The sequence below is a fragment of the Candidatus Neomarinimicrobiota bacterium genome, assembly GCA_012964825.1.
Taxonomy (GTDB): Bacteria; Fidelibacterota; Marinisomatia; order Marinisomatales; family S15-B10; genus UBA2125.
Genome location: DTTI01000058.1, coordinates 1 through 57,671, shown reverse-complemented (window position 1 = coordinate 57,671; position 57,671 = coordinate 1). Strand labels below are relative to the sequence as shown.

Genomic DNA, 57,671 nt, shown 5'->3' with positions numbered 1-57,671 from the left:
GCATAAATCTTTATCGAATACTCCGCTGCAAAACCCGCAGCGGTTATGGGGTCCAGTTCACCTGCATTATTACTCCCGTCGGAAAGAAGTACCATGATCCTGCTCTTTGCGTCGCTACTGCGAAGGCGGTTAATGCCGTGGGCCAGGGCCATCCCGATGGCAGTTCCATCGTGTGCTTCATCCACAATTGCCACCTGGTCGAGAAGATCGAGTAATACATCGTAATCAATAGTAAGAGGACACTGGATATAACTCTCTCCGGCAAATACGAGCAGCCCGATTCTGTCACCTTCCCGGTCTTCAATGAACTTTCGTGCTGTCGCTTTCGCCGCCTCCAAGCGATTGGGTTTGAAATCTTCCGCCCGCATACTGCTGCTGATGTCCAGAACCAAATTGATGTCCACCACATTGACGGATATCTCCGTGGAATCAAGGACAGTCCGAGGGCGTGCCATGGCCATAATCAGAAATGAAAGAATAATCATTTGAATTATTCTGACGAGTTTCAATTTCCATTCCCCTGAAAGCCCGGCCACATTTTTTATGGAGTGAACAGAGGAAAGCTGAATGGTCCCTTCCCGCCTGTTACCCCACCGCTTTTGCCACCAGACAGCCAGTGGGATCAGTACGACAAGAACAAGAACCCAAGGATTGGCAAATTCAAACATTTAACCTTTTGAAAAGTTGTTTTCTATGAAATGACTGAGCCGGAGAATTGTTTCCTCCTGAAAGAAGTTCGCCACCAGCTGAAGGCCGATTGGAAGGTCGGCTGATGTTTGTCCAACAGGGATACTCATGGCAGGCACGCCGGCGAGACTGATGGGTGTCGTAAAGATGTCCGAAAGGTACATGCTGATTGGATCTTCCAAGTGCTCGCCCAAACGGAACGGTGGAGTGGGTGACGTGGGGAGAAGAATGATGTCTACATTTTCAAAAACTTTGATGAAGTCATCTCTGATGAGCCGCCGAACCTGCTGTCCTTTCCGGAAATAAGCGTCGTAGTAGCCTGAAGAGAGAACGTAAGTGCCCAGCATAATCCGCCGTTTCACTTCATCGCCAAAACCATCTGACCGGCTGTTATTATACATGGATTGCAAGTCGTCACCACGGTTACTGAGGCCATAGCGGACACCATCGTAACGAGCAAGGTTGGATGACGCCTCAGCATTTGTAAGAACATAATAAGCGGCGATGGAGTACTTTGCGTGTGGTAATTGAATTTCTTCAACCTGGCAGCCATTTTCACAGAGGAAAGATTCCAGCTGTTTCACCTTTTCTATGATCTCAGGATCAACACCTTCCTTGAGGAAGCTCCAAGGTACACCAATCCGCCTCGGAATCTTCCCGTCAAGGCGCTCACCGTACTTCGGTATCGGTTCTTTAGCGGATGTGGTATCCATGGGGTCATGCCCGGCGATAACCTGTAGACATTTTGCAATGCCAGCAGTGTTCCGGGCGAAAGGACCGATCTGATCGAAAGATGAGGCAAAAGCTACCAACCCGTACCGGGACACCCTGCCGTAAGTGGGCTTCAGTCCGTAGACACCGCAGAATGCCGCTGGTTGGCGAACAGAACCGCCAGTGTCCGAACCGAGGGCTATTTCAGTGATGCCAAGAGCTACGGACGTTGCCGATCCGCCGCTGGAGCCACCGGGAACTCTCTCCGGATCGAAAGGGTGCTTCGCAGCACCAAACGCCGAGTGCTCATTGGAGGAACCCATGGCGAATTCATCGTGGTTGGTCTTCGCAACAATGACACCCCCCTCATCCAGTATCCGGTTAACTACAGTGGAATGATAGGGTGAATTAAAGCTGTCTAAAACGTGGGAGGCGCAGGAAAGGGGCCACCCTTTGACAGCAATGTTGTCTTTGACAGCAACAGTAGCCCCATTCAGCAGACCGCTTTCGAGTCGATCCTCAAGATATAGCGCACTATCCCGATAAACAATCGCATTGCGGTCATTAAACAGATCTGCGGTGTCGCTGAAACTTGTGAGATCTGGTTTTGGAGTAGCCGGTTCAGGCACCGGAGGAGTGATTGGGCTCCTGCGTCTTTTCAACTGAATCGGCCGCTTCATCGAGTTCTTTTTCTATCCCCTCGACGGCACCCTTGAACTCCCGAATTCCCTTTCCTAGGCCTTTTGCAAGTTCCGGCAGTCGTTTTGCACCAAACAGAAGGAGTACAACAAGAAAAATTAGGAGTACTTCCCAACCACCAATGCTTACCATAAAAGGAAGATTCATTATTTGAAACATTTCAACCTCCAAAGTTGACTATCGAAAATACCTCAAAAAATAGTATGATACTGCAAGACCAAAGATTGTAGCAAAGTTAAGCTGGATCTTAAGACCTAGGATCAGTGCTATGGCGCCGATATCCAGCGAAATGGCATCGTTCGGTGTGCCTACAAGTCCACCCAGGGAAAATTCCGTGCTTTGAAGAAAAAATTGCTTCACGACCCCCTCCGGCAGAACAAAGCCGATGAGGTCACCGAAAAGTGTACCGATCATGGCACCAGCAAAGAGAACCAGAATCACAACCTTCAGGTCCCGTCTACTAACCATGGCGTCCTTTTCTATTTCTTGTAATCCACATGGGACGAGGATTCGCTTCCATATCCTCGCGGTTAAAAAGCAATCTGATGAAACCACCAATCACATACATCATGGTGAGGGGAAAAAGAACAAGACTGCGCCACCAGGTGAGTGCTGCGAGGCTCAGCAGGAAGAAAATGACCTTAATTCTTGAATGCCACCCTTTGCCGATATAGGTCAACTTCGGATAAGCAAGGTGACTCACCATAAGCATAGAAAGAAAAAGTACGAGTGGAAGGGCGATCCTCGGATCACCGGTGGTGCCAAGCAGCCGACTGTTGAATATAACGAAAGCGCTAAGGGTTACCGCAAATGCGGTTGACGGCAGGCCTGAATAAAAAGGTGAGGGCGTCCCCGTAGCAACTTGGTTAAAGCGGGCCAGTCGAAATGCACCTGAGATGAGAGGTACAAAGCTGATGGCAGCAGCCAGAAGTGGGTGCAAATCCTGCACAAACGAGAAATAGATTAGTACCGCCGGAGCAGTGCAAAATGAGACCACATCAGCGATGGAATCAAACTCCACACCGAAAGGTGTTGTCACTTTCAAGGCACGGGCCGTGGGACCATCCATGGCGTCGAACAGAGAGGCCGCCAAGATAAGCCAGCAGGCATTTTCAATCCGTCCCTGTGAAGCCTGAACGATAGCCAGGAAACCAAAGAACAGGTTAACGAATGTGAGAACACCAGGAACTGCCTGTTTTTTTACCCTTACCTTGGGCTTCACGATAACTCTCCTATGATTGATGAACCGCTTTTAACTCGATCACCAACTTTTACATTAATACTGGTCCCAGGCGGCACCACAAGATCGGTCCGTGAACCAAATCGGATAAACCCAAGTGACTCACCACCTAATACTTGCTGCCCTTCCTTGAGGTGGCAAATTATCCGTCTCGCCAGAATGCCGGCAATTTGTCTCACTTTCACGATTCCACCAAGCGATTGAATTTCCACATCAGTATGTTCATTAATTATGGAAGCATCAGGTTTAAAAGCAGCAAGGAACCGGCCTTTTGAATAGTTCACCCGTGTCACCCTGCCGCTCACCGGTGTTCGATTCCTGTGCACATCAAAAACGGAGAGAAAAATGGACACTTTCTTTTCACCGTTCTCGGACTGGGAGATGTCCACCACTTTCCCGTCTGCCGGGGCCAGAACAATCTTATCTCCAACAGGAATTGTTCGAGATGGGTCCCTGAAAAAGATGAAACAAAAGCCAAGAAATGCCATCAGGGCCAGCGAGATAAACCGGAAAATATTAACGCCAACTCCCCAAGCAAGATATGCCGACACTAATGTCACAAGTCCCACAGCTGCGATGAAAGTTCTTCCTTCTGGTGCCACCATGTTCAGGCCCTCTTCGCCAGTCTCAGTGATGTCTCTTTCATTTCTCCTTCGCGATAATATCCAATCTTCAGCTTGTCGCCGGGACGAAGGAAATTTTCTTCGATAATCTTGATGACATCACCGCCCGAATTCACTCTTTCCTCATTAATAAAGTAAACCACATCCCCAATTAGTAATCCCGCTTTATTTGCAGGACCACGCCGGGAAACCTCAGTGATAATGAGTCCACCCACACGAGGCAATTGTAGATATCTTGCCAGTGCCCTGTCAACGCGCTGAAAGCGAAAACCGACAGCCACATTCCTGTCGATACGACCGTATTTCTTAAGCTCTTCGGCTATTTCTCTAGCTCTGTCAATGGGAATTGCAAAACCGATGCCGATGGAACCTGCGCTGTACTCGCTTCCGGTAAAGATGAACGTATTTATACCAATCACTTCTCCATTGGCATTGCAGAGCGGTCCCCCACTGTTCCCCCGGTTTATGGCCGCATCGGTCTGAATCATCCCCTGATAGACGCGACCGGAATGTTCCCGGCCAAAATCGAGATTGGTTGAGCTGATCACACCGACCGTGGCTGTTGGCTGCTTGTTCAGATCAAAGAGACCCAAAGGGTTGCCCAGTGCAATGACCCATTCGCCAATGAGGATATCGTTTGAATTTCCGAACTTTGCATAAGGAAGATTTTGACCATCGATTTTTAGAACAGCAATGTCAGTGGTTAAGTCCGCACCGATGAGTACAGCGTCATACTCTTCTCCGCCCGGGAGCGTAACAAGAATCTGGCCAGCATCTTCTACTACGTGCTGGTTTGTAATAATATAGCCGTCTGGGCTGATGACAACGCCTGACCCAATGCTCGGAACCTGCTGCCTGTACGGCTCCCTTGGGAAAAGAAACCTAAAAAGCGGGTCATCAATAAACGGTGAAGTTCTGTATTGCCTCATTTGGATGACATTGATGCTGGCCACAGCGGGGCCCAGCTGTTGAATGGCCCGGGTAAGGGCGTTTTCCCGGTTGCTGGTGACATCCGAAGCCGCTAACGGAAACGAGATAAGCACCAGGAGACTCAGAATCAGCCTTATCTGTTTCACAGTCATGCGTAAGTCACTTTTTCCAGGCAGAGTCCATGGGGAGGAGCCTTGTAAACTTTTGCCTTGGGATTTCTCTCTTCCAATATGTCTGAAAATTTTTCAACAGTCGTTCTACCTACGGCAACTTCAACCATGGTCCCTACAAGACACCGAACAAGGTGCTGCAAGAATCGATTTGCCTCTATTTTAAAAATTACGAAAGAGCTATCGTTTATCCATTCAGATTGATAGACGGTGCACCGACGGTTCTCCTGCTTGGGGATGTATTTACAGAATGAGGTGAAATCGATCTCACCTTTTAATATTTCTGCACACCGATGCAAAGGGTCTGCGGAGATAGATCCAAGAATCTCCCAGGCAAATCTTCTCTCCAGGGGCGAGGTCCCCAAAAAACATTTGTAATTGTATAACCTTTTCACAGCGCTGAAACGGGCATGGAACTCATCAGAGACCAGTTCGCAGGAATGAACCGTCACATCCTTTTCATTGGTTCCATTGATGGCACCTGCCAGCTTTTCAGGCTCCCATGTTTTTTCAAGGGTGAAGTTCGCAACCTGCCCACGAGCATGCACACCGGCATCAGTCCGCCCCGCTCCGTGAACACGGACCGAAGCATCTCCATTCAGAAGAGAGAGGGACCGTTCCAGTTCACCCTGAACCGTCCTCTTTTCAGGCTGGAGCTGCCATCCTGAAAAGTCTTTACCATCATACTCTATAATGATCTTGTAATTAGGCAATGAATGTTCGACCGATTATAATAAAGAGAACCGCCATCAACAAAATACCGTCACGAAACCCAAAGCGGACAGGACGAGCAACGGTTCTTGGTAAAACTTGTCCGTATCCCCTCCCTTCCATGGCCAATCCGATCTGTTCGGCTCTGTGGATGCAAATGACCACAAGAGTTGGGAGGTGCCCGGAAACTTTCTTGATCTGGGCCCATTTCGACCTTGAAGTCCTAAAACCGAGCGCCTTCTCCATACCCATGAGCGCTTTAATTTCTTCCATCACCATGGGGAAAAATCTCAGTGTTAAGTCGAAAAGCTGAAATAAGTCTTCCACAGGACGCCACTTCAGCTTCAGCCGGGACCAGAAGGTTCTGAGGGCGTCAATCAGTTCGGCGGAAGAGACAAGTTCGAGAAAGAAGGAAGTTCCCACCACCATGAGCACAATCTTTGCCAAGGCCAGCAGCGCTAGCTGAATAATAACTGTAAGCGGATCGGGTGTAATCACCAAGGAGATTAGGCAATAGATAGCGGTCATGACAGGGAGAAAAGTGAGTACGGGGCGAATTCTTGAAACAACCGATACGTAAGGTACCCGAAAAGACAACCCGGCGAAAATGATTGCAAGAAAGTGTAGACCATAACCGGTGGCTGTCCCAGTGGAAAAAAGCGAGAACAGATAGACTGTTAGTATAAAAAGCAGTGTGAGTGGATTGAGTCGCTGGTTCACAGTTTCAGAAAGGAAGCGTTATAACCATCTGTGCGCCGGCGGAAGCAACTTCTCCAGGCAAGGGTTGGAAATGCAGAGACAGATCGGGATCTTGCAGTTTCGCCAGATAGGAGACATCGATGGCAGACGCAATGCGGTTCACAATCATCCCCCCCATAGCAAAGAGAGCAATCTTTTCTGCAAGAGCACGGCTCCGGAGATAGGTCCAGTAATGCTCCCTGTGATCTTCACTGGTCCACACCCAATCGTAATCTTCCGTTGGATAGACCCGGCTTGGAAGCCGCCGCCTCTGATGCTCCTCGTTGAATTCATGGAGGCTCATATAGTTGGCCACATCAACGGCGAATTGGTGTTCTTTTCCCTCAAGATCGGTGCCGGCGTGAACGGCTGCATAGGAGACCATTCTAGAGCGACTTCTGTGCATAACCGCATTGGATTCGATTACCGTTAGCCAGAGACCAAGTTCGATTCCGCCGAAAAATTTCGCCCTGCGGATTGCTCCCAGCTTCAATTCACCAAACCCGGGAACCAGAGCCGATCTGATAATGAGTGAATTGTCCTCTTTCTCACTCTTCTCCGGCGGGCCGGCGGCTGACAGGTGAGCAAGTGCTAACAAAAGTATGGATATTACAGTTTTCATGCTCTAGCTCGCCTCCAACCCACACCTGCCATGACAACAGTCGCAAGCAGTGACCACTTTACAATCCAATTGCCGTGGTTTCGATAAAAGGTGTGTTCCTTCATTGGCACAATGGATGCAGTAATTACGCCTGTCTCACCGATACCCATGGATTTCACCTCAAGTCCTCTCCTGTCGATAACCGCTGAGATACCTGTATTGGCGGATCGGACTACCGGATACCTATTCTCAATGGCGCGGAGTCTGGCAATGGCCTCATGCTGGTAAGGCTCGGCGGAAGTGCCGAACCAGCCGTCGTTAACCACAATCACCAGGAACTGGGCACCACGGCGGTTGAGCCCGTTGACAATAGCGGGAAAGACTGATTCAAAACATATAATTGATGCAAAGGAGGCTTCATTTAGCTGAAATGTGGTTTCTTCCATTCCTCTGGTGTAGTGACCGAGATTAAGTTCTTCTGAAATAGGAAGCTGGCGAGCAAAAGGGTTGAACTCTCCTAGCGGCACTAGCTGCCGCTTATGGTAAACAGGAATTGACCCGTCTTCGCGGATGAGTGCAGCACTGTTATGATAAACTCTCCTCCCTTTCACACTAGACCAGTCCACTGTTCCTGTGAGGAGTGGAATTCCCGTCTGTCGAATTCTTTGCCTTATTTGACTTAATCTCCGGTAATTTTTTGTAAGAAAGGCCGGAGTTGCTGCCTCTGGCCAAATGATCATATCGGGCTCCGATTCCGTCGCCACCATATAGAGCGAATCGAGGCGGTTGAATACCCAGTCGCGGTTGTCCGGCTGCCACTTTTCATGAGGACCAACGTTGGGCTGCACAACAGCTAAATCCACCGTTTTCGCTTCATCCATTTCAGGCAGAGTGGCTAACCTACCGTAACCGGCGAGCCAGACCATCACAATTACCACGAGCGCAGTCCGGACCCGGGGCATCCACGCAACTCGGGGCAACGTCATCAAACCGTAGAGAATCACATTCACGGTGACCAGCCAAAAGGAGATCCCATAGATGCCGGTCCACTCAACCATCTGGATAACTGGAAGATAATCAGTCTGCGTAGTGGCCAGCGAAACCCACGGAAACCCCATGGGTCCAAGGGACATGCCATATTCGAGTGCCACCCAGAGAAAAGGCATGAGAACAAGGCCAGCTCCACTCTGGAGGTGAATCAACGAAAACAATAAAGCAAAGATGGCCCAAAAAATGGCGAGATAGATTGCCGCCGCCATCATGGCTGCGAACACCACGGGAAATGAGGCACCGATGTTAAATGAGAGCCAGTGAAGTGTCAAAACATAGGTGATAAAACCGGCAAGGTAACCCACACCAGCCGCTTTCCAGGGGGTCAGGCGAATGACAGCCCTGATGAATGGAATTAAACCAATCCAAGCGAAAAACCCGAGTTTGAACGGCGGGAATGAAGCACCAATGAGAAAACCCGACAGTATGGCAAGCTGCCAGCTTTTTAACTGTGCCAGACGTTCTATCACAGTTTCTTACCGTCTAAATAACTTTGAAGAATGATCGCCGCCGCTGTTGAATCGACCATGGCTTTGTTACGGCTCGGCTGATGGCCCTGTTCCCTAAGAACGCGACCGGCTTCCACAGAACTGAGCCTCTCATCTGCGGAGTTAACAGAAACAGAGAGCTGACTGCGAAGTTCGCTTATGAATTTTTGCACCGTCTCGGTCTGTGCCGTCACTTGACCTTTCATGCCGAAAGGCATCCCTACCACAACACCTGCTATATCTTCTAATGCAATTCGTTTTTTCAACTGTTGAAAAAGATCCTCTTTTGATTTGAATAGGATGGTATCAAGGGCGGAAGCGATGGTTCCGGTGGGATCAGAGATGGCGACGCCCACCCTCTTCTCGCCGTAATCGATGCCCAGGAGTCTTCCCATGTTGGGCCCAAATCTTATTTAGAGTGGTTTCCTGAGGGAAGATTTGAGGAGTTTGCCCGGCTTAAAGTGTGACTTCCGGTGAGGCGGTACATAAACCTCCTCATTGGTCCTGGGATTCCTTGCCCGCGGTTTTGCTTTTGCCGGTTTTACAGAAAAAGTGCCGAAGTTTCGAAGCTCAATCCGGGTAATGCCCCGATCTTTACTCATCATTTCGCGCATTACATTAAATGTTTCAGTCACAACATCATATGTTTTCGACGTCGTCAAATCGAGACGGTCCGCCACCTGCTTAGCTATCTCCTTTTTGGTATAATTCTTTTTTTTCATGTTGACCTCTGGACGCTAACGGTACCGGGAATGTTCTCGATCTTTTTGATCACCATATTGAGCCTTCGGACGTTGGGCACCGAAATGATAATCATACACAAAGCCACAGCATCTTCCACCTTAACGTCAACACTGGTGATATTTACACTGAGTCCCGAGATGGCTTCTGTAATATCCTTAAGGTACGCTTTTCTATCTTCAGCCATCACCTTAAGCTGAGAAAGGAATTCCGTTTTCCGTGCCACATCCCATTCAACTTCCAAGAACCGGTCAGAGGATTCGCTCATAATGGGCAGGTTTTGACATTCGGCCCGGTGGACCGTGACGCCGCGACCGCGAGTGACAAAGCCAACAATCTCATCACCTGGTATAGGGTTGCAGCATTTGCCGAAATTGATGAGAATATTATCAAGACCCTGAACTCTCACACCTCTCGCACTTCGGCGTGCAATGTCCAAAAAGGATCTCTTTTCTTTGACCTCTTCAATGTCCACTACCGTAACCTGCGGAAACGCTTTACGAATAATCTCTTTTACGGTAGCCTGCCCACTGCCGAGTGCCACCAGCAAGGACTCTTCATCTTCGAAGCCAGCTGCTGAAGGATCAAGCAGTAGATCTTTCAACCTGTCCATCTGCTTCATGCGACGCAGTGTTTTTTCAAGAATCTCTTTGCCGAGTTTGGCGCTTTCTTCTTGCTGCGAGCGGCGGTGCCAGCGCCGTATGTGGGTTCGCGCTTTAGTTGTTATAACAAATTTCAGCCAGGCGGCACTAGGAGCCTGAGAATCGGAGGCTATCACCTCTACTGTCTGACCGCTTTTCAGTTCGGTATTAAGGGGGACAATTCGTCCGTCCACTTTTGCACTGAGACAATGATGTCCCACTTCGGTGTGGACGTCGTAGGCGAAATCGATGGGCGTTGAACCTGATGGCAGTTGCACAAGATCGCCGGCAGGTGTGAAAACAAAAACCTCATTCTGAAAAAGGTCGATTTTCAGAAGATTCATGAATTCACCGGGATCAGCAGACTCATCACTCAGTATGGTCACCAAATCCCTCAGCCATTGGACGTGTCTGTCCATATCACCTTTCTTCTTCCCATTTTCCTTATATCTCCAATGGGCTGCCACACCGATCTCGGCGGTGCGGTCCATCTCCTCAGTTCTGATCTGAATCTCAATCATCTTCCCTGACGGTCCTATCACTGTTGTATGGAGCGACTGATAACCGTTGATCTTGGGCGTGGCAAGGAAGTCTTTAAACCTTTCATGGACCGGTGTAAAAAGCTGATGGATCAGTCCCAGTGTTGTGTAGCACTCCGGTACATCACTGACGATTATTCTCAGGGCAAAGATGTCATAGATTTCGTCAAAAAGTTTTTCCCGAGACACCATTTTGTTGTGGATGGAAGCGTGGGATTTCAGCCGGGTCTTGATGTTGTAAGCAATGTTGTGGTCTTCAAACTGCTGCTTGATAGGTTCGGTGATCTCCTTTAGCGTTTTCTTTCGCTTGCCACCTGTGGATTTGAGAAGTTTCTCTATCTCTTTATAGGCATCCGGCTCCAGCGTATAAAGCACAAGATCATCAAGTTCACTTTTGATCTGGAACATACCTAGGCGGTGTGCCAGAGGCGAATAGACGTCCCTCGTCTCAACAGCAATACGCCGCTGCTTAATGAGCGGTAGATACTCTATTGTACGCATATTGTGGAGGCGGTCAGCAAACTTGATAATGACAACGCGAAGATCTTTCGCCATGGAGAGAAACATTTTCATAAGGTTTTCCGCCTGTTTCTCTTTCCTGCTGTCAAACTCCACCCCGCCCAGTTTAGTTACACCCTCCACAAGCTCGGCAACTTCTTCACCGAATTCTTTTGCGATCTCATCGTAAGAAGCGTTGGTATCCTCAAGACAGTCATGAAGCATTCCGCCAACTATGGTATTCAGATCCATATTCCACTCCGCAAGAGACTGTGCTACAGCAATGCAGTGTTCAAAATAAGGCCGGCCCGATTCCCTCAGCTGCCCTTCGTGGTTAACCTTGCTGTACTGATAGGCAGGCCACAGTTGTTGCATGAGGTCTTCACCATTTTTCTTCTGCTGATCATCCACCAGTTGAACCAACTGCTGGAAATTCTTCGGGTAGGAACCAGTAACAGTGGGAATGAGGTCAGCCACACGCATCAGATCGGCTCCTCAACCATCTGATCAAAAATGGTTGCACTTTCGAACTTGGCGTAGCTGTCAACAAAAATGGCCGACACAGTACCCGTAGGGCCGTTACGCTGTTTTGACACAATTATCTCGGCCTTTCGCCGATCCTCCTCATCACGGGTGTAGACCCATTTTCTGTAGAGAAACATCACCACGTCAGCATCTTGCTCAATGGCGCCGCTTTCCCGGAGGTCTGACAACTGAGGCCGGTGATCACTCCTCCCTTCCGGTGCGCGGGAGAGCTGAGACATCGCTATAACCGGAACAGATATCTCTTTTGATAGCGCTTTCAGCGATCGTGATATCTTTGAAATCTCCTGCTGCCGGCTCTCGGCAGATGCGGGACCGCGCATCATCTGCAAATAGTCTACCATAATGAGCTGCACATCACTCTCCGCCTTCAACCGGCGGGCCTTGGCCCTCAGCTCGGTAATTCCAATGGCAGGCGTATCGTCAAGAAAGATTGGTGCCTCCGCCAGAATACCTACGGACATTGAAAGATTTCTCCACTGTTCCGTGGGAAGCTTTCCCGTTCTCACCAAATGGCTGTCTACCCGGGCTTCAGATGTAAGCAGCCTCATAGCAAGTTGACTGTTAGACATTTCGAGACTGAAAATACCCACAGGGATGTTGTGCTCAATGGCGGCGTTCCTGGCGAAGGTGAGGGCCAGAGCTGTCTTCCCCATACTGGGCCTGCCGGCCACAATAATCAACTCTCCCTCCTGAAAACCGGAAGTTATTTCATCCAGATCAGCCAGGCCTGAGGGAACCCCGGTCACTGAGCCCGGCTTCTGGTGAATCTTATCCAGCCGTTCAAACGTCTCCTGGAGAACTGGATTGAGCTGCTGAAACTTTCCTTTAAGACGACCTTGAGAGATGGCAAAGATTTTTTGCTCGGCCTGGTCCAAGATATCTTCAAGATTTTGCTGGTCATTGAAAGCTTCTTTGGACATGTCAGCAGCCGCTTCAATCAGGCTTCGAAGAGAAGCTTTTTCCAGAACAATTTTGGCATAGTGCTCCACATTGGCCGTTGTGGGGACACTGTCCGAAAGGCCGGTGATGAAATAGGCGCCGCCGCTGGCATCTAGCTGTTTCCGTTTTTTTAGCTCATTAATGATTGAAACAGCATCCACCGGCTCTCCCTGATTAAAGAGATCTTTCATGGCCTGAAAAATCCTCAGGTGAGCGTCCTTGTAGAAGTAGTCAGGGGTGAGAATCTCAAGGGCGCGGCTCACAGCCTCCTTTGAGATGAGCATTGAACCGAGGACAGCTTCTTCCGCTTCCAGCGACTGGGGTGGTGTTTTGAGATGGAGTTCCTGAGAATTTTCCGCCATGGTTATGTTTCGGCCATCAATTTGTTAACCCATTGGAAATCTTCCCACGCCGGGCGTTTGAAGGCAGGGTTACGCAGAAGAGCTGCCGGATGGTAAGTGACCACAAGATCAAAATTTTTCCACTTCCATTTCTGAGATCTCAGTTTCCCCAACGGTGTTTTGACCTTGAGAAATGCGTGAGCAGCAGTTGTGCCCAGAGCCACAATCAGTTTCGGTTTGATTATATTAAGCTGTTCTTCAAGATAAGGCATGCACGACTCAATCTCATCCTTATGCGGCGTTCGGTTGTCCGGCGGTCTGCACTTGAGGATGTTGCAGATATACACCTCATTCCGGGACAGTTTAATGGCGGCGAGAATTTTATCTAGCAACTGCCCTGCCCTGCCTACAAAAGGTTCACCTTGAAAATCCTCGTCCCGGCCCGGCGCTTCGCCAACAAAGACCAGGTCAGCGTGGGGGTCACCCACGCCAAACACAAACTTGGTCCGGGTGTGACCGAGCGGACACTTTACGCACTGACAAATATGCTCCTGGAAATCGTTCAGGGAAAGGGCATCTCCTTGATGGGAGAGATCGGGGACGCTGTCAAGATAGAGCTGATTCCCAAACAGTTCCGCCGTCTGGCGGAAGTATCTCTGCGCCAGAACTGATACCGAAGATGATTCGCCCACAGTCACGCTACTTCTCCGTCGGTTCTTCTCCATCTCCTTTTCCGTAAGTCCACTCTAATTCATCATTGAGAAATTCACCCAACGCTTCCGTGGTAGCTTTTGTCATTTCAACGTAATCGACATCGGGTGTCACCTCCTCTTGACCCTCACCGTCTTCAAATTCGGCGACACGATCAAAGGTTCGAATTTCGTTTCTGGCGATTCTTTCTGAGATGATCTGCCGGGCACGTTTACCTACAACAAGAGCAGCTTCGAAAACATCTTCAGATTTTTCACCCATATCCCTGAAATGGACAGTTTCAATTGACATGGTTTGATCCTCCATTCATTTGTTTAAGTTTTTCATTGATTTCACTGACGGCCTGGTCTATATCACTATTTATCACCTCTATATCAAAACTGTGGCTTTTTTTCATTTCCATAGCTGCGCGTTTAAGTCTCCTTTCAATCCGTTCTTGAGAATCAGACCCCCGTTTCTTCAACCTTTCCCTCAATACCTCCAGACTGGGCGGGAAAATAAAGACAGTGGCCGATTCATCCGGATACACTCTTTTGATGGCCAGAGCACCGTTCACATCTACCTCAAGAATGAGAACAATACCATTTTGGCGGGCCGTGTCCACTGCCGCCCGTGTTGTCCCATACATGTATCCGTGTACTTCCTCATATTCCAACAGTTCCCTGTTTTCAATACGCTCTGAAAATTCCCCGGCTGTGATGAATTCATAATCTTCGGTGGCCTTCTCATAATCCCGCTTTGGCCGAGTAGTGCAGGAGACGGAAAACTGCCAGTCAGGGTGCAGCTCTTGCAGCTTTCTGACAATAGTTGTCTTCCCCGCTCCAGACGGCGCAGAGATGACGATCAATTTGGCGTTCATAAAATATTCTGCACCTGCTCTTTGATTTTTTCAGCTTCTTCTTTCAAATCCACCACGTGGTTGATAACGGAAAGGTCAGCTGACTTGGAACCGATTGTATTGATCTCTCGAACAATCTCCTGAAGAAGAAAATTGAGCCGCTTGCCAGCCGGCTTATCACCTTCAACGAGGTTCCCAATTTGCTCAAGGTGACTGGCACACCGGACACTCTCCTCCGTCACGTCGGCCTTTTCAGCCAACACAGCCGCTTCCATAGCGATACGAGATTCATCCACGGAAGCATTATTCAACAGAGCTTCAATTTTTTCTCTATATTTCTGATTCAGATTTTCGCTGTCCTTTTCTACCGCTTGTCGAACCTTTTCCAGAATTTTATCCATTTTAGCAACTCTCGACTGGATATCGGTTGCCAATGCACTTCCCTCCCTTTCCCGCATCTCGTTGAGCTGTGAAAGGGCATCCTCAAGAACAGTCAGTACAGTCTTGTTGGAAATTTTTACAGGCTCCTGTGAGACAATCAGATCACGCATGTCCATCAGGTCCGTCAGTTTCAAGTCGCAATCGTACTCTTCCGAAATCTGTTCTGTCAGGGCCTTATAAGACTCGAACCGGTTCCGGTCCAACTCAGGTGCACCGTTCACGGCACCGTTGGAAGGTTCCAGCGATACAGCCACTGTAATCCTACCCCGCTCGCACGACTGGCGCAGCCGGCTGTTCATCTGATCTTCCAACCCCTCCAACTGTTTCGGCAGCCGTAAGCGAGAATCGAGAAAGCGACTGTTTAAAGAACGGACTTCCACAGAAACGGTGATGCCGCTATCGGTGGCGGAAGCACTGCCGAATCCTGTCATACTATGAATCATTCAACTCTCCGTTTACAAACATCGTAGAATTTAATTAAACCTATGCATTTAATAACACCCTCAGTTGGCGATTTAAGGCGCTATTAATCAAGAAGTTATCAACAATCACAGGCCGAGTCTCGTTCGGAGGTAACTTAGAGCATCAAGCTTGAGGTTCAAAGAGACGTAGTGGCTGCTGCCGAGGACAGTACCAAGAGGTGACGGAACAAAAGCATAATCGATATCACCGAAATCGAAACCGAGGCCCAAACCCATAGAGGTGCCTGAGAGGGGATTTCTGCCAAACCTCACACGCAGGTTGTCCTTATAGATAATCTCCAGGCCGCCCCGGAGTCGGGTGCCGATATTGCCGATAGCAATGTCGGTATTTCTTGTCTTTCCACTCAATGACATGACCACAGTAGCCATGGTATTGATCTTCACTGGCAATTTCTTAAGGACCATCGAATGGGCATCCCCCAACCTCACCTCAGGGGCAATCCGCTCCACCATACCGGAATCCCAGACGATCCACGAGGTAGTGACGTCCCGGACGGATATGCCGAAAACATTGTTAGGGAAAAAACTCCGAGTAGCACCGAAGTCAAAGCCCATACCCCAGCCGGAGTATTCTCCAAGCTGATGCATGAGAACTTTTACATTACCACCTAGCTTCCAATCCTTCCTCTGGGTGGCGAATCCCACCATGCCGGCCCACTGCGACTGATTGAAAAAGGTGACATTAGATGAGAGAACTCGCTCCGTGGGATCATCCAGAGAGCCCGTTTCGTAAAGTAGCGCATCGGTGGTTCGGGGGATTCCCTGGACTGCTTCCCTGATCACCACCAGTGACCATCTGGATGTAGGCCGCTCTTTCAGATCCACGCCGAGGATGTCGAATGTGACGGCGCCAGCGAACCGTTCCTGGTGAGCATAGACCAGGGATCGGGGACTTTTGCCGTGAAGGCGGGCCGGATTCCAGAGGATAGCCAGAGGTCCGGTGGCAGAAGCTACCTCCGCCTCGCTCAGCGCAATGGCCTTGGCGTCCCCCACACCGCGGAAAACCTGATTGCCGTACTTCACCCAGACGGACTCACCTCTCAAGGGGAAGAAAAAAGTTGAGATAATAAAGGAAAAAGTGATGAGGCGTTGAATTCTAAAGGCCATGGTCTTTCTTGATCTGAGCCAGGTTGGCCAGCGCTTCCATGGGTGTCATCTGGTCGGTGTCCATTTCGGTGAGTGCTTTTCGAAGTTGGGACTCCTGAATATTAAAAAGATCCATCTGGTCAGTGGGATCGAGGCTCACATCACTCTTTTGGAGAGGTTCATGAAGAATAAGCTTTTTCAGAATCTCCGATGCACGGGAGATGACTTCCTGCGGCAGGCCTGCCATCTGGGCCACATGGATACCGTAACTCTTGTCGCAAGGCCCCGGTTTAATCTTCCTCAGAAATATAATCTTGTCACCGGACTCCTTCACCGCAACGTTAAAGTTTGAAACCCGGTCTAACTGGTCGGCCAGTTCCGTCAATTCATGGTAGTGGGTGGCAAATACGGTCCTGGCCAGTGATTTTGGCGTGTTGTGAAGATGTTCTGTTATGGCCCATGCCAGGGAGAGCCCATCGAAAGTGGCAGTGCCACGGCCGATCTCATCAAAGAGTACCAGGCTTCGATCCGTAGCGTTGTTCAAAATATTGGCCGCCTCAGTCATTTCCACCATAAAAGTAGACTCGCCGCCGGCCAGATTGTCGCTGGCGCCGACGCGGGTAAAGAGCCTGTCCACCATACCGATATTCGCCTCTCGGGCAGGGACATAACTTCCCATCTGTGCCATGAGGACGATGAGCCCTATCTGCCGGAGATAGGTAGACTTCCCGGCCATATTGGGTCCTGTGATGAGGTGAATCTGACTCTCCTCCGTGGATATGGTGAGGTCGTTGGCCACAAACTTGTCGCCGGCGGATAGAAGTGTTTCCACCACCGGGTGACGGGAGTCGGTGAGCTCCAGCACTGTATTCCCGGTAAGCTGCGGACGAACATAATTTTTCAGTTTCGCCACTTCCGCCAAGGTTGAACTGACATCAATCTCGTTCATCAGTTCACCGTTTTGCTGGATGGCTGAAGCGTGACCCAAAACCCATTGGCGTAGTTCATTAAACAGTTTTGTTTCAATCTCCATAATTTTTTCTTCAGCACCCAAAATCTTCTCTTCATACTCCTTCAGTTCAGGAGTAATGAACCTCTCTGCATTCACAAGGGTCTGCTTCCGGATATAGGTTTCGGGCACTTTGTCTTGGTGTGTTTTGGTCACTTCCAGGTAGTAACCGAACACCTTGTTGTACCCCACCTTCAGGGACTTGATGTCTGTCTTTTCCCGTTCCTTTAACTGCATTGAGGCTATCCACTCTTTCCCTCCTCTAGCAATCTTTCTCAGCTCATCCAGTTCATCATCCACGCTATCAGCAATAAAATCCCCTTTGGCCATATTGGCTGGTGGTGAATCCACCAGGATCGAATTGATCTTCTCAGACACCTCAGTAACGTCAGCAAACCGGTCAGCCAGCTTGGAGACAGCGTCAGACTTGGACTCTTTCATCTCCGCTTGGAGATCAGGAATAAGGTTGAGTGTCTGCTTCAGACCGTTCATGTCTCGGGGAGTACCGACGCCGCGGCTCAGTTTGCCAAGGATCCGTTCCAGATCACCGACAGTGGCGAGGTGGCGGCGAAAATCTGAACGCAAATTTTCTTCGGTGAAAAAACCGTCCACCAAGTCGAGTCTATTTTCAATTGCCTCCTGATCGGTAACGGGTCTAGCCAACCGGCTCCTGAGCATGCGTGCACCGCCGGCAGTGACGGTCTCATCCAACACAGAAAGAAGCGTACCGTGAGTCCCCTGGGTAGCCAGGGAGGTGAACAGCTCCAGGTTTCGGATAGTGAAATTGTCTAGGCCCATTTCATTTTCTGGTCTGAGGGGAATGAGACGTGTAATGTGCCCGATGGCGGACTGGATATTGTGGGTCACGTACCGGAGAATGACACCAGCGGCGGTGACTCCGGCTGTCATTTCTTCACAGCCAAACCCCTTTAATGAAGCCACCTTAAAATGTTCAAGAAGGGCTGTTCGAGAGAGGTCGTGGTCGAACGTCCATTGATCCATCTCCGTTACAAAAGGATTTACTTTAGCCATCCAGTCTGACTTCGAAACTTCTTCTCTTTCCGACACAATGATCTCACTAGGAGCAAATTTCAGGAAGAGATCCCGGACTGTCTCGCCGCTCCCTTCCGCCAAAAAGAATTCACCTGTGGAGAGATCGAGAAATGAGAGTCCCACTGTACTGTCTGACCTGCAGACGGCTGAAAGAAAATTATTCTTGGTGTGCCCTTTATCGTGCGGCGATGCCGTGCCTGGCGTTACCACCTCTACCACTTCTCTCTTCACGATTCCTTTGGCCAGTTTTGGATCCTCCACCTGCTCGCAGATGGCGATACGCTTACCGGCCGCCACCAGTTTCGGTAGATAGGTATCTAGGGCATGGTGAGGAAATCCGGCCAGGGGTACTTTGGCCGCGGCACCATTGGCCCGTTTTGTAAGGGTGATGCCGAGAATTTTTGAAACATCCTTGGCGTCGTCATCGAATGTTTCAAAAAAATCACCCATGCGGAACAGAACAAGGCTCTCCTTGTGCTGGTTCTTCACGGCGTAGTACTGCTTCATAAGGGGCGTCATGCTGCTTTCTTTGTTCGCTTTCGTCATTAGAGAAAAACCCGCCTGTCGCCGTCTCGGTCGGTGAACCTCTGATTATCCAGGTATTCCAGCAGCGGAATGGCGTGTTTCCTGGATGTGTTGGTAAGCTCCTTGAATTGTCCCACGCTAAAGCTGCCGGAATCGCTGAAACTGCTTTTCAAGGCGTCCTGCAGATTATTCATCACTTCCTTGTGATACCACAGTTTGCTAGAAACCTGACACGTCTCACCCCTGTCCTTTAAAATGTGGAGCAGCGGAACAATATCGGTGCCGTTGGCTCCCGCCTTCTCAGCAAGTTCAGCGAGGACCGGAGGTGCGTAGCCGCTGGTCTTAAGAATATCCCTGAGCTTAAGGGTGATGGCCTCATCATCTTTGGAGAGGGTAACGGTATAGCCGCTCAATGTAATGTTCCCTGATTCCATCTGAACTTTAGACTCATCCTGTAGCCGGCCCGTGAGCCAATCAAAGAGGGGGCGGCTGAACCCCAGTGATTTTCTCAAATCTTCCCGCGGCACTCCCCGGCGGGTGCTCCGCTTTCTAAGTAACTCTTCTACCTTGGAAAGGTAGCTCTCCAACTGACCATCCACGACACTCTGGAGAGTAAGGTACGGCTCACCGGAATTGCCGAACTGGACGGTTTCCAGATGGCTACTTTCTTCTGTGAATTTTTCCAGGGAAACCTGCCACCGCCGCGTCCACTCCAACAGGGTGAGCGGTTCGGAAGCGGCCTGTTCAAAAAACTTTTCCAGCCGTTCACCAGATGATTTGTTGACTAACCCAGCAAGCCACGGCCGGGCCGCTTTAAATTGCACTGGCGGTGCGGGATCCACAACGGTTCCACCCCCGATGGTTTCTGCTGGTGAATAGAATCTGAGAATAAGTGAGTCGTCTACTGCTGCAGCCACTTCTTGTTCAAGTCTCACCAAGGCCACGGTGGTCTCACCTGCTTCACACTTTTTCTTCCCTTCTTCCACAAAAAAGATCCGCCCAAGCACCTCTTCTGTACCGATATGGAGCCTCACCCGCTGCTGGTGCTTTACCCGCCGTTCAGTTCTTTCCAATAGAGAAAACGATATGCCAAGAATCTTTGACGACTTCAGGAATCCTTTTTCAGCTAGCTGGGATCCCCGCTTCAGAGCCCCTTTTTCGATCTGGCTCAGGTTCACCGCCGCCCGATCCCCCAGCGCCACCTCATCCACAGACTCACCGTGGGATTGAAGACCGCGGACCTTGGCATGAGCCAGAGCCGGCAGAAGTTCCACATCAGCGCCGGACTTCAGAAATCCTCCCGTCACCGTACCGGTGACCACGGGTCCAAATCCTTTAATGGAAAAGGCCCGATCAGCAAAAAGCCTGAAGAAGCCACGGTCCCGCCGCTCTTTGGATGCGTCTGAAATATTCAGGAGCGCGCTCCTCAATTGTTCTACACCCTCACCCGTTTCTCCGGAAACACGGGCAATGGGCGCCCTTTCCATGAATGACCCGGCTAGGAACTCCCTGATCTCCTCTTCCAAAAGATCGAGCCACTCCGGGTCGTCCACCAGGTCTATCTTATTCAAAGCTACCACGCCGGCAGGTACGCCAAGAATAGAGAGGATATCAAAGTGCTCCCGTGTCTGGGGCATGATCCCGTCATCGGCGGCGATAGTAAGAAGGGCTGCATCAATGGCGCTCACACCGGCCACCATATTGCGGATAAATTTTTCGTGCCCCGGCACATCTATGATAGTGATCTCATCAGAGAGGAAAGCAAAACCGAGATCGATGGTCATTCCCCGCTCCTGCTCTTCCCGAAGGCGGTCCGTGTCGGTGCCAGTAAGAGCCTTTACAAGTGTGGTCTTTCCATGGTCGATATGACCAGCAGTGCCAATGACGGTCTGGCTCACTTTGCCACTCCTTGGATGGCGTCGGAGAGATCTTTCATCTCAGCAGGCAACACCGCTTTCAGATCAATGGTGAATCTGTTTCCTTTAATATAACCGACCACAGGAAAATCCTGGGTTCTGAAACGCTTCGCCAGTTCAGTCGGTTTCACATTTTTCGCATCAAACCTGAGCGCAACACTTTCAATACTTTCCACCGGTAGGGACCCGCTCCCCGCTTCCACCATAGAGTCCACAACGGTGATGCCGAACTTCCGGACAGTGGCCTTGGGTAGTGATGCTAGCAGTTTCTGCCCTCGGCGCCGGAGGGTACTTCGGGGTGTTGTAAGCAGTTTGTGGGCCAGGTTAGTCCTGTTGGGTGAACCGTCAGTATAGCTCCGGAGCGTCCGCTCTAATAATGCCAATGTTATTTTATCGCAACGGAGTGCCCGATAGATGGGATTTTTGTGGAGTTTACTGATTAATGACTTTTTGCCGCAGACGAGACCCGTCTGGGGACCGCCCAGCAATTTATCGCCGGAGAAAGTGACCAGTCCAGCCCCCGAGTTAATCACATCCCTCACCACCGGTTCAGAGGGAAGAGAAAACTTGCTTAGGTCAAACAACGCCCCACTGCCGAGGTCCACAATGAGAGGAATCCGTCTCTTTTTTGACACATTGGCCAGTTCTGCCACGGACACTTCCTTGGTAAAACCTTCCACCCGGTAGTTGCTGGTATGGACATAGAGTATAGCTGCCGTCCCCGAGTTTACTCCCCTTTCATAATCGTTTAGATGTGTCCGATTGGTGGTCCCCACCTCCCGCATAACGGCTCCGCTTTTTTCGATTATATCTGGGATCCGGAAGGAGCCGCCGATCTCCACCAACTGCCCCCTGGAAATAACGACTTCCCTTTTATTCGCCACGGTATTGAGCGCCAATATGACGGCTGCTGCGTTGTTGTTCACCGCCAAGGCACTCTCCGCCCCGGTAAGGGAGGTCAGCAGTGTTGAAATGTGATCCAGTCGTTCACCCCGTTTCCCTGTTTCCAGATCAAATTCGAGAGCAGTATAAGTGGACACTTCCCGAGCCACGTCGATGGCCAGTTTGGGTGAAATAGGCGCCCGGCCCAGACCGGTGTGAAGGACAATACCGGTACCGTTAATGACCCGGCTGAGACCAGGCCGGTTGAGCCGGTCAATCTCAGCTAAAATCTTTAGAGTGATCTCTTTTTCGTTAGGGATTTGACGGCCGTTACGGGCACCGGAGCGAAGAGAGGCTAACTGTGCGCGAATCGTCTCCACCACCATTTGGCGCGGAAGTTGAACGCTTCCCCAGTCGATCCGATCCAGGACCGCACTCACGGAGGGAATGTCACGTAGACGCACAGGGCCACCTCATGACAGGAAAATAGAGGAAGGGTGAGTGAAAATCAAGGGAATATGAAATCATACAATTTTTCTGAGGTAAAGGGCCACCGCCACCGCCACCGCCATGAGGAGAGCAGTAAATAAAAACACAGACGGAACACCATAATTGACAGCAATGATGCCGCCGATTCCGGCGGCAAAGGAGCCAATGCCAAAACTTAAGAAAAAGGAGAAGCCGTACCCAATTCCCCGGGAGGGCGATGACGTGAATTCGGCAATCATGGCGTTACCTATAGGTTGATACATAAAGTGGACTACCCCCAGCATGAGGCCGCTCAACAGCGCCCATTCTCCGGGAACGTACCGGAAGGCGAGTAAAAGGGGAATATGAACGGCGCAGATCAAAATAAGAAGGCGGCACTTGTTGTACCGATCCCCCCACTTTCCCCCGATGAATTGACCCGGCATGCCGGCGATGAGGACTAACGTGGTAGCAAAGCCGCCGGTAATGACGCCATCCAGTTCTGAAAAGAGCTGCCCCAGTTTTTCGCTGAAAAAGACAGGCATGTAGGTGATGAACCCGGTAGAGGAAAGGCCGATAAGGGCCGCCACCACATAATAGACAAAGAGTGGTTTTAGACGGGTTTTAGCCGGTGCCGGCGCCCCATGAACGTCGGTCATGCCGTGCCGAGATGGGATGAGAACTGATGTAGCCACCGCCAAGAAGACCCAAAGTACTATCATGGTACCGTAGGCGTAACGCCAGTCCAGGGTGGTGGCAAACCACGCCGCCAGGAAAGGTCCCGCCGCCAAGCCTAAACTGCCCGCAATGCCGTGATACCCCATCCCTCGGCTGGTCTGGCGGATCCTTCGGGAAATGATAGTAAGCCCCGCCGGGTGGTAGATAGAAGCGGACAAACCCATGAGCATCATGCCTGCGGTCATGACAATTCTGTCAGGTGCCAGGATAATGACAAGTCCGGACAGAGCAGCGCCGATCTGAAAAACAAGAAGCAGCTGCCTTCCTCCCAACCGCTGTTCGAACCACCCCGCTGGCAAGGCGCCGAGACCGAACAAGAAGCTGGAAAACATATACATCCACCCCAGGGTGTCCAGCCCCACTCCGAACTCCTTCTGGAGCGTGATCATAATGGCGGGGAAGATGAGCATGCTGGCGTGGACGGAAAAGTGGGAGACGCCTGTCAGGGCCAGAACAATTTTCGATTCCCGTGTGAACATGCTAATCTCTCAATGGAGAGAGGGAACCAATATGGCTAAAGTGATAAGCTAGGACAGAGGCGTTAGCGCCTCTCCTTGATCCGGGACGCTTTACCCCGGAGTTTCCGGAGGTAATAGAGTTTAGCCCGGCGGACTTTCCCTTTGCGCACCACTTCGATGCTGTCAATGTTAGGTGAATGGAGGGGAAAAATCCGCTCAACACCAACGTTTGAAGAAATCTTCCTGACAGTGAAAGTGGCGTTGGTACCGCTGCCTCGCTTTGCGAGAACCACACCTTCGAACCGCTGAAGCCGCTCCCTGCCCCCTTCAAAAACCCTCACATTAACGCCCACAGTGTCGCCGGAATGAAAATCGGGAATGTTGTCCCGCTGGTGATCTGCTGAAAATTCGTGCGCCTGAGCCATTGTCCTACCTCACTTCAATAATTTTTCCTGATACTGTTCCCACAGATCAGGTCTGTTCTTTTTTGTTCTCAATTCTCTCTGTTCCTGACGCCAGGCGTCAACATTGGCGTGATGACCGCTCATAAGCACTTCCGGCACTTTTAATCCCTTCACTTCCTCTGGCCGGGTGTAATGCGGATGATCTAAAAGATCATGAGTAAATGAATCTGTGTTGGCGGACTCCTCATCACCTAGAACGCCTGGGATAAGTCTCACCACTGAATCGAGAATCACCATGGCCGGCAGCTCACCACCCGTCACCACATAGTCACCAATGGAAATTTCATCTGTCACCACTGCTTCTCTCACCCGTTCATCTATACCTTTATAATGGCCGCAGATAAAGGCGATACCATCCACTACAGACAGGTCTCGGGAAGTCTGCTGGGACAAAACCTGAGCCTGAGGGGACGGAAAAACGACCCTCAATCCATTATTGCCCTTGTAGAGCTCTTTCACCCGGTCCATGGCCTTCAGGATAGGCTCGGCCAGCATCACCATGCCGGTGCCTCCGCCGAAAGGATAATCATCGATCTGGCGGTGCTTTCCTTCGGTAAACTCCCGGAGATCGATCACATGATAGTCCACAATCTCCTTCTCACTGGCACGGCGGAGAATACTTTCGCCGATGACAGCTTCGGGAATGGCGGGAAACGGAGTAATGATAAAAATATGCATCACAGATCCAGAAGCCCTTCCATGGGAAAGATGGTAACGGTCTCGGAGTTAAAGTCAATCTTACGGATAATCTCCGGCACCCCCGGGATAAGAATTTCCTTCCCTCCCGAATCGATGGCGTAGACATCCTGCCCCGGCATGGGCATAATGTCGCTGAGGATCCCCACGGGCTGACCATCTGTAGTGATCACCAGAAAGCCGACAACTTCCTCCGGCAGGATCTCATCTTCACCTGCGGGGGCGAAAATTAGTTTACCCACCAGGTTTTCGGCATCTTCCCGGCTGGCGTTGCCGATCACCCTGTAGCGGATCAGCTTACCGGACTTTGCCACCGGCGAAAGGCGGATGTCTTCCGCCGCCTCTGGATGTTCTCCAATAAACAAAAAGTCTTCCTGCGCGTAATGCTCAAACCGGGAATCGAGGGGGTAAACCTTAACGTCGCCCTCCAGACCAACTGCCTTCACAACCTTTGCCGCTGGTTTGAGTCTTTTAGCCACTAGTCTCCTCAATGATTTCCATCATGGCACGTTTGCCGCCTTCTTTGGCTGTAATGGCGGAAATGAGGGTTCGAAGAGCCGTAGCAGTTCGGCCGTGACGGCCGATAATCTTGCCAACGTCCCCATCACCAACACGCAATTCATAAATGACCATTCTTTCTGTCTCCACTTCAGTAACGATCACTTCATCCGGTTTATCTACCAGTTCCTTTACAAGCTGCTCCAGTAACTTCTTCATAACAGCCTCCTCTTGTGTGCACAGCCAGCCGCCTCACCCACTTTCCTATTTGACTACTTTTCTTTTTCACTCTTTTCTTCAGATTCCGATTCTGCTTCATCAGCTTCAGCGGTTTCCTCTTCCTCAGACTCTGGTGCGGCTTCCCCCTCTTGTTCCTCTTCTTCTCCCGAGTCTTCAACAATTTCTTCTTCAGCTGCCGGCTCCTCTTCAACAGCCTTTTCTTCAGCTTCTTCCGTAGTTTCCGCTTCAGCGGCCTCAGCAGGATTCTCAGTTGTCCCTTCTTCTACTGGGGCCTCTTCGGCTTCCTCTTCTGCTACTTCTTCACTTTCAGCTTCGTCAGCGGGTACCTCTTCATCAGCTTTCTCTTCAGCAGGTTCCTCAGCTATTTCATCTTCTACTGGAGCCTCTTCGGCTTCCTCTTCTGTCTCGTTCTCAGCTGCCGGCTCCATGTCGGCCTCATCAGCTGTTTTTTCTTCAGCTTCTTCCTGCGGTTCCACTTCTGCATTTCCAGCTTCTTCTTCTGCTACTTCTTCACTCCCTGCTTCTTCAACGGCCGCCTTTTCATCAGGTTTCTCTTCAGCAGGTTCTTTTGCTGCTTCCGTCTCTTCTTCAGGCGCTTCCTTCTTTTCCTCCGTAGCTTCAGCTTTTGCCTCAGCAGCTGCTTCTTCTACGGTGGCCTCTTCCTGACTGTCCGCATCGGTGGTTACGGCATCTTCCTTGGCAGCATCCTTAACATCTTCCGCCGGTGCCTTTTCTGCCGGGGCTTTTGCAGCTTCCATCTCTGCTTTTTTCTTGGCCGCCTTCTCCACCTTTTTCTGCGCTGCCTTCTCTGCCTTGGTCTTCAGCCGCTCATCGCGATCCATGCCCCACTTCTGAAGTTCGTAGTCAATTGCTTTGTCATCCAGCCCCTGCTTCTTCAGGTGCATTCGGTAAAGGATGCCCTCCTGCTTAAGCAGGTTTCGGACTGTATCTGAAGGCTGGGCCCCCTTCCCCATCCATTCGATGATCTTTTCAATGTTCAGTTCGTAATTCTTCTCAGCCTGCTGAATGGGATTATACCACCCAAGCTCCTCGATGGGTCTGCCGTCTCTACGCTTACGCGAATCGATGACCACCACCCGGTAATAAGGTCTGTTCCGTCTGCCCATACGCTTCATTCTGATTTTAACAGCCAAAATAGTCTCCTTCAGTTAATGTATAAAAATGACCAACATCACACGATGTTATCGCTGATCGAGTTGATTATAGCATAGAAAGTTAGCTTTTTTCTGAGAAGAGAGGAAAAGAAAAACGAAGATTAATAATTCAAAAAAAACAGAGTTTTAGCTCTGAAAATCAGAAATCTCCCCCCACCTGCCTGAGGTCGATCTCTTCAATCACTGACCGCCCTTCCTGAGCAATGGCGGCCCAGACGGCCTCCACCACATTGTCCACTGTCACCATCTGATCTCTTGGAAAGTCGAAGTCAAACTTGTCCCACCAAGAGGAGTCTACCGCACCTGGAAAAACTGAGGTGATCTTGATGTTGGACTTTCTCAGTTCAATACGAACCGTATCGGCAAAACCCCTGAGCCCGTATTTGGTGGCGGAGTAGCCGCTACCCCAGGAGAGGGCCCGCTTGCCGGAAAGAGAGTTGATAAAAAAGATGTGACCGGCCTTGACCTTCTTCATAAGCTTCACCGCCTCCTGTGTTGCCAGGAAGGCGCCAGTGAGGTTCACATCCATCATATTCTGCCACTCCTTCAAGGTGATCTCTTCCACCGCCTTGAAGGTCCCCACACCAGCATTGTTCACAAGTACAGCCAACTCGCCAACTTTAGACGCCTGGCTGAAGAGGCTCACCACTTCATTTCTAGCGGTAACATCGGTTGGGACGACAAGATACTCTCCCTCCGCTTCACTCACCAGATCGGCCGTCACACGGAGGTTCTGTTTACTCCGTGCCGCCAGAACAGTGGTATAACCCTCTGAGGCAAGTTTCACGGAAAGCGCCCGGCCGATCCCTTCCGAGGCGCCTGTGATAACTGCTACAGGTTTCCTAGGCAAGAAGTCACCAATCAGCCTGCGGCGATTAAGTTCAGTGCCGAACCGGCTTTAAACCATTCTATCTGTACCGGTGAAAAGGTGTGGTTTAGTTCCGTTATAAATGAGGTACTGTCAGAGTGGATTACTTTCAGAGTGAGAGGTGTGTTCGGGGAAAACTCTTTCAAACCGAGAATGGCCACCCGGTCATCCTCTTGAATTTCATCATAGGCGGCAGGGTCGGCTAAAGTAAAGGCAAGCATCCCCTGTTTCTTTAGGTTGGTCTCGTGGATACGGGCAAAGCTTCTTACAATGATGGCAATACCGCCCAGGTGCCTTGGTTCCATGGCAGCGTGCTCCCGGGAGGACCCTTCGCCGTAGTTCTCATCACCGAAAACGACCCACTGAAGGTCCTGTTTCTTGTAGTATCTCGCCACGTCGCTGAAGCGAATACTTGTTTCGCCGGAAAGACCATTTTTCCCTACGCCAGTTTCGCCGGTAAAGGCGTTCAGGGCACCAATAAAGAGGTTGTCAGAAATGTTGTCCAGATGCCCCCGGAACTTAAGCCACGACCCGGCCGGGGAAATATGATCGGTGGTGCATTTGCCTTTGGTTTTTAGTAGAACTGGCAGGTCCCTTAAGTCTTCACCGCCCCACGGTTCAAAAGGTGTAAGAAGCTGCAGCCGCTCGCTCACTTCATCCACTGCCACATCCACGGCGGAGCGGTCATCCGGCGGCGCCACAAAGCCGTCTTCCCCTGTTTCAAAACCGTTGGCGGGAAGCTCGTTTCCGGACGGGGGATCCAGGCGAATCTCTTCCCCTGCTTCGTTGGTAATCGTATCCGTAAGAGGATTGAAAGATAGACTCCCTCCCAGCGCCATGGCCGTCACCAGCTCCGGCGAGCCGATGAAAGCGTGGGTGGCAGCATTACCATCGTTCCGCCGGGCGAAGTTCCGGTTGAAGGAGGTGATGATACTGTTTTTCTCTCCTTCTTCCTTGTCCAACCGGTTCCACTGGCCAATGCAGGGGCCGCAGGCGTTTGCCAATACAACACCGCCTATATCTTTCAGGTCATTCAGCTGGCCGTCCCTCTGGATGGTGGCACGTATCTGCTCCGAGCCGGGGGTCACCAGAAGGGGTGTCTTTGCTTTTAAATTATTTTCTTTCGCCTGGAGGGCGATATGGGCGGAGCGCTCAATATCTTCGTAGGACGAATTGGTACAGCTGCCGATAAGGGATACGGAGATCTCATCGGGGTAATCTTTCTCTTTCACCTCAGCTGCCATGGCGGAGATGGGCCTGGCCAGATCCGGTGTGAAGGGCCCCACCAAATGGGGTTCCAGGGTAGAGAGATCAATCTCGATCACCTGGTCGTAATAATTTTCAGGATTCTGTTCAATTTCAGGATCGGCTTTCAAGTGGTCATTCACCGATTCCGCCTGCTCCGCTACGGTGGTTCTTCCTGTAGCCCTGAGGTAGGTAGCCATGCGATCATCAAAGGGAAAGAGAGAGGTGGTGGCACCGATCTCCGCACCCATGTTGCAGATTGTTCCTTTACCCGTACAGGAGATAGACTGAGTCCCGTCGCCGAAATATTCCACGATGCGGCCGGTACCGCCTTTCACTGTCAGGATACCCGCCAGTTTCAGGATCACATCCTTTGGGGAAGTCCAGCCGCTCATGGAACCCGTAAGCTTCACGCCGATGACGCCGGGAAAGGAGAGTTCCCACGGTATGCCAGCCATGACATCCACCGCATCAGCACCGCCCACACCGATGGCCACCATGCCAAGACCGCCAGCGTTGGGCGTGTGTGAATCAGTTCCTACCATCATGCCGCCGGGGAAGGCGTAATTCTCCAACACTACTTGGTGAATAATGCCCGAGCCAGGTTTCCAGAAACCGAGACCATACTTCTGAGAAACAGATTTTAAAAAGTTATAAACTTCATTATTTTCGTATTTAGCCTGCTTTAGATCATCTGATGCTCCAAGTTGTGCCCGGATGAGGTGATCACAATGAACAGTACTTGGTACGGCGGTGTCGGATCGGCCAGCCTGCATGAATTGCAAGAGTGCCATCTGGGCCGTGGCATCCTGTAGGGCCACCCGGTCAGGACTAAAATTGCTATATGTTTTGAGACGTTCCGGAGCAGCGGTGAGCGGCTTATCAAGATGAGCTAGGAGTATCTTTTCCGCATAGGTGAGGGGCCGATCCAGAAACTCCCGGCTGACGGCAACTTTTTCAGCGAAGGAGGCGTATACCGCCTGCATCATGTCAAGATCCTTCGGTTTTCTGCTCGTTGTCATACTGTTCAGACTGCCTTTCCAGTGGTGGTTCAGTCAAAAAAGGTGGTGTTGGCTCGTCTAAGATGCCGTTGGAAATTACGGGCACCGGTGCGAAATTTCAATTTCATTCGCCCCTCTCAGGGTGGCTTTGATACAGTGAATTCAACAATCTCTCGCGGGATACTCATCACTACCGTCGCACTCATCTGCGGCACTCTGTTCGGCCAGCACCCACTTGTCCTGGAAAATACCACTTCTATTTTGAAGTTTCGGGTCACCTTTACCGATCCGTCCAAAGGTTACGAGCTGGAGGATCAGTTTTTTACCGTGGGCCTCCCCTCCGCTTCACTGCCCAGGCTATCAATCACCCCTATCCGGACCACACCCCTCTCCGATCAACCGAATGTGAGTCCATATTTCTCATCAGCTGCCGGTTACGGCCGTTGGGAGCGGTTGGAGCGATACCGTAATCTGGATGTGGGAATTTTGCAGCTATCCCCTACCACCTCCAACAATGCCTCAACGGCAGCTCTGGAGTTGGAGGTGACGATCCACTTTTCCGGTACTGGTCAAAACACGCCGGTACTAGCACGGTCTGAAGAACTTCTCTACCGCTACCGGATCCTCAACTGGAAAGGGGCGAAATCGTGGGTGGCTAGAAAAATACCCGCCCGCCGCTTAGACAGGACCACTGACCTCACCGGCGACTGGTATAAGATTACAGTTCCTGCTGACGGGATTTACGGCATCACCGGTACAGCCCTCTCCGAAGCGGGAATGAATATTGCGACTGTGATTCCTGACGCTCTCCGGATGTTTACCAACCCCCGGGGCGGCAGGCCGTTGGAAGATTTGGTCGCTCAGCCGGTGCCGAACAACTTGACGGAAGTGGCCGTCCATATTGACGGCGGCGGTGACGGAACAATCCACGAGGCTGACGAGGTGGTGTTCTACGGTCGTGGTCCCCGGGGTTTCGATACTTTGGAGAACAGCACCGTCACCTACAACCAGAACCCCTACACCGATCTGAATGTTTACTGGCTCAATATCCCCCAGGACGTGGATATCCGCGGCAAGCGGATCGAGACGGTGGACGATGAGTTCAGCGAACCTGTGGTCATCGAATACGGTACCGCTTACAGCCATGCAGAAAGCGATGAAGTGAACCCCTTTGAATCGGGTCTGCTATGGGTAGGACCCGGTGTGACGCGGCAGCAAACACTATCGGCGCCCATACAACTGCACCACCCGCGACTGGAGATCACCGCCACAGCGGACATTTACCTATTCGGCGGCACCTCTTCAGGAGCCGAAGGGTTCCCGGCCCACCTTCTTGAGATCCACCAGCGCAGCGTGGCCGATACCCTTTTGAAAACATTAGCCTGGGCCGGCATGACCACCAAGAACGCCTCTCTGGACCTGGATGAATCGCTCTTTACCCACGGTTCCAATTTTCTCCTATTTAGTAACACCACCACCGATGGCCTCTCCAAAGTTTTTCTCGATTATATCACGGTACGGTACGGAAGTGATCTGATCTGGGAAGGTACTCAATTCGAATTCTGGGCGCCGGCGAATCTGGCCATGGTTAGGTTCATGGTGAGCCAAGTGAACTCGGACATTGCTGTCTGGGACATTACAGACGTTCACTCGCCCGCTGATCAGGATGTGGTGCTGAGCGGAAACAGGGGCTATTTCGAAAAAACACTCTCATCAGCCGGAACTGAGCGGTTCATTGTATACAACAAGACCGAAACATTGGATGTGACAGGGGTGGTGAAAATTGATGACCAGAGCTTCTCCACACTCCGCACATCACTATCCGGCATGGACCATATCATCATTGCGCCGGAGGAGTTTCTCACCTCTGCGGAGAAGCTGAAAGAGCACCGTGGAACCTCCACCCTAGCGACCCTCCAGTCCGTGTATGATGAATTTTCAGGCGGCGTTACGGACCCCCGGGCCATCAGACTGTTCCTTAAATGGGTCAAGGAGAACTGGACCGCTTCCTCAGGGAGTGGTTTTCCCTCTTATGTTTTACTTTTAGGCGACGGCGATTATGACTACCGGAACATTACTGGCAGCGCCACCAACTTTGTACCCACATTCCAGTCCGGCTCCAACGGTGTCACTTCAGCCGATGACCGGTTCGCATATTTGGACGGCATGACGCCGGAGATGGCCATAGGGCGCCTCCCCGCCGGATCGCTTTATGAAGCGGAGGTGATGGTGGACAAGATCATAGGATACGAATCGGAGCCGGAGATAGGCCTCTGGCGCAGGCGGGTAACACTCATCGCCGATGACTTTGCCCGGCCCAACTTCGGCGCCCTGGAACTATCCCATACGAAAAATAGCGAAGAACTGTCAGGAATGATCCCTCGGGCCTTGGAGGTGCGCAAAATTTACATGGAAGATTATCCAGAAATCAATGACGGTTCTCAGTACGGCGTCACCAAGCCCGGTGCTTCCGAAGCGCTCTTTGATCTACTCCATGAGGGGACAGTCCTTTTGAATTACATCGGGCACGGCTCGGCCTACCAGTGGGCACAGGAGGGGCTTCTTTCCTCTGCTCGGGGTGATATGGCGTCCATCCAAACGGGAGACCGCCTCCCCATCTGGCTGGCGGCCACCTGCAGCTGGGGCAGGTACGACAATGTTGAAGGGAGCGCCATGAGCGAGGAGATCCTCCGAGCACCGGCCAATGGTGGTGTGGCTGTCATCTCCACCAACGGACTTATCACATTCTCAGCTAACAGAAGTTTTATCCTGAAACTTTTCGGCGCTTTCTTCCCCGACACCACCGTAACGGACCTATCCCTGGGCGTTATCTACAATAGCATCAAGGACGGCTCCCGGGGCTCTGAAATGTTTCACCTGCTGGGCGATCCGGGGTTGAAAGTGGCCCTGCCATCCAAGTCCGCTGAAGTAACTTCCGTGATGCCGGATACCCTTGTTGCTCTACAGACAGGAAGTTACGCCGGAACGGTTTCGGGTGAAGCCCCCGGTGCAGGCGAAGGGTTTATTACTGTAAACGACGCCCAGCGGCAGGTAACACGGCATTATGAGTTGGACAACTATTCTGAGGATGTTTCCTATACCCTTCCTGGCAACACGCTGTTCCGGGGACATCTCTCTTTTTCCGGCGGCGCTTTCAACGGCACCTTCATCCTCCCCAAGGATATCAGCACCGCTGCCACAGGAGGCAGACTTTCCGTCTATTTATACGGCCCGAAGAGCAACGGCCTGTGGGAGGGCCTCGGCCTGAAGGAAGGGCTCATTTTCAAAGGGGGTACAGAAAATCCGGTAGATCAGGATGGTCCACTCGTCTCCTTTGGAATGGAAAGTCGCACAGTTGAGACGGGCGACAACATACCGGGAAATGAGGATCTGATTGTCACCCTGTCGGACCCGCTGGGGATCAATGTAACAGGTGAGATTGGCCACGGCATCCGCCTCTGGAACGGCGAACAGGAAATGGACGCGGTGGACCTCACTAACGGCTTTGTTTACGATGAAGGAAGTCATACCAGTGGTTCGGTGAAATTTCCGCTCGCAAACGCCCCCCCGGGCGAAACAACAGTGACTGCGGAGGCGTGGGATAATGCCAACAACGCTTCCAGGGAGACCGTCACCTTCCGGGTCACCCTTGATGAAGAACTTAAACTCACGAACGTTTTCAACTACCCCAACCCGTTCAGCGACAAAACTCAGTTCGGCTTTGAGGTGAACCGGGAAGTCTTTGCGGAGATCAAGATCTTCACTCTGGCTGGTGAACTGGTGGCCCAGCTGGAACCGCTGGAATCTTTCTACGGCTATGCCCACATCGACTGGGACGGTCGGGACCAGTACGGTGACCTCATCGCCAACGGTGTCTACCTCTACCAGCTGAAAGTGACCACCATCGATGGCGAAGACGAAACAACCCACATTAACAAAGCAGCCAAATACCGCTGAAATGACTCAGTTCATTCTCGCCTCCACCTCACCCCGCCGCAAGGATCTGCTGGATCGGCTGGAGATCCCTTTTGAGATCATCCCCAGCTCTATAGAAGAGAATTATGACAACGGTATGGCGCCACCAGAGATGGCGAATCTGTGGGCCCTCGAGAAGGCGAGAGACGTGGCCGCGGACCACCCGGAAGAAATTGTCGTGGGTGCCGACACTATTGTGGCGCTGGAGGGAAAAATCCTTGGCAAACCAATAGATTCATCCGAGGCAACAGAGATGCTCAGAGCACTGTCGGCAAGGACACACACCGTTTACACCGGCGTTGCTTTGGTGCTGAAGTCCAGCGGTGTTGAAGCGTCTTTTGTAGAGTCCACCGAAGTGACCTTTTTTGAGCTGGAGGAGGCGCTCATAAGCAGGTATGTGGCCTCCGGCTCCCCACTGGACAAGGCCGGCGCCTACGGCATCCAAGACGGGTCTGCCTGCTTCGTGGAAAAAGTGAACGGCTGCTACCACAATGTGGTAGGCTTCCCAGTGGCACGGTTTGTTCAGCTGGTCCGGTCTGAGAAGTTCAAACAACAGTTTCCCGTCGACATTTGGTTTGTTTCCGACAGGGAGATCGCTTAAAATCACCAGCTTATGGTGAACGAAATTCAGGAACCTGCACCCTTTTTTGAGGAACTGAAAAAGCTCAGGGTCGAAAGGGACATTGAGCTCAATGAAGTCTCCACCCGCACCAAGATCAACCTGGAATATCTGGAGGCTATGGAGTCGGGCGATTTTTCGTTTCTGCCCTACATTTACGTTCGCCTCTTTTTGAAATCTTACGTTGTTGAGATCGGTGCCGAGACCGAGGAGGCTCTTCAGCAGTTGGATCACCTCATGGACAAGAAGACACCCGTCGACGACCAGCAGCCCAGCGAAGAAAATGAAGAGAGTGAAGAGTTTTCTAAGGACAGTCTGGAAAAATCGCTCATGCCTGTTTCCATGAACAGCATGACCTTGTCTATTGTGAAAGTTACAGTTCTGATCCTCGTTGTTTTCTTTGGTGTGTGGGTAGTGAAGCAAATTACTGTTGACGAACCTGAACTAGCGGAAAGTTCTACGGAAGCACCTCTGGCTGTGGCGCCTAAGATTACAGATCAGGAACTTAACGCCAATTTTATACCGTCCGATTTGGATCAGAAACTGAACCTAGAGGCACCGTACAAGCTTGCTCTTTCTTCCACCAGTGAAACCTGGTACGAGTTTGAATCGGACTATTCAGGCAACATCACCTCCGCCAGTCTGCTCGCGGGTAGCGAAGTTACACTGGATTTCAACGAATATCTTTATCTGCGGTTTGAGCGAGCCACCGATGTCTCCGTCTTTCTGAACGGAACATCAGTTTCTCTCCAGGATGTGCCTCATCCCACTGATGTCATATTCGACGGTCAGAGCAAACAGCTTACCATCCGCAGCTACACACCCCGGTAGCACCCTAACTCCCCCTTAAAGTTCTCCTTTCAAAAAACCATGTAAGAGGCGGAAGATTTATCTTGACATTGGTGGGGTACTAAGCTAACATTATGGGTAGAAGTGGGTAATAATCCCATAATTCTCGAGTATGACAATTACAGAAAACACCTTCACCGGGGAATTCAACTATACCCTGGATTCAAAGGGGCGGTTAAACATTCCGTCAAAATTCAGATCGGCCCTTTCCCCCGACAATGACGGAAGTTTTGTCATTACAAAAGGGATGGACCGTTGCGTTGTGGCGTATCCCCTGGTGGAGTGGCAGAAGCGAGTGGAAGCCGGTCTCAGGGAATTGTCAGCCACATCCCAGCGCAACCGTCTTTTTGTCCGCTCCCTCACCCGTTATGCTGCCACAGTCAAGCTGGACGGGCAGGGCCGCATCCAAATCACCCAGTTTCTGAAAGAGTACGCCAACCTGGACCGGGACGTGAGAATCATTGGTGTTGTGAACAAGATTGAGATCTGGAATCCTGATGATCTGGAAAAAATACAAGATCTTTCCCCAGAAGATTTTGACGACCTGGCAGATAAAGTAATCCTTTAGCCTGTGACTTCAGAATGGGACGCTGCAAAAAAACATCATATATCGGTTCTGAAAGAAGAAGTTCTCTCCTACCTCGCGGTAAAGCCGGACGGTATTTACCTGGACGGAACTGTGGGTCTCGGCGGGCACGCGTCGGCGGTCCAGAGTCAACTTTCTCCCAAAGGGTGCCTAGTCGGGTTTGATGGTGATAAGGAAGCCGTCAGACACTGTGAAAAATTGCTGTCGCCCTCCTGTCACCTCCTCCAAGCGCCCTACGATACTTTCCCTCAACACCTCTCCTCCCTCAAAATTCAAAAACTGGACGGTATGCTGTTAGACCTAGGCATATCATCTTACCAGCTGGACACACCGGCCCGAGGTTTTGCCTACCGCACGGAAGGGCCTTTGGACATGCGCTTTGATGGAAGCGGTTCCACCACCGCCCGGCACATTGTTAACAGATGGCCTGTTTCAGAGCTGAAAAAACTGTTCAAAGAGACCGGCGAGGAGCGGCGCGCTTCCGCCATTTCCAATGCAATCGCAAAGGTGAGGGATTCAAATCCGGTAGAGACGACGTCTGATCTGACACATATTATAAAGAGAGTCGTTAGCGACCATACCGTCACCAAGACCCTCTCCCGCGTCTTCCAGGCGCTCCGCATCGCTGTGAATGGTGAACTGGGGTGCCTCGAAAGATTTCTGGACGCATTCGCAGGTTACCTGAAAACCGGCGGCCGGATTGTCATTATTTCTTATCACTCACTGGAAGACAGGATGGTAAAACAGACTTTTCGCAAGCTGGAGAAAGGGTGTGTCTGTCCCTCAGAGTTTCCGGAGTGCCGGTGCGGCATCACTCCTACCCTCAAAGTTTTGACACGTCGTGTGGTCCGCCCCACAGAGGAAGAAACTTCAGAAAACAGCCGTGCCAGAAGCGCGCGGCTTCGGGCGGCGGAGAAAATCTAGTGGCAAGGCAGAGAGCGAAACACCGCCGCAGAACCTCCCGCAAACAAAAAGAATTCATCAACTCCATCCTCTTCCTGGCCGTGTCACTGTTATCTGTGACAGGGCTTCTGATCTATCTCTGGGTGTACAATGAGATCATTCTCACAGAGAAAGGCAATGCGGGACTGAGGAAGACGAAAGAGGTGCTGCTGGAAGACAACAAACGTCTGGGCGGCAATATCGCCCGGCTCATGCGGGCGGACAGGATAACCTCTATCGCGGAAAAGGAGTTGAACCTGGTGACGCCGGTTCCGGAGACGCTGGTTGTCTTTATCGAGCCAAGAGATTTCAGTGATAGAAGCGGGGCGAAATGACCAAATCATTCTCCAAGTTACGGCCTCGAATCCTCTTTCTCTCCAGTGTCATGATACTGGTGTGGGCCGGCCTCACCATGCGCTTCTTCTACATTCAAGTGATCCGCGCCCATGATCTCAGCGCCCGGAGTGATCAGCAAGGTGGCAACAAAGTGCTGCTTTCTGCGGTTAGAGGTTCTATAAAAGACAGGCGCGGTCTCGATCTGGGCACCAATGTTATTCACTACTCTTTCGGAATCCATCCGAAAGAAGTTGAAAACCGGGAGCAGCTCATAAGTGCATTCACTGATGCCACCGGTCGGTCCCGGAAATATTACGAATCAAAATTCAGTGAGTCGGCCCCATACGTTTTCCTGGACAGGAACCTTCGCACCGAAGTGGCCCTGCCCCTGCTGGAACTGGAAGATCGGGGTCTTGTGGTGGGCAGGCACGGCTACCGGTTATACCCCCACCAAAACATCGCTTCACAAATCATCGGCTTTACAAATGTGGATAATATGGGTATTGAGGGTATAGAGAAACAGTTTGACAAGACCCTCAGCGGCAAGAACGGTTGGATAGTTCTCCAGAGAGATGGTAAGGGACGCAGCAGGCGCAATAGCGCCTATCCCCGCTTGTCGACGGTGGACGGCTCCGATGTCTATCTCACCATTGATCTCCAGTACCAGGCCATCCTTCAGGATGAGTTACAGAAGCGTGTTACAAAGACTAACGCCAAAGGCGCAATTGGCGTTATACTGGAACCGCGGACAGGGAAGGTGCTCGCCATGGCATCGTTGCCGGACTTTGATCCAAACGGCCCTGCTACACATCCCCGAGAGACATACCGCAACCGGGCGGTGACAGACCAGTTCGAGCCGGGATCCACATTTAAGGTGGTTCCCGCCACTGCGGCCCTGAGCTACAACTCCGTAGGCAAACACGAAGAATTCAACTGTGGCAATGGCTCATACAATTTCCACGGGCTCGTCATCAAGGATTGGGAAAAGTTTAGTCTTCTCACATTCCCTCAGATTATCCAGAATTCCAGCAATGTGGGAACAGTGAAGATCGCTGAACGCATCGGCCCCAAGAACCTTTACTCCATCGGCCGGAAGTTCGGATTTGGTTCTTTTTCAGGCATCTCCTTTCCTGGTGAAGCGAAGGGAGTCTTCAAGCAGACAAAAGATTGGAGTGGTATTTCCATCGCTGAAATCTCCATCGGTTATGAGGTGTCTGTCACCACCCTTCAACTGGCACTGGCCTACGGCGCTGTGGCTAATGGCGGTTTTCTCATGAAGCCCCAGATCGTTGAAAAAATTATCCACCCTTCGGGCACTGTCAGTTATGAGACCGAGCCTCGGGTCATCAGGCGGGTCGCCTCAAAGAAAGTGATGGATGAACTGACCGATATGCTGGAGCTGGTGGTCTCCAAGGGGACAGGAACAAAAGCAAACCTGCCCGGCTGGAACGTTGCCGGAAAAACGGGTACGGCCAAAAAATACGTGGATGGAGGATATTCCAACAATCGGTTTATCACCTCATTTGCAGGTTTCTTCCCCGCCCACGATCCGAAAATGGTAGCGGTCATTATCCTAGATGAGCCGAAGAACGGCCTTCATTGGGGCGGTGAAACGTCCGCACCTGTCTTTCAGGCTGTCATGAAGCGGATTGTGCAGGCAGACGATTCAATACTGGTCCATAAGCCTGTGAAACAAAAAAGGGGAGTGATGGCAAGTGTGTTGAATGAACTGGCCCCTGAAAAAGAAGGTGACTCTTCTCCCACGCCCATTACACTCATTACAACAGCCGCCACGCCGAAAGACGGCTGGGTGGCAGTGCCGGACGTCCGGGGCAGGAGCTTAAGAAATGCCACATCCATGCTGAGACAAGCCGGTTTGAAAGTTAAGCCTAAGGGTTCCGGGACCGTGGTGTGGCAAAGTCCGACACCAGGATTGCTGGTGAAAGAGACGTCATCCTGTACCATAGGATTGAACTGATGGTTGCGGTACGCACATTATTGGATGGGGTCGATGTGGTTCAGCCGTCATCGGTGGAGATCCCCATCAATTCTGTGACGGCTGACTCCCGTCACGTCTGGCCCGGCTCAGCTTTTGTGGCTGTGGAAGGATACATTGTCAACGGCCTCGATTATGTGCAAAACGCTATCGCTCACGGCGCCGCCCTCATTATTTCAAACGGCGGAACGAAAGCTGACGATTTACTTGACAATGTGAAGACACCCACAGTTCGGGTTAAGAATGTCCGAAAGGCACTTTCAGCCATTGCCGCCAATCTACATGGCCACCCTTCCGAAAAACTGACCACGGTGGGCATTACCGGTACCAACGGTAAAACAACTACTGGATATATTATCGATTCCATTCTGAAAGCAGCGGACATAAAGAGCGGCATGATGGGAACCCTGGGCGTGGCGGCACCGGGAATGGAAGCGCACACTGGTCTCACCACACCGGACAGCCTGGACCTCCAGCGTACGCTGGCCCTTTTTGTTGACGGCGGCCTAACTCATTCTGTTATTGAAGTTTCTTCTCACGCCCTGGAGCTGGACCGAGTGGCGGACGTGTCTTTTGACATGGCGGTGTTTACCAATTTTTCTCAGGACCATCTCGATTTCCACAAAAGTATGGACAACTACTTCCAGGCGAAGAGCAGGCTGTTTGCCATGCTTTCCTCTGATAAATGTGCCGTTTTGAACACCGATGATCCGAAGTCGGCGGAATTGGAAAAGGTGACGGACGCCCGGGTGATTACTTACGCCATGGAGGCGGACGCAGATGTAATATTCTCTGACTGGGGCATGTCCATTGACGGAATCTCAGGCACCGTTGAAACTGGCGGTGAAACAATCCATATCTCCTCTCCCCTAATGGGCTCCTATAACCTCCACAACATTCTGGCGGCAGTGGCGACGGCCACCGTTTTGGAAGTACCGGTTGATGCCATAGAGTCCGGTGTCCAGTCCCTAGTGACTGTCCCGGGGCGTGTAGAACGTATGAAGAGCCACAACGGCGCCATTGTTATTGTGGACTATGCCCACACCCCGGACGCATACAATAAACTTTTTTCTTCACTCAAGACACTCCTACCTCGCGGGAATAGGCTGGGCGTTATTTTTGGCTGCGGCGGTGACAGGGACCAGGAAAAACGTCCCCTCATGGCAGCCGAAGCCGAAGCTTACGCCGACAAGATCTACGTGGCTCCTGACAATCCCAGAACAGAATCTATCGACACTATTAATAAGGATATTGCAAGAGGGTTTAAAAAAGAGAGTCACAGTTTTCACACCGACCGTGGGGAGGCGATCCGGGAGGCTGTGGCGTGGCTAAAGCCCGAGGACATCCTAGTCATCGTCGGCAAAGGGCGGGAAGACTATCAGATCACCGGGGCGGAACGAATGCACCATTCAGATGTAGAAACAGTAAAACAGATAGTAAAGGAACTGGCCGGAGATGAGAATTGATCTGCCTGACCCGGAAAGATTCATGAAACTTTTTTATGAGATCACAAGCCAGCAGCCTGAAGCCAAGATCACTGGAGTCACGCTTGACAGCCGTGAAGCACGGCCAGGGGATCTCTTCATCGCTATGGTAGGAGAGCGGGTGGACGGTCACCAGTTTCTCCCCCAGGCATCTGGTGCCCAATGCTCGGCTGCTCTCGTTTCTGAACGCGATGACGGTGTGGACTTTCCACAGATCGTGGTAGATGATCCAGCCGCAACCGTTTCTCAGCTGGCAACAACTTGGCGGAGATCACACAGTGTGGAAGTTACTGGCATCACCGGCTCAAACGGCAAAACGACAACGAAAGACCTTTTGATACACATCTTTTCTGTGAGGCACGTAGTGCATGGGACTCGCGGGAACTATAATACCCATCTAGGGTTACCCCTCACCTTACTCGAGCTAGACTCCCTCCATTCCCAATCCTTCCTTGAAATGGGAGCCAATCACCGGGGCGATATTGGATATCTCTGTAGTCTGTCCCTACCTCGGCACGGATTAATTACCAATATCGCCCCAGCCCACCTCTCCAGCTTCGGCTCCGTAGAGGCGGTCAGGGAAACCAAAGGTGAACTTTTTGAAGCCTTGCCGGAAAACGGCATCGCATTTATAAACTCCGATGATGAACTCCTGAAAGGTTTGACCACTCCGGCTGAGAAAGTCACTTACGGGTTTAACCCCGAGTGCAACTTCAGCGGTGACATGAGCCGGAACAATAAAGGCCTTATTACACTTATTGTTAATGGTGAGAAACTGCCTACCGGTTCTGCCAATCAGACTTTTGCAAAGAATGTGCTGGCGGCGTCTGCCGCCTCTTCCACACTCGGGATACCATGGGAAGACATCCAACACCAGGTAGCTACCTTTTCGGCAGTGGCGGGCCGATGCCGGATGGAGAAGCGGAACGGTGTCATCGTTATTGACGACACATACAATGCCAATCTCATTTCTACCTTGGCTGCCCTGGACTATCTCTTTGATATTCCCGTTACAGGAAAAAGACACTTCATTTTTGGTGATATGCTTGAGCTGGGAGTCGCCAGCAAAGATCATCACCGCCAGGTAGGGCAGGCCGCCTCAGAGAGGGGTGTGGACCAGTTCATGTGTTACGGACCGGAGTCGGCCGCTGCCGCCGAAGCGGCCAACGGCATCGAGGCTGAACATTTTGACGATAAAGATTCACTGGCAGAGGCGTTGAAAGATACAGTGATCGAAGGCGATGTGGCACTGTTCAAAGCATCCCGGGGGATGGAGCTTGAATCGGTGATCAAACAGGTGTTCGGAAACTGATGTTCTACCACATTCTCTACCCGCTCAGGGACCAACTGTCTGTACTAAACATTTTTCAGTACATCACATTCCGGGCAGCGGGGGCTGCCATCACCGCTCTAATCATCAGTTTTGTAGTAGGCCCGTGGATCATCCGGAAGCTCCAGTCGAGTCAGGTGCTAGAGACCATAGGCGAAAGAGGACCTAAAACACATCAAACAAAGAAGGGCACGCCAACAATGGGGGGAATCATTATCCTTGTGGCAGTGATTCTCCCCACCCTCCTTTGGGCCAATCTGCTGAACAGCTATATCCATATCATTCTGCTTGCCACCATCTGGATGGGCCTCTTTGGATTCCTCGACGATTATCTTAAGACGATGCAAAAGTCAAAAGAGGGGCTGGTGGCAAGGTACAAATTCGCCGGACAGATAGGCCTGGGGCTCGTCATCGGCGGGTGGCTCTACTTTGGGGCAGAGTTCAGGGAAATCGGCCCAGTCACCTCTGTACCTTTCTTTAAGAATCTGGAGATACCTTTCGGCGTTCTCTACATTCCGTGGGTGACACTGGTGCTGACGGCCAGCTCCAATGCAGTAAATCTCACGGACGGGCTGGACGGGCTGGCGGCGGGACTTCTGGCCATCTGTGCCCTCGCCCTGGCGGCAATTTCCTACATCTCTGGCCGAGTCGATTTCAGTAGCTATCTTAACATTATATACCTTCCTAAAGCTGGGGAACTGACCATTTTCGCCGCGGCGCTGGGCGGTGCCTGTCTCGGCTTTCTCTGGTTCAATGCTCCGCCGGCGCAAGTCTTTATGGGCGACACAGGCGCCCTCTCTACCGGGGCGGCGCTGGGGACCTTGGCCATCCTGTTGAAAAAGGAGCTCCTCCTGGTGATTCTGGGCGGTGTCTTTGTCTGGGAGGCCATTTCAGTCATGATTCAGTTGGGCTACTTCCGATGGTCAAAGAGTAGAACGGGCGAGACAAAACGGTTCTTTCTCATGGCGCCGGTACACCATCACTTTGAGTTGAAAGGATGGAAAGAGACGCAGGTTGTTATCCGATTCTGGATAATTGGGATACTCTTTGCTCTGATGACATTCAGTACATTCAAGATTCGATGATGGATATCAGCAACAGGAAAACCATGGATCTCAATGGCAGGTCTGTTGCGGTCATCGGCGCAGCCCGGAGTGGGCTGGCGGCGGCGAAACTGCTGACTAAGCTGGGCGCGAATGTGTTTGTTAGTGAAGCAAATGAAAAGATTGATGTCGGTGAACTGAAAACAATTGGTGTGCCGTTTGAAACGGGTGGTCATTCTGAAAAGGTGACTGAGAACGATCTCATTGTGGTATCTCCGGGCGTACCGCAGGATTCAGAAGTGGTAAACCGGGCAAAAACTTCCGGGATCCCATTAGTGAGCGAGATTGAACTCGCCAGCTGGTTCACTGCCACCCCTATAACCGCCGTCACAGGTTCAAACGGGAAAACAACCACTACATCTATTCTGGCAGAAATGTGCCGCCAGGGAGGCCTCACAACTTTTGAGAGTGGCAACATAGGGACCCCCTTTGCCAAAGTGGTTTTGGAGAATCTGGATAGTGAGCCAAGAAATGCCGTTCACGTCTTAGAAGTAAGTTCGTTCCAGATGGAACAGATCCACCATTTCAAGCCTGACGTGGCGGTGATCCTCAACCTCTCCCCCGACCACTTGGACCGATACGGTTCCATGAACGATTATGTAGAAGCAAAAATGCGGGTGGTAGAAAATATGACGGGGGAGGATCATGTGGTTTACAACCTGGACGATCAGTTTCTCTGTGAGATTCTGAAAACGGATGCTGAACCAGCGCCGTTCAGCGCAGGTTCTTCAGGCGGTCTCCGGTTCTGTCTGAACGAAACCAAGATTTATGACGAATCCCGTGAACCATTCATCTACCTGAATGAGATCTCCCTACCGGGCACTCACAACGTGGCCAATTTCCTGGCGGCGGCTACGGCGGCTGAAATCCTGAACGTGAGTAAAGACGCCATCAAGCAGGTAATGAAAACATTTAGCGGAGTTCCACACCGCCTGGAGAAACTTAAGACCCTAGATGGTGTCACTTTCTATAACGATTCCAAGGCCACCAACATCGAATCAGTGAAGGTAGCCCTGCAGTCGTTCACCGCCCCCGTTGTTCTGATTCTCGGGGGGCGTGACAAAGGCGCTGATTTCGATGAACTGATCCCCTACCTCGCGGGCGGGGTAAAACTGGTAATAACGCTGGGTGAAGCGGCGGAGCGCATCGAGAAGACCCTCTCCAACAACCCTCCCTTCCTACGAGCTCACTCAATGGCTTCCGCCGTTTCCCTGGCCTACCAGAACAGTAAAGCGGGAGATGTAATTCTCCTCTCCCCCGGCTGTACCAGTTTCGACATGTTTAACAATTTTGAACAACGGGGCAACACGTTCCGTGAAGAGGTGATGAGGTTGTGACATGCCCATAGAGGTGTCCTCAGAAAAATACGATAGACCGCTCCTCATCATCACCATGATACTTCTTGCGATTGGGGCGGTAATGGTCTTTAGTTCCAGTTCAGACATTTCCCTGGACAAATTCGGCAGCGGCACCTTCTATTTCCGGCGGCACCTTTTACGTGTTTTTATGGGGCTAGCTGTCATGGTGGCTGCCATGTTCATAGATTATCGCCTGCTGAAGCGGATCGCTGCACTCCTCTTTATTGTGAGCATTGTGCTATTGATCGTTACCAAGGTGATGTTCCTCATAGCGGGAAACCATTCACCGGCCCGGTGGCTCTACCTGGGACCGCTTCGAATTCAGACATCGGACCTAGCCCGGTTCGCCACTATCATATACCTGGCAACATATATCGATAAAAAACGGGACGGAATCGGTGACTATGTTAACGGCTTCCTCCCTCCCGTCATCATGACAGGGATTGTCATGGCACTTATCATTATTCAACCGGACTACAGTACGGCAATTATGATCGGTCTCATTGTTATGATCATGCTTTTCATCGGCAGGGCCAGGCTGATCCACATGCTAGCCACCTGTGGCGTGGGGATGACAATCCTTATACCTGTTATGATCGCCGAACCATACAGGTTTAAGAGATTGATTTTCTACTTAAAGGGGATATTCGATTTTTCCGACGCCAGTTACCAGCTCCAGCAGTCGATCATCAGCCTCGGCAATGGTGGAATGATAGGCGTTGGCCTGGGCGCCAGTACAGGCAAGAACCTTTTCCTCCCGGCACCTCACACTGATTTTATTCTGGCTATTATGGGTGAAGAGATCGGCTTCGCCGGTATTTTTGTCCTCATTACGCTCTACCTGGCTATTTTCCACAGGGCGCTGAAGATTTCCAAAGGGTGTACGGATGTGTTCGGCATCATGCTGGGCATCGGTCTGTCGGTCCAGATCGTGACGTATGCCTTCATAAATTCGGCGGTAGTGACGGGGATCGTCCCCACCACCGGGCTCCCCATTCCGTTCATAAGTTTTGGCGGCAGTGGCCTGTTGACGAATCTCCTCTCCGTAGGGGTCCTGCTGAATATATCAATGGCTAGGCGGACGGTGAGAAGAAGATCGGAAGCGAGGATCCGTTTTGCCTGAGTCAAGGAAAAGTTTCATCATCGCCGGCGGCGGCACCGGTGGCCACCTCTTCCCAGCACTGGCCATTGGGGATGCATTGAAAAAACGGTTTCCATTTGCCACTATCCATTTCGTTGGCTCCAAGTTCGGACTGGAGTCCAAAATTCTCCCGGAACGGAACTATAGCCATACACTGCTCACCATCAGGGGATTTATGAGAGGCATTTCCTTGAGAGCCCTTTTCAGGAATCTCCTCTTTCCTTTCAGGTTCGCCGCTGCTTATCTCAAATCCCGGCGGTTGATTAAGAAACTCTCTCCTGTGGCTGTCATCGGTACCGGCGGTTACGCCAGCGGACTACCACTCCTAGCGGCCATTCACAGAGGGATACCAACGGTCATTCATGAACAGAATTCCTATCCTGGCATAACAACACGATGGCTCTCCTCTAGAGTGACTCGTGTCTGCCTTAGTTATGAAGATGCCCGGCGTCACCTTAAAAAAAAAGTGGTGTCGTCACCGGTAACCCTGTTAGGGAGGAGATTATGAACGGTGACAGGAAAAAAGCTTTGCACGCATACGGCCTGAAGGAAGACTTACCAGTGTTGGCCCTTCTGGGCGGCAGCCAAGGTGCCCTGGTGTTGAACAAAGCCTTGGAGAAGGCTCTCAACGATTTGAAAGACGTGCAGATCCTTTGGCAGACTGGCGACTTGCATCTTGAGACCTACCGGAAGCACGAGACCGGCAGAGTGAAAGTGATGCCGTTTGTGGATGATATGGGCGCTTTTTATGCAGCGGCAGATCTGATCATCTCCAGAGCTGGTGCTCTGGCCCTGGCGGAGATTGCCGCCTGCGGCAAGCCGTCCCTCTTAGTCCCTTTTGCAGGTGCGGCTGGCGATCACCAGTCCATGAATGCAGAAAGCCTCCGGGCATCAGGGGCGGCCATGGTGGTGCATCAGAAAGAGTTTACGGGCGAGCGCCTAGCCGATGAGGTGAAACAATTGATGGGTGACAGTCAGGTACTTTCCAGGATGGCATCGGCGGCCCGGTCCGTTGCGAAGCCGGAAGCTATCGATCTGATCGTCAATGAAATCGAGGTTATAGCAGAAGCGTAATGCTTGGGAAAGTCAAAAAAGTTCATTTTGTGGGGATCGGCGGCATCGGCATGAGCGGTATTGCCGAGCTCCTCATCAATCTCGGTTTTGAGGTGACGGGCTCTGACATGAAGACCACAGACATCACCAAAAACCTCCAGAAACACGGGGCTGTGATCCACGAGGGTCACAAGCCGGGGAATGTGAACGATTCCGATGTGCTGGTCTATTCCTCCGCGGTGCAGGCGGACAATCCCGAACTTAAGAGGGCTAAAAAGAAACTTATCCCTATCATTCGGCGGGCGGAGATGCTGGGCGAGCTACTGAAACTGAAACAGACTTCCGTGGCAATAAGCGGCACCCACGGAAAGACAACCACCACCTCCATGATGGGTTCAGTGCTGACAGAAGCGGGGATGGACCCTACCCTGGTGGTAGGCGGCGTGGTGAAAAGCCTGGATGTGAACGCCTTGCTGGGCCAAGGTGACGTCATCGTAGTGGAAGCCGACGAGTTCGACAAAAGTTTTCTACAGCTAACGCCCACTTATGCCATCATTACAAATATTGATTCAGATCATATGGACTGCTACGATTCGGAACAGGATTTGCTCAACGCCTTCGCGCAGTACGCGAACGCCACACCCTTTTATGGTGCTGTTGTGGCGTGTGTGGATGAGCCTATGGTAAAGCGGATCCTCCCGGACATCAGCCGACCCGTGATTACCTATGGTTTTTCAGGGGATGCGGAGTTCCAGGCTGATAGTCGTGTTTATCGGGAGGTCCGCTCAACTTTTGTCGCGAAACACCGAGAGGAAGAGTTGGGAGAAGTGGAGCTGATCGTTCCTGGTGCCCACAACATAAAGAACGCCCTGGCGGTCATCGCCCTGGGAATGGAGATGGAAATCGATTTTGACACCATCAGTAACGGCCTGAAACAGTTCAGCGGCGTGAAGCGGCGGTTTGAGATCAAGGGTGTCTTTGACGATGTGATGATAGTGGACGACTATGCCCACCACCCCACGGAAGTCTCCGCCACACTTAGAGCGATAAAAAACGGGTGGGATCGCAGACTGGTGACCGTTTTTCAGCCACACCTTTACAGCCGGACCCAGAACTTTTACGAGGATTTCGCCCGGTCTTTTCTCATCAGCGATGTCCTCATTGTGACAGATGTTTACCCGGCCAGGGAGGAACCCTTGGCCGGCGTTACAGGAGAGCTTATTACCAACATGGCCAAATCCATGGGGCATGAAAATGTCTACTGGGTAGAAGACAAGAAACGACTCATAGCCGCCATGAAGGCGCTGGTGGAGCCTGGAGATCTTGTGATTACCATGGGTGCTGGTGATATCTGGCGTATTTGCGATGAATACGCCGCCATGCTGGGAAAAGAGGCGGTGGAAGCCTGAGGAACGTGTGGATCCTGACTTCAAACGGCTGGAGGAAAAGTTGACGGGAAAAGTCATGTGGAATGAGCCTATGAAAGGACACACCTCATACGGCATAGGCGGGCCGGCCCTGGGACTCTTCTACCCCGCCGGTGAGGCCGACCTGTCGGCAATTCTGTCCTTGTCTCAGGAAAAGTCCGCCCCCGTCTTTTTTACCGGATCAGGCTCGAACCTGCTGGTGAGTGATGACGGCTTTGACGGGTTTGTTATCAGCCTATCAAAAACATTCAAAACAATGGAAATCGACGGGACTGACATTTATGCCGAATGCGGTGTTATGATGGGTCATTTTGTGAAAAAATGCGTCGGAGCTGAGCTCACAGGAGTGGAAAGTTTAGTAGGTGTGCCAGGAACGCTGGGAGGCGCTATCCGGATGAACGCCGGCGCCTACGGGCGGGAGATATCCAATTTTCTCACCAGTATACGAGTCATGACACTGAATGGGGATGTGAAAGAGGTAAAAAGAGATGAGATTGAGTTCAGTTACCGCCACTCCTCCCTGAGAGACGATGAAATAGTGCTGTCGGGTAAATTCAAGTTTGAAAAAAGGACGCCGGAGGAAATCCTAGAGCTGAAGTTGAAGGCGAGCGAGAGCCGAAAAACGACACAACCGCTCCGTTTCCGCTCCGCCGGATCCGTCTTCAAGAATCCTCCGGAGAAAGCTGCCGGTTACCTCATCGATCAGGCGGGTCTGAAGGGAACCCGCGTCGGCGGCGCGGAAATCTCAGAAAAGCACGCCAATTTCTTTGTGAACCACGGTGACGCATCATCGGAGGACCTGGCGGAGCTCATTCGCCTAGCTAGGCGGACGGTACGGGAAAAATTTGACATCAACCTGGAGCTGGAGATCAAGACGCTCGGTTTCGCTGAAGGGACCTTTGATGCATGATGCCTAAGCGGAAAAAAGTGCGCAGAAAAAAGAAGATGCCGAAATGGGTAACGCCCGTCATCAGATGGAGCCTCATCTCAGCCTCCCTCCTTTTTTTCGGTGTTCTGGTCAATTACGCCATTGACTGGTCACTGCTGAGTGGTGACTTTGACCTGACGGCCACGGAGATCCGCGGAAACAATATTTTGGCGCAGGACGAGATTATTGCCCTGGCGAAGATTCCCTTCGCTCAGTCGCTGACTGATATTGACCTGAAGGCCATCCAGCGGCGGGTGGAGGAGCATTCCTACATAAAAGGAGCCCGGGTGAGCCGAGACTTCCCGAAAAAGATTAGTATTGATGTGGTGGAACGGCAACCCATGGCCTACCTGAACCTCACCAATTTTCTGGTCATTGACGATGAGGGCGTTGTAATGCCGCTCCGGCACGATGATATGGAATTCAACGTTCCGACCCTTACTGGTTTCAACCCCGCAGAGGAACTCTACCCGGTGGGACTGAAATGCCTCTCCCACAAGACGCTGGAGGCGGTGAGCTACCTCGCGTTTATCCGGGACCGGTTCCCTGTTCTGTTTGAGGACATCTCCGAGCTCACCGTGGACAAAACGGACGAATATGTTATGGTACTGGCGGAGAAGCCTACCAAAATCCATTTCGGTGAGGCCAATATGTTGGCACAGATTGAACTGTTGAAAGAATTTTACACCATCCTACCTGGTGGGTGGACGTTACACAATTATCGCTACGTTGACCTTAGATACAAAAACCAAATTGTAGTGAGGGAAAGAACGTGAGAAACGGGTTAGTTCAGGACAAAGGTACCTCTGTGGGCCTGGACGTGGGGACCACAAAGGTTTGTTGCATCATCGCTCAGTCTGACGGGAACGGTGGTGACATGAAACTGCTGGGTGCAGGCGTGGCCCCCTCCCACGGCGTAAAGCGGGGGACGGTGGTAGACATCGACGCCACCATCCAAGCTATTGAGGACGCCGTTCAAAAGGCAGAGACCATGGCCAATGTGAAGGTGTCCGAGGCTTACGTGGGGCTCTCCGGTGATCACATCCGGGGTCTTAACACCCAGGGCGCCATCGCCATATCAAAGAACGGTCACCCCGTCACTTACGAGGATGAGATTAAGAATTCGGATATTGACAGAGTGCTGGAGATGTCCCGCGCCGTCTCCCTTCCTGTTGACAGGAAAATAATCCACATTCTTCCGCAGGAATTTGTGGTGGATCACCAGGGCGGAATCAAGAATCCCATGGGGATGGTGGGCCGGCGGCTGGAGGCACACGTGCACCTTATCACCGGTGCCACATCAGCGGTGAAAAATGTTACCAAGTGTGTAGAGGAGACGGGCATCGCTGTGAGGCGGTTTATCTACCAGCCTCTCGCTTCGGGAGAGGCTGTGCTTGAGCCGCACGAAAAGGAGCTTGGTGTGGTGCTTGTGGACATCGGTGGCGGCACTACGGACATCTGCGTCTATTTTGAGGGTGAGGTACGGCACTCGGCTGTCATCGCCCTGGGCGGGGATTGCATTTCCAACGATCTCGCCATGATGACACAGGTCTCCATCGATGAAGCCGAAGAGATTAAAACCAAATATGGCTCGGCGAAGGCGGCCATGGCGTCTACGGATCTAGAGTTTGAACTGCCCCGAGGAGCCGACGAGACTCCCCGGCAAGCAAGCGAGCACGAGGTGTCCCGCTATGTGGAGGCGCGGATGACTGAAATTTTCCAGATGGTGAAGCAGGAGATCCAGAAACGTTTGCAACTGTCACCATGGCGGTCGGGCATTGAGAACCCCGTCTCCTTCGGTGTGGTATTGACAGGCGGTGGCTCACTGCTAAAAAATGTGGCGAGCCTTGGTGAAGAGATTTTTGAAGTACATGTAAAAATTGGTGTTCCGAAAGGTTTGAGCGGTGTGGTGGACGTGGCGGCGAGCCCCATCTACGCTACCGCCATTGGACTGGTTCAACATCCCCTCAATGCTGACAATGTGTACGATCCTAGACACCGGCAGCCTGCCGGTGTGGGCAAGCTTGTGGAGGACATTGGTGGATGGTTCCGGGGATTTTTTTAGTAAAATAGCGATGAGGAGGATTGCACTCAGGGGAGTGACACGGCTCTGACTCGCGGGAGAAAGTAAAGGAGGACAGCATGCTGTTCGAATTCGATTCACTAGCTGACCAAAAAGCACGTATAAAAGTAATTGGCGTTGGCGGCGCAGGCGGAAACGCCGTCAACAGGATGATAAACTCGGGCCTCACCGGCGTGGAGTTCATTGCGGTGAACACCGACGCGCAGGACCTGGATAACAACCGGGCCGAGACAAAGATCCAGATCGGCAAGAACATAACGAAGGGTCTAGGTGCAGGCGCCAAGGCGGACATCGGCAGGACCGCCATGGAGACGGAGAAAGACGCCGTCGCCTCTATCATTGAGAGTGCGGACATGATCTTTGTCACCGCCGGCATGGGCGGCGGAACGGGAACAGGGGCGGCACCTATCGTGTCTCAAATTGCCCGGGAGCTGGGCGCCCTGACCGTAGGAGTCGTGACACGGCCGTTCAATTTCGAAGGGCCGAAGCGGATGAACCGGGCCACCAGCGGCATTGAAGAGATGCAGAAGAGTTGTGATACACTCATATCAATCCCGAATCAGAAACTTCTCACAATTGTGGACAAATCCACCACTGTGGTGGAGGCGTTCCAGATGGCCGATACTATCCTCCATCAGGCCACACGGGGCATTTCGGACCTCATCAACGTTCACGGTCTCATAAATCTCGATTTTGCCGATGTGGAAACCATCATGCGTGACATGGGTGATGCCATCATGGGTACCGGTGTGGCCATAGGTGAAGAGCGGGCGGTGCTGGCGGCTCAGCAGGCCATCTCCTCTCCACTGCTGGATGATGTGAATATGCGTGGTGCACAGGGTGTACTGGTAAACATCACCGGCGGTGATGGCCTTACTCTCATGGAGGCGGACGATGCCACATCCATTATTTTTGAGGAAGCGGGCCAGGATGCAAACATAATCTTCGGCGCTGTCATCGATCCCTCGTTAGGTGAGGAGATCCATGTGACGGTCATCGCCACTGGCTTTAACGCCAAGGCACGAGCAGCCGAGGTCGGCATCCAGGGTAAGGAACAGGTGGCCAGGCTCAACTTTCGCCAGGAAGCTGAGCAGATCCACGAAACTCCCAATGTCCCTACTCACCAATCAAAGGTGACGGAGGACGACCGGCCAGTTCTAGATGCACCAGCGCCCGATCCCATGGTCTTTAAGGATGACGACCTGGAAATCCCTGCCTTTTTGAGACAGCGCCAACAGTAGTCCCCTCCGGAAAACCAACTCTCTCTAAAAAAACCCCGCTGGAGCGGGGTTTTTCTTTACTGGCAAAAGTTTCCCACGTCTCACTTTCTATACGTCCCCGCCACATAATTATAACGCCCCCTCCCCTCTTGACCTTCTGTCCGTCCTGATGTAAACTGACACCCGCGAACTTCTGAAAGAGATATAAAGGGTGGCTTTCAGGACAGGCGCCCCGGCGGAGGTATTCTTCGGCAGGTCACTATCGGTTAACCGTCATTTGGGAGATGAGCATGGATGACAAAACAACGGTGCAGCAACTAAAGCAAGAGATTGAAGATTTTGTGAATGAACGGGACTGGGCCCAGTTCCACAGCCCCAAAAACCTCGCCATGGCGCTGGCCGTTGAGGCGGCTGAACTGATGGATCTTTTCAAATGGTTTACGCTGGAGGAGTCGCGGGAACAGATAAAGGAGAGCTTACGTGCCGACGTCGCAGATGAGCTGGCCGATATTATGATTTACGCCATGGCCTTTGCTAACAGGCACGACCTCGATATTGCCGCAGCCGTCACCGAAAAGATGACGAAGAACAGGGTAAAATACCCAGCGGAAAAGTTCCAGGGTCATTTTTGACTTTGATGAGGTATGCCATTGGGAAAGCCGACTTTAAGAGGCAGTTCCGAAGGCAGCCTTTATATTAAGCCTTTGGATTTCGGTTACAACCCAATAGCAATTCCCTATTGACCGGAGTAGGTTTAGACTCTAATTTTCTTTTTGATTATTAGCAAAACGAGGGCTAACACATGAAATGTTTTATTCGCACTCTATCCCTGGTCCTGGTGGCCACCGTTGCGCTCACTGCAGGTGACGACGACAAGAAAAAGGACGAAATCGCCTGCGTCATTTCCGGTGACGCCATTGACAAGACGGAATACACCGAATACAAGAAAGGGAAAGTCTTTTTCTGCTGCGGCGGTTGTAGAGCAGATTTCGATGAAGCTACTGCCAAATTCTCCGTGGCGGCAAACTACCAGCTGGTGGTTACCGGTCAGTACATGCAAACCAACTGCCCCCTTTCCGGCCGTAACCTGAACCCCAAGAAAGTCGTTAAGGTGGCTAATACCAATGTCACTTTCTGCTGCGGGAACTGCCAGGGAAAAACCAAAAAAGCTGAAGACAAAATGGCCTTTATTTTCGCAGATGCCTCTTTTGACAAGGGGTTTTCTCCCATCCCGGAAAAGCCCAAGACAGACAAGAAAGCTTCCAAATCTAAAAAATAGTCCACCAGGAAAGACTGGTTGGCATCTACCGCGCCAAACACTGCGAACTGAATGATCTCACCCATGGTACCTCCACCCTCCTCAGGGAGTGGAAAGAACTGGAGGCGGCCCTGGATCTCCCTTTTGAACTTATCCACCTGAACGAGCAGAACCCGGAACTGGGGGCCGGGTCACCACCGGATTGTGCAGCGTACACTCGATCATCTTTCTGATGTTCAATAAATCAAGCTGAACTAGGTTATATCCATAGGAAATATCCATAAACTCTTTGTCGCGTCCGGACGATAGAACCTTTATAGATTAAAAGGTAATTGTTAATAAAATTAAAAAATAGATGTGGTTTGTGAAACAGTGCTTACGGATAATTATTAATGTTTTTGCAACGACAGCAAAATTCAGATGGAAGACGTGGTAACAATATGGTCAAACCACCCAAAAGAAATAAACACGGTCAGGAATCAGAGTGGCAATTGTCCAGCAATAAGCAATATAATCAAAAGATATAATGATGCCTCGTTTTTGCCTGACCTCAATATTGCTCTGTATCGTGCTATCTATGTCCCTTTACGGACAGGAAAGTCCTGATCTGGAAGGGGTTTATGAGCGTGTTTCACTCATCAATCTTACCACAGGTCAGGCGCTCGACCCGACCCAACGCGGCCTGCTTATGATGGCCCAAGGCTATTATTCGATGATGACGATAAAACCGGATCGTCCCATTCTTGAACAAGGGAAGCGTCCTGAAGACCTACCCAAAGATGATCAGATCGCCTTCTTGCATGAGTGGTTGAAACTGAACGCCCACACCGGGCCTTATGAGGTAGAGGGAGATACACTGATTTGGCATCGTGACCTATCAGAAAACCCGCGCGAAGTAGGCACGGTGTCCCGGTTGCCCTATCAGTTGCGGGATGATCTTCTCGTCATCCATTTCAATCTGTCAAATGGCAGTCGCTGGGAATGGAAGTGGCGCAAAATTCGTTGAAGGTTGATTGAGAAGGGAAAAATAGAGCTATGATGCTCCGAAAAAAAACGATATACCGAATGGGACTGATTTTTCTGTTGTGGATCGGAAGTCTACTAACCATCCACGCTCAACCGTCCGGTCTCACAGAAAAAGACGTTACCGTCTACGGCTTCAATCTACACTACGGCGAAGCAGGCAGCGGACCACCGCTTGTGTTACTGCACGGTTTGTGGGGTGGTCGGAACGAATGGCGTTTGAATATCGACCCGCTGACCGCCAATTTCCGCGTGATCGTCCTTGACCAGATCGGTTTCGGTGACTCGGATAAACCCCACGCCAATTATCATAATGCGTTGCTGGCGCAGTTTCTGGCGGGTTTTCTGGAAGCGCTTGAAATAACCAAAGCCACGCTGGTAGGCCACGCCATGGGTGCAAATACGACGACTTACATGGCCGTCCATTACCCCCACCTGGTAGAGCGAATGGTGCTGGTCGACGGAGCTGGATATCGAAACCCGAATCGCGATCTCGCCAGGTCGCTGACTGAAGCGCAGATTAAGTTTCGCCGGACCGTGACCGGATCGGATCTGGCCGCGACCCGAAGTTTTCTAAAGCGCCGTGTATATGATCCCGAACTGATCACTGACAGTTGGGTGCAAGAAGCGTTTACACTGTGGCTCAAATCTGCCCGAGCTATAGAGAATATGTTGTTGGAAGGTGGCGACGTGACCGAGGAAGAGATGCGAACAATCCGGGTACCTGCCCTGATCGTGTGGGGTAAAGAAGACCAGGTGTTCCCTTTGAGCAATGCTGATCGGCTCAATCAAGATATTGCCGGTTCATACAAGGTCATCTTCCATGAGGCAGGGCATCTTCCGCAGGTAGAGGTCCCGGATAAATTCAATCGGGTGGTCTATGAGTTTTTGACCACAGGCAAGGTAAAATTGAAGAGCTATTAACTTCTAGCATTTGTGAATTAACCACAGAATTACGTAACATCCTCTCGGAGTAGTATTCGTGCAGATAGCCATCATAGGAATCTACTTGGCGGCCATGATCCTTTTAGGATTAGCCCTGCAAAGCCGGATCGACAACATATCCGACTTCCTGATCGCCGGTCGCAACCTCGGGCTGTTACTGACCACTGCTACATTCGCCGGCACCCAACTAGGGGCCGGTGTCATTCTAGGGGGGGCCGAACTGGCAGCACAACACGGTGTCTGGGCCGGCATGTGGCCGGGAATTGGCGTAGGAGGCGGGTTGATTTTCGCCGGCTTCATGGCGGCCAAGAAGCTGCGCCGGAAGGGTGTTTACGTTCCTCTGGACTTCTTCGGAGAGCGATACGGGGAGAATCTCTGGGTTCGGCTCTGGGCCTGGATATCCAATATCCCTAGCCTGCTCGGGATTCTGGGCGTGCAGTTCATGGCGACAGGTGCCGTAGCCACCATGTTTGGTGTCAGCTTCAAGACGGGCGTCTGGTCCGCCGGAGGCGTGGTGCTGATTTACAGCATGCTCGGCGGAATGTGGGGCGCCGTTGTCACGGACCTGGTTCAAGTCTCGGTCATCGTGGTTGCGATCCCGGGACTCGCCTTCTTCACCTTCCAGGCACTGGCGGCCAACGAAGGTGTCGCGGTGACGTCCAGTATCGGCGAATTGCTCGCCGTTCCATTCGTCTCTGAAGGCATGGCATCAAACGCCGTCTTTAATATTCTTCCGTTTCTCCTTATGATATCTGTTTCGTACGATGCCTATCTGCGCTTCCAGTCCGCCAAATCGGGAAATACAGCCAAATGGGGTGCTGTGTACGGCGGATTGATTGTTATCGCCATCTCGTTTTTCGCCGCGCTCATCGGCGCAGCCGGGCGTGCGGTCGATCCGGCCACCAATGCCACCACGGTCCTTCCGCAGATGATCCAATCCATTTTGTCACCGATGCTGGGGGGAATTGTGCTCGCGGCCCTGCTGGCGGCCGCCATGTCGACGGCCAACAGCCTTATCATTTCCATCGCTGGCTCCTGTTCCCGGGACTTCTACAACAAGATTCTCCACAGAGATGAGAAGTTGGGTGACCTGCCGTTCGCAAAGCCGCTGTCTCGAGTAGTCGTGGCGGTCTCGGCACTGCTAGGCATTCAAATTGCACTGCATTTCGAAGGCCTTCTGCGGACGATGATCGTGTTCGCCACGCCCTACATGGCGAGTATGCTGGTTCCCTTGCTCGGCGGTCTCCTGTGGCCGCGAGCCACCGCGAAAGCCGCGTACAGTGCTATGATCATGGGAGGGGTTGTGGGCATGACTGCATTCGCGGTCTCGGTTCCCGGACCTTTCGAGGGTCTTTTCAATGCCGACCTAGCGTTGTTGATTGCCTGGTCGATGTCGACAGTCGTATTCGTGCTCGTGACTCTTGTGATCCCGACAAAAGGAGAAACCTCATGACAAATCCGCCAAGATCCGCAAGAAATCAGGCATCTTTTTAGAAACTAATCCTTCATTGAACTGTTAAAAAGAAAACAGCTATTGATTCTTTAATAAAAGGATAAGGAGAACCGTTATGAATACTGAAACTCTCATACCAACCCTGTTCGTAACCATTATTGGATCCTTTCCTTTGTACTACGCCTTCAAATGGGCCTACCTGAGGGACATGAGAATGCGGAGATTCCATGGAAAGCTCTCAGGGCATTATAATATCATTCCCTACATATACAAGTACCAGTTAGTGGACTGGTGTGTGAGGAACTTGGGTGGTGATAGGCATTACTACACCAAACTGCCCAAGAAAGCCCTAAAGACCATCTTCACAAAGGAAATGAATGAGAAGCAGCCTGGAAAAACTGATCATTCCCATAAGCAGAGAGCTTCCTTAAACCAGAATGAAGTGAAAAACGGTCATCTCAGTTCGAAGGGCAATGGTTCTTTGGCTGCTATTCTTGAGCAGTAATAAAATAGAACAGCGGCCTTTGTAACAGTTGGTCATAGGTTCGACTCTATCAGGTACACATCAGAGTAGCTCTTCTCAACTAGCAGTTTTTTCTTTTATACTCCCAAATGATCACCTTTTTAATTCCGCTGGAAAATCGAGTAAATTCGCAATTAAAATGATAAATAAGTGTTTTTGAACATTAATATTCTATTCGACAGAATGTATATATGAAAATTTCAGACAAATTAGAGGATTATAAGGCTCAGGAAAAAACCTTCTACAGCTTTGAGTTCTTCCCACCGAAGACAGACTTTGGTCTGGATAACCTGTATGGCAGAATTGATAGAATGGCATCTCTGCAACCAGCTTATATCGATATAACCTGGGG

Annotated in this window: 56 protein-coding genes and 1 pseudogene (1 of these 57 running past the window's edge); 26 read left to right on the top strand and 31 right to left on the bottom strand. The window is 51.4% G+C overall.

What is annotated here, in order from left to right; genetic code table 11:
• From EYO21_05935 to EYO21_05785, 31 genes and pseudogenes are all read right to left on the bottom strand, one after another.
• Positions 1-668: the 5' portion of a VWA domain-containing protein gene (locus EYO21_05935; GenBank protein ID HIB03348.1), read on the bottom strand. Its footprint begins 325 nt before the window's first position; the window shows 668 of its 993 coding nt (coding positions 1-668); its start codon is at positions 666-668; the stop codon falls past the left edge of the window.
• Positions 669-2,078, bottom strand: a complete 1,410-nt coding sequence (gene gatA, locus EYO21_05930) for an Asp-tRNA(Asn)/Glu-tRNA(Gln) amidotransferase subunit GatA (GenBank protein HIB03347.1) — start codon at positions 2,076-2,078, stop codon at positions 669-671.
• On the bottom strand, positions 2,020-2,229 hold the full coding sequence (locus tag EYO21_05925) for a twin-arginine translocase TatA/TatE family subunit (protein ID HIB03346.1): 210 nt from the start codon (positions 2,227-2,229) through the stop codon (positions 2,020-2,022). Before EYO21_05925 ends, gatA begins: the two co-directional genes overlap by 59 nt.
• Before the next feature lie 45 nt (positions 2,230-2,274).
• The gene (locus tag EYO21_05920) at positions 2,275-2,565 is read right to left on the bottom strand and encodes a hypothetical protein (GenBank protein ID HIB03345.1); all 291 of its coding nucleotides are present in this window, start codon (positions 2,563-2,565) and stop codon (positions 2,275-2,277) included.
• Positions 2,558-3,340, bottom strand: coding sequence for a CDP-diacylglycerol--serine O-phosphatidyltransferase (gene pssA, locus EYO21_05915; GenBank protein ID HIB03344.1), 783 nt, complete (start codon positions 3,338-3,340; stop codon positions 2,558-2,560). The genes EYO21_05920 and pssA overlap by 8 nt, the downstream gene beginning before the upstream one ends.
• Positions 3,316-3,942, bottom strand: coding sequence for a phosphatidylserine decarboxylase (locus tag EYO21_05910; protein ID HIB03343.1), 627 nt, complete (start codon positions 3,940-3,942; stop codon positions 3,316-3,318). Before EYO21_05910 ends, pssA begins: the two co-directional genes overlap by 25 nt.
• A gap of 2 nt (positions 3,943-3,944) precedes the next feature.
• Complete coding sequence (locus EYO21_05905; GenBank protein ID HIB03342.1) at positions 3,945-5,042, bottom strand: PDZ domain-containing protein; 1,098 nt, start codon at positions 5,040-5,042, stop codon at positions 3,945-3,947.
• Positions 5,039-5,773, bottom strand: a complete 735-nt coding sequence (truA, locus tag EYO21_05900) for a tRNA pseudouridine(38-40) synthase TruA (GenBank protein HIB03341.1) — start codon at positions 5,771-5,773, stop codon at positions 5,039-5,041. The genes EYO21_05905 and truA overlap by 4 nt, the downstream gene beginning before the upstream one ends.
• A complete protein-coding gene (locus EYO21_05895; GenBank protein HIB03340.1) occupies positions 5,766-6,491 on the bottom strand; it encodes an energy-coupling factor transporter transmembrane protein EcfT in 726 nt (241 codons plus the stop codon). The genes truA and EYO21_05895 overlap by 8 nt, the downstream gene beginning before the upstream one ends.
• Positions 6,492-6,495: 4 nt before the next feature.
• Positions 6,496-7,131, bottom strand: coding sequence for a hypothetical protein (locus EYO21_05890; protein HIB03339.1), 636 nt, complete (start codon positions 7,129-7,131; stop codon positions 6,496-6,498).
• Entirely contained in the window at positions 7,128-8,630 is a 1,503-nt protein-coding gene (lnt, locus tag EYO21_05885) for an apolipoprotein N-acyltransferase (GenBank protein ID HIB03338.1), read from the bottom strand. The genes EYO21_05890 and lnt overlap by 4 nt, the downstream gene beginning before the upstream one ends.
• On the bottom strand, positions 8,627-9,043 hold the full coding sequence (gene ruvX / locus EYO21_05880) for a Holliday junction resolvase RuvX (protein HIB03337.1): 417 nt from the start codon (positions 9,041-9,043) through the stop codon (positions 8,627-8,629). Before ruvX ends, lnt begins: the two co-directional genes overlap by 4 nt.
• Positions 9,044-9,061: 18 nt before the next feature.
• Positions 9,062-9,370: an integration host factor subunit beta gene (locus EYO21_05875; GenBank protein ID HIB03336.1), complete on the bottom strand. Its 309-nt coding sequence runs from the start codon at positions 9,368-9,370 to the stop codon at positions 9,062-9,064.
• Positions 9,367-11,550, bottom strand: coding sequence for a bifunctional (p)ppGpp synthetase/guanosine-3',5'-bis(diphosphate) 3'-pyrophosphohydrolase (locus EYO21_05870; GenBank protein HIB03335.1), 2,184 nt, complete (start codon positions 11,548-11,550; stop codon positions 9,367-9,369). Before EYO21_05870 ends, EYO21_05875 begins: the two co-directional genes overlap by 4 nt.
• On the bottom strand, positions 11,550-12,914 hold the full coding sequence (gene dnaB, locus EYO21_05865; GenBank protein HIB03334.1) for a replicative DNA helicase: 1,365 nt from the start codon (positions 12,912-12,914) through the stop codon (positions 11,550-11,552). The genes EYO21_05870 and dnaB overlap by 1 nt, the downstream gene beginning before the upstream one ends.
• A gap of 2 nt (positions 12,915-12,916) precedes the next feature.
• Positions 12,917-13,618: a uracil-DNA glycosylase gene (locus EYO21_05860; protein HIB03333.1), complete on the bottom strand. Its 702-nt coding sequence runs from the start codon at positions 13,616-13,618 to the stop codon at positions 12,917-12,919.
• Positions 13,593-13,910: a hypothetical protein gene (locus EYO21_05855; GenBank protein ID HIB03332.1), complete on the bottom strand. Its 318-nt coding sequence runs from the start codon at positions 13,908-13,910 to the stop codon at positions 13,593-13,595. Before EYO21_05855 ends, EYO21_05860 begins: the two co-directional genes overlap by 26 nt.
• On the bottom strand, positions 13,885-14,463 hold the full coding sequence (locus EYO21_05850) for a guanylate kinase (protein HIB03331.1): 579 nt from the start codon (positions 14,461-14,463) through the stop codon (positions 13,885-13,887). Before EYO21_05850 ends, EYO21_05855 begins: the two co-directional genes overlap by 26 nt.
• Positions 14,460-15,326 (bottom strand): YicC family protein, encoded by an 867-nt coding sequence (locus EYO21_05845; protein ID HIB03330.1) that lies wholly within the window; start codon positions 15,324-15,326, stop codon positions 14,460-14,462. The genes EYO21_05850 and EYO21_05845 overlap by 4 nt, the downstream gene beginning before the upstream one ends.
• Positions 15,327-15,431: 105 nt before the next feature.
• Positions 15,432-16,472, bottom strand: coding sequence for a hypothetical protein (locus tag EYO21_05840; GenBank protein HIB03329.1), 1,041 nt, complete (start codon positions 16,470-16,472; stop codon positions 15,432-15,434).
• Positions 16,462-19,020, bottom strand: coding sequence for a DNA mismatch repair protein MutS (gene mutS, locus EYO21_05835; GenBank protein HIB03328.1), 2,559 nt, complete (start codon positions 19,018-19,020; stop codon positions 16,462-16,464). The genes EYO21_05840 and mutS overlap by 11 nt, the downstream gene beginning before the upstream one ends.
• Before the next feature lie 38 nt (positions 19,021-19,058).
• Positions 19,059-20,936, bottom strand: a complete 1,878-nt coding sequence (gene selB, locus EYO21_05830) for a selenocysteine-specific translation elongation factor (GenBank protein ID HIB03327.1) — start codon at positions 20,934-20,936, stop codon at positions 19,059-19,061.
• On the bottom strand, positions 20,933-22,300 hold the full coding sequence (gene selA / locus EYO21_05825) for an L-seryl-tRNA(Sec) selenium transferase (GenBank protein HIB03326.1): 1,368 nt from the start codon (positions 22,298-22,300) through the stop codon (positions 20,933-20,935). The genes selB and selA overlap by 4 nt, the downstream gene beginning before the upstream one ends.
• A 60-nt stretch (positions 22,301-22,360) precedes the next feature.
• Entirely contained in the window at positions 22,361-23,521 is a 1,161-nt protein-coding gene (locus EYO21_05820; protein HIB03325.1) for an MFS transporter, read from the bottom strand.
• Positions 23,522-23,583: 62 nt separating this feature from the next.
• Complete coding sequence (locus EYO21_05815) at positions 23,584-23,925, bottom strand: 50S ribosomal protein L19 (protein HIB03324.1); 342 nt, start codon at positions 23,923-23,925, stop codon at positions 23,584-23,586.
• 9 nt (positions 23,926-23,934) lie between these two features.
• Positions 23,935-24,642, bottom strand: coding sequence for a tRNA (guanosine(37)-N1)-methyltransferase TrmD (trmD, locus tag EYO21_05810; GenBank protein ID HIB03323.1), 708 nt, complete (start codon positions 24,640-24,642; stop codon positions 23,935-23,937).
• On the bottom strand, positions 24,642-25,151 hold the full coding sequence (rimM, locus tag EYO21_05805) for a 16S rRNA processing protein RimM (protein ID HIB03322.1): 510 nt from the start codon (positions 25,149-25,151) through the stop codon (positions 24,642-24,644). Before rimM ends, trmD begins: the two co-directional genes overlap by 1 nt.
• Positions 25,132-25,377 carry a KH domain-containing protein gene (locus EYO21_05800; protein ID HIB03321.1) on the bottom strand — a complete coding sequence of 82 codons (246 nt, stop codon included), beginning with the start codon at positions 25,375-25,377 and terminating at the stop codon, positions 25,132-25,134. Before EYO21_05800 ends, rimM begins: the two co-directional genes overlap by 20 nt.
• Before the next feature lie 905 nt (positions 25,378-26,282).
• A pseudogene (gene rpsP / locus EYO21_05795) lies at positions 26,283-26,552 on the bottom strand (30S ribosomal protein S16).
• A 160-nt stretch (positions 26,553-26,712) separates the two neighbouring features.
• Positions 26,713-27,438, bottom strand: a complete 726-nt coding sequence (locus tag EYO21_05790) for an SDR family oxidoreductase (protein ID HIB03320.1) — start codon at positions 27,436-27,438, stop codon at positions 26,713-26,715.
• Positions 27,435-29,708 (bottom strand): aconitate hydratase, encoded by a 2,274-nt coding sequence (locus tag EYO21_05785; GenBank protein HIB03319.1) that lies wholly within the window; start codon positions 29,706-29,708, stop codon positions 27,435-27,437. Before EYO21_05785 ends, EYO21_05790 begins: the two co-directional genes overlap by 4 nt.
• Here EYO21_05785 and porU point away from each other — a divergent pair.
• The 26 genes from porU to EYO21_05655 form a co-directional block, all read left to right on the top strand.
• A complete protein-coding gene (gene porU, locus EYO21_05780; protein ID HIB03318.1) occupies positions 29,598-33,644 on the top strand; it encodes a type IX secretion system sortase PorU in 4,047 nt (1,348 codons plus the stop codon). The two genes, EYO21_05785 and porU, sit on opposite strands and share 111 nt — an antisense overlap.
• Before the next feature lies 1 nt (position 33,645).
• Positions 33,646-34,263: a septum formation protein Maf gene (gene maf, locus EYO21_05775; GenBank protein HIB03317.1), complete on the top strand. Its 618-nt coding sequence runs from the start codon at positions 33,646-33,648 to the stop codon at positions 34,261-34,263.
• 12 nt (positions 34,264-34,275) lie between these two features.
• Positions 34,276-35,112: a helix-turn-helix domain-containing protein gene (locus tag EYO21_05770; GenBank protein HIB03316.1), complete on the top strand. Its 837-nt coding sequence runs from the start codon at positions 34,276-34,278 to the stop codon at positions 35,110-35,112.
• A gap of 130 nt (positions 35,113-35,242) precedes the next feature.
• Complete coding sequence (gene mraZ, locus EYO21_05765; GenBank protein HIB03315.1) at positions 35,243-35,698, top strand: division/cell wall cluster transcriptional repressor MraZ; 456 nt, start codon at positions 35,243-35,245, stop codon at positions 35,696-35,698.
• A 3-nt stretch (positions 35,699-35,701) separates the two neighbouring features.
• Positions 35,702-36,640, top strand: a complete 939-nt coding sequence (gene rsmH / locus EYO21_05760) for a 16S rRNA (cytosine(1402)-N(4))-methyltransferase RsmH (GenBank protein ID HIB03314.1) — start codon at positions 35,702-35,704, stop codon at positions 36,638-36,640.
• Entirely contained in the window at positions 36,640-36,993 is a 354-nt protein-coding gene (locus tag EYO21_05755) for a hypothetical protein (protein ID HIB03313.1), read from the top strand. The genes rsmH and EYO21_05755 overlap by 1 nt, the downstream gene beginning before the upstream one ends.
• On the top strand, positions 36,990-38,972 hold the full coding sequence (locus tag EYO21_05750; GenBank protein ID HIB03312.1) for a PASTA domain-containing protein: 1,983 nt from the start codon (positions 36,990-36,992) through the stop codon (positions 38,970-38,972). The genes EYO21_05755 and EYO21_05750 overlap by 4 nt, the downstream gene beginning before the upstream one ends.
• Positions 38,906-40,456, top strand: coding sequence for a UDP-N-acetylmuramoyl-L-alanyl-D-glutamate--2,6-diaminopimelate ligase (locus EYO21_05745; GenBank protein HIB03311.1), 1,551 nt, complete (start codon positions 38,906-38,908; stop codon positions 40,454-40,456). Before EYO21_05750 ends, EYO21_05745 begins: the two co-directional genes overlap by 67 nt.
• Positions 40,446-41,786, top strand: coding sequence for a UDP-N-acetylmuramoyl-tripeptide--D-alanyl-D-alanine ligase (gene murF / locus EYO21_05740; protein ID HIB03310.1), 1,341 nt, complete (start codon positions 40,446-40,448; stop codon positions 41,784-41,786). The genes EYO21_05745 and murF overlap by 11 nt, the downstream gene beginning before the upstream one ends.
• Positions 41,786-42,889 (top strand): phospho-N-acetylmuramoyl-pentapeptide-transferase, encoded by a 1,104-nt coding sequence (locus EYO21_05735; GenBank protein ID HIB03309.1) that lies wholly within the window; start codon positions 41,786-41,788, stop codon positions 42,887-42,889. Before murF ends, EYO21_05735 begins: the two co-directional genes overlap by 1 nt.
• Positions 42,802-44,244, top strand: coding sequence for a UDP-N-acetylmuramoyl-L-alanine--D-glutamate ligase (locus EYO21_05730; protein HIB03308.1), 1,443 nt, complete (start codon positions 42,802-42,804; stop codon positions 44,242-44,244). Before EYO21_05735 ends, EYO21_05730 begins: the two co-directional genes overlap by 88 nt.
• A 1-nt stretch (position 44,245) precedes the next feature.
• A complete protein-coding gene (locus EYO21_05725) occupies positions 44,246-45,388 on the top strand; it encodes a cell division protein FtsW (GenBank protein ID HIB03307.1) in 1,143 nt (380 codons plus the stop codon).
• Positions 45,381-45,914: a hypothetical protein gene (locus EYO21_05720; protein ID HIB03306.1), complete on the top strand. Its 534-nt coding sequence runs from the start codon at positions 45,381-45,383 to the stop codon at positions 45,912-45,914. The genes EYO21_05725 and EYO21_05720 overlap by 8 nt, the downstream gene beginning before the upstream one ends.
• Positions 45,911-46,480, top strand: coding sequence for a hypothetical protein (locus EYO21_05715; GenBank protein ID HIB03305.1), 570 nt, complete (start codon positions 45,911-45,913; stop codon positions 46,478-46,480). The genes EYO21_05720 and EYO21_05715 overlap by 4 nt, the downstream gene beginning before the upstream one ends.
• A complete protein-coding gene (locus EYO21_05710) occupies positions 46,480-47,868 on the top strand; it encodes a UDP-N-acetylmuramate--L-alanine ligase (GenBank protein HIB03304.1) in 1,389 nt (462 codons plus the stop codon). Before EYO21_05715 ends, EYO21_05710 begins: the two co-directional genes overlap by 1 nt.
• Complete coding sequence (murB, locus tag EYO21_05705) at positions 47,825-48,796, top strand: UDP-N-acetylmuramate dehydrogenase (GenBank protein HIB03303.1); 972 nt, start codon at positions 47,825-47,827, stop codon at positions 48,794-48,796. The genes EYO21_05710 and murB overlap by 44 nt, the downstream gene beginning before the upstream one ends.
• On the top strand, positions 48,793-49,590 hold the full coding sequence (locus EYO21_05700) for an FtsQ-type POTRA domain-containing protein (GenBank protein HIB03302.1): 798 nt from the start codon (positions 48,793-48,795) through the stop codon (positions 49,588-49,590). The genes murB and EYO21_05700 overlap by 4 nt, the downstream gene beginning before the upstream one ends.
• Positions 49,554-50,879 carry a cell division protein FtsA gene (gene ftsA, locus EYO21_05695; protein ID HIB03301.1) on the top strand — a complete coding sequence of 442 codons (1,326 nt, stop codon included), beginning with the start codon at positions 49,554-49,556 and terminating at the stop codon, positions 50,877-50,879. The genes EYO21_05700 and ftsA overlap by 37 nt, the downstream gene beginning before the upstream one ends.
• 80 nt (positions 50,880-50,959) lie before the next feature.
• Positions 50,960-52,138: a cell division protein FtsZ gene (gene ftsZ, locus EYO21_05690; protein ID HIB03300.1), complete on the top strand. Its 1,179-nt coding sequence runs from the start codon at positions 50,960-50,962 to the stop codon at positions 52,136-52,138.
• Positions 52,139-52,407: 269 nt separating this feature from the next.
• Positions 52,408-52,749 carry a nucleotide pyrophosphohydrolase gene (locus tag EYO21_05685; protein HIB03299.1) on the top strand — a complete coding sequence of 114 codons (342 nt, stop codon included), beginning with the start codon at positions 52,408-52,410 and terminating at the stop codon, positions 52,747-52,749.
• A gap of 170 nt (positions 52,750-52,919) precedes the next feature.
• Positions 52,920-53,396, top strand: a complete 477-nt coding sequence (locus tag EYO21_05680; GenBank protein ID HIB03298.1) for a hypothetical protein — start codon at positions 52,920-52,922, stop codon at positions 53,394-53,396.
• Positions 53,397-53,901: 505 nt separating this feature from the next.
• The gene (locus tag EYO21_05675) at positions 53,902-54,381 is read left to right on the top strand and encodes a hypothetical protein (protein HIB03297.1); all 480 of its coding nucleotides are present in this window, start codon (positions 53,902-53,904) and stop codon (positions 54,379-54,381) included.
• Positions 54,382-54,410: 29 nt separating this feature from the next.
• A complete protein-coding gene (locus EYO21_05670; GenBank protein ID HIB03296.1) occupies positions 54,411-55,322 on the top strand; it encodes an alpha/beta hydrolase in 912 nt (303 codons plus the stop codon).
• An 85-nt stretch (positions 55,323-55,407) separates the two neighbouring features.
• Complete coding sequence (locus EYO21_05665; protein HIB03295.1) at positions 55,408-56,796, top strand: sodium:solute symporter family protein; 1,389 nt, start codon at positions 55,408-55,410, stop codon at positions 56,794-56,796.
• A 115-nt stretch (positions 56,797-56,911) separates the two neighbouring features.
• Positions 56,912-57,301, top strand: coding sequence for a hypothetical protein (locus EYO21_05660; protein ID HIB03294.1), 390 nt, complete (start codon positions 56,912-56,914; stop codon positions 57,299-57,301).
• Between the two features lie 209 nt (positions 57,302-57,510).
• Positions 57,511-57,671, top strand: a 161-nt coding sequence (locus EYO21_05655) for a methylenetetrahydrofolate reductase [NAD(P)H] (GenBank protein HIB03293.1), incomplete at its 3' end; no start/stop codon positions are given.

Excerpts from the sequence above, each read along its gene's own strand:
- EYO21_05890 (HIB03339.1), bottom strand. The coding sequence starts at position 7,131 with ATGAAAACTGTAATATCCATACTTTTGTTAGCACTTGCTCACCTGTCA.
- EYO21_05770 (HIB03316.1), top strand. The coding sequence starts at position 34,276 with ATGGTGAACGAAATTCAGGAACCTGCACCCTTTTTTGAGGAACTGAAA.
- EYO21_05685 (HIB03299.1), top strand. The coding sequence starts at position 52,408 with ATGGATGACAAAACAACGGTGCAGCAACTAAAGCAAGAGATTGAAGAT.
- EYO21_05815 (HIB03324.1), bottom strand. The coding sequence starts at position 23,925 with ATGGCTCAGGCGCACGAATTTTCAGCAGATCACCAGCGGGACAACATT.
- EYO21_05785 (HIB03319.1), bottom strand. The coding sequence starts at position 29,708 with ATGACAACGAGCAGAAAACCGAAGGATCTTGACATGATGCAGGCGGTA.
- EYO21_05750 (HIB03312.1), top strand. The coding sequence starts at position 36,990 with ATGACCAAATCATTCTCCAAGTTACGGCCTCGAATCCTCTTTCTCTCC.
- EYO21_05855 (HIB03332.1), bottom strand. The coding sequence starts at position 13,910 with ATGGAGGATCAAACCATGTCAATTGAAACTGTCCATTTCAGGGATATG.
- dnaB (HIB03334.1), bottom strand. The coding sequence starts at position 12,914 with ATGGCGGAAAATTCTCAGGAACTCCATCTCAAAACACCACCCCAGTCG.
- EYO21_05860 (HIB03333.1), bottom strand. The coding sequence starts at position 13,618 with ATGGAGAAGAACCGACGGAGAAGTAGCGTGACTGTGGGCGAATCATCT.
- murF (HIB03310.1), top strand. The coding sequence starts at position 40,446 with ATGAGAATTGATCTGCCTGACCCGGAAAGATTCATGAAACTTTTTTAT.
- EYO21_05660 (HIB03294.1), top strand. The coding sequence starts at position 56,912 with ATGAATACTGAAACTCTCATACCAACCCTGTTCGTAACCATTATTGGA.
- EYO21_05735 (HIB03309.1), top strand. The coding sequence starts at position 41,786 with ATGTTCTACCACATTCTCTACCCGCTCAGGGACCAACTGTCTGTACTA.
- EYO21_05725 (HIB03307.1), top strand. The coding sequence starts at position 44,246 with ATGCCCATAGAGGTGTCCTCAGAAAAATACGATAGACCGCTCCTCATC.
- EYO21_05845 (HIB03330.1), bottom strand. The coding sequence starts at position 15,326 with ATGATTCATAGTATGACAGGATTCGGCAGTGCTTCCGCCACCGATAGC.
- trmD (HIB03323.1), bottom strand. The coding sequence starts at position 24,642 with ATGCATATTTTTATCATTACTCCGTTTCCCGCCATTCCCGAAGCTGTC.
- EYO21_05680 (HIB03298.1), top strand. The coding sequence starts at position 52,920 with ATGAAATGTTTTATTCGCACTCTATCCCTGGTCCTGGTGGCCACCGTT.
- EYO21_05710 (HIB03304.1), top strand. The coding sequence starts at position 46,480 with ATGCTTGGGAAAGTCAAAAAAGTTCATTTTGTGGGGATCGGCGGCATC.
- EYO21_05875 (HIB03336.1), bottom strand. The coding sequence starts at position 9,370 with ATGAAAAAAAAGAATTATACCAAAAAGGAGATAGCTAAGCAGGTGGCG.
- EYO21_05715 (HIB03305.1), top strand. The coding sequence starts at position 45,911 with ATGAACGGTGACAGGAAAAAAGCTTTGCACGCATACGGCCTGAAGGAA.
- EYO21_05925 (HIB03346.1), bottom strand. The coding sequence starts at position 2,229 with ATGGTAAGCATTGGTGGTTGGGAAGTACTCCTAATTTTTCTTGTTGTA.
- EYO21_05870 (HIB03335.1), bottom strand. The coding sequence starts at position 11,550 with ATGCGTGTGGCTGACCTCATTCCCACTGTTACTGGTTCCTACCCGAAG.
- EYO21_05920 (HIB03345.1), bottom strand. The coding sequence starts at position 2,565 with ATGGTTAGTAGACGGGACCTGAAGGTTGTGATTCTGGTTCTCTTTGCT.
- EYO21_05670 (HIB03296.1), top strand. The coding sequence starts at position 54,411 with ATGATGCTCCGAAAAAAAACGATATACCGAATGGGACTGATTTTTCTG.
- EYO21_05820 (HIB03325.1), bottom strand. The coding sequence starts at position 23,521 with ATGTTCACACGGGAATCGAAAATTGTTCTGGCCCTGACAGGCGTCTCC.
- EYO21_05675 (HIB03297.1), top strand. The coding sequence starts at position 53,902 with ATGATGCCTCGTTTTTGCCTGACCTCAATATTGCTCTGTATCGTGCTA.
- EYO21_05800 (HIB03321.1), bottom strand. The coding sequence starts at position 25,377 with ATGAAGAAGTTACTGGAGCAGCTTGTAAAGGAACTGGTAGATAAACCG.
- maf (HIB03317.1), top strand. The coding sequence starts at position 33,646 with ATGACTCAGTTCATTCTCGCCTCCACCTCACCCCGCCGCAAGGATCTG.
- EYO21_05910 (HIB03343.1), bottom strand. The coding sequence starts at position 3,942 with ATGGTGGCACCAGAAGGAAGAACTTTCATCGCAGCTGTGGGACTTGTG.
- murB (HIB03303.1), top strand. The coding sequence starts at position 47,825 with ATGAATACGCCGCCATGCTGGGAAAAGAGGCGGTGGAAGCCTGAGGAA.
- ruvX (HIB03337.1), bottom strand. The coding sequence starts at position 9,043 with ATGGGAAGACTCCTGGGCATCGATTACGGCGAGAAGAGGGTGGGCGTC.
- gatA (HIB03347.1), bottom strand. The coding sequence starts at position 2,078 with ATGAAGCGGCCGATTCAGTTGAAAAGACGCAGGAGCCCAATCACTCCT.
- mutS (HIB03328.1), bottom strand. The coding sequence starts at position 19,020 with ATGAAGCAGTACTACGCCGTGAAGAACCAGCACAAGGAGAGCCTTGTT.
- EYO21_05700 (HIB03302.1), top strand. The coding sequence starts at position 48,793 with ATGATGCCTAAGCGGAAAAAAGTGCGCAGAAAAAAGAAGATGCCGAAA.
- EYO21_05730 (HIB03308.1), top strand. The coding sequence starts at position 42,802 with ATGGAAAGAGACGCAGGTTGTTATCCGATTCTGGATAATTGGGATACT.
- EYO21_05850 (HIB03331.1), bottom strand. The coding sequence starts at position 14,463 with ATGAACGCCAAATTGATCGTCATCTCTGCGCCGTCTGGAGCGGGGAAG.
- EYO21_05840 (HIB03329.1), bottom strand. The coding sequence starts at position 16,472 with ATGGCCTTTAGAATTCAACGCCTCATCACTTTTTCCTTTATTATCTCA.
- mraZ (HIB03315.1), top strand. The coding sequence starts at position 35,243 with ATGACAATTACAGAAAACACCTTCACCGGGGAATTCAACTATACCCTG.
- EYO21_05905 (HIB03342.1), bottom strand. The coding sequence starts at position 5,042 with ATGACTGTGAAACAGATAAGGCTGATTCTGAGTCTCCTGGTGCTTATC.